The sequence below is a fragment of the Acetobacter sp. JWB genome (genome assembly GCF_003323795.1).
GTDB classification, from domain to species: Bacteria; Pseudomonadota; Alphaproteobacteria; order Acetobacterales; family Acetobacteraceae; genus Acetobacter; species Acetobacter oryzifermentans.
This window is the reverse complement of sequence record NZ_CP030871.1, coordinates 2,635,001-2,692,671: the sequence shown is the minus strand read 5'-3', so window position 1 is coordinate 2,692,671 and position 57,671 is coordinate 2,635,001. Positions and strand designations below refer to the sequence as shown.

Below are 57,671 nucleotides of genomic sequence, written 5' to 3'. Positions count from 1 at the left end.
GTATGGGTTGGATAACTGTGCGGCCGGATATTCGTCTTATTCGTCCCATGCTTGGGTTTTCTCGGCAGGCACTGCGGAATACTTTACGGCAAGCGCATGTTGAATGGGTGGATGATCCCTCCAATCAAGATCAGCGCGCTGAGCGTGTGCGTTTGCGCTACTTGCTGCAAAAAAACGATCAACGTGCGCATTTTTGGCAACTCGGCATGCAATCCGGCCAATTTCGGATGTGCAGGGAACGTGAACGTGCCGCGCAGCTTGCGCAGCATATTGTGATGCGACCGGAAGGATGGGCCATTCTGGGGTCGGAGTTGCCAGATGTTGATGTGCTTGCGGCTCTTATCCGCAGTATTGGTGGGGCTGAATATCCGCCCTCTCAATCTGCTGTGGCGCGCTTGAAAGATATGGCAGCAGAAGCCACGTTAGCTGGAACGCGGCTGTTCCGGCATGAACAGCAATGGGCTCTGATGCGCGAAGAAGCTGCAATGGCTTCTGCCATGCAGGCAGAAAATGGCACAGTATGGGACAACCGGTTTGTGTTGCGCCTTCCTACATCAGTTCAGAAAGAAGGGCTGATGGTTGCAGCGGCAGGGTATGGGCTGGCGCGCAAAATGCGTAATGGGCAGCAAGCAAGGTTTTGTGCTGTTCTTCCTGCATTGTGGCGTGCAGGCAAACGCGTTGCTGTACCGCATTTGGGCTGGGTAGGGGAAGATGAGCCCGATTTGCATGGGGCAGAGTTCATTTTTCGCCCTATGGTTTCGGTTACCAGCAGCAGCGTGTATGGTGCAGTTGCACAAGATTCTTAAAATATGTGCGGCTCGCAGACTAGGAATACGCAGGTGGCCTCCCATTTAATAAAGGGAGAGGTTGCTTTTTTCTGCGGCAGCCGGTCAGATAAAGACTCTTCCGGCATTCTCGCACTAGGTATGGATATACGGGCAAGATGAACAATTTAGGCCGCAATCTGGCGCTGTGGGTCAGCATTATCCTGCTGCTGCTGTTGCTTGTGAACATGTTCCAGCCGGGGAGCACGCAGCACGCTGCACAGCAACTGGCGTATTCGGACTTCATTGCTGATGTGGATACAGGGCATGTTCGGTCTGTTGTGATGCAAAATCACAATATTTCCGGCACGCTGACTGATGGCACGGCTTTTGAAACCTATGCGCCGCTTGATCCTTCCCTTGTCACCCGCATGGTGGGCAAAGGGGTGGAAGTTGTGGCCAAGCCGCTGGAGCAGGAAGGTAGCCCGCTGCTGCGTTACTTCCTGAATTCCTTGCCCATTATTCTGCTGGTGGCTGCATGGCTGTTTATGATGCGGCAGATGCAGGGCGCTGGTGGCCGGGCTATGGGCTTTGGTAAATCCCGCGCCAAAATGCTGACAGAAAAGCATGGTCGCGTCACGTTTGATGATGTAGCCGGGATTGATGAAGCTAAAGGGGAACTTCAGGAAATCGTGGATTTTCTGAAAGACCCACAGAAGTTTACGCGCTTGGGCGGTAAAATTCCCAAAGGCGTGCTGCTTGTGGGGCCGCCGGGCACTGGTAAAACCCTGTTGGCCCGCGCCATTGCAGGTGAAGCCAATGTACCGTTCTTTACCATCTCTGGTTCCGACTTTGTGGAAATGTTCGTAGGTGTTGGTGCATCCCGTGTGCGTGACATGTTCGAACAGGGTAAAAAATCAGCTCCTTGCATTATCTTCATTGATGAAATTGATGCCGTTGGTCGCCATCGTGGTGCAGGTATGGGTGGCGGCAATGATGAGCGCGAGCAGACACTGAACCAGATGCTGGTTGAGATGGATGGTTTTGAAAGCAATGAAGGCGTGATCCTGATTGCCGCCACCAACCGTCCAGATGTGCTTGACCCGGCATTGCTGCGCCCCGGTCGTTTCGACCGTCAGGTTGTAGTGCCAAATCCTGACGTGTCTGGCCGTGAGAAAATTCTGCGTGTGCATATGCGCAAAGTGCCACTGGCATCCGATGTGGACCCACGCATTATTGCACGTGGTACCCCTGGTTTCTCCGGTGCTGATCTTGCCAATCTGGTAAACGAAGCCGCGCTATCTGCTGCACGTCTGGGGCGTCGCACTGTTTCCATGCGTGAGTTTGAAGATGCCAAAGACAAGGTGCTGATGGGTGTTGAACGTCGCTCCCTTGTTATGAGCGATGATGAAAAGCGGCGCACAGCTTACCATGAGGCAGGGCATGCTATTACGGCTGTTCTGGTTCCGGAAAGTGAGCCCATTCATAAGGCAACCATTATCCCGCGTGGTCGTGCACTGGGTATGGTGATGCGTCTGCCAGAAGATGATCGCCTGTCCATGAGCAAGAAAAACGCATTTGCGCATCTTGTAGTGGCTATGGGTGGCCGTGTTGCGGAGGAAGTTATCTACGGTAAGGATAACGTCTGCAACGGCGCAATGGGTGACATTAAAATGGCAACCCGCGTGGCCCGCAGCATGGTGACCGAATGGGGTATGAGTGACAAGCTGGGCATGATTGCCTACGCAGATGATGATCAGAATGGTGGTTTCTTTGCTGGGGCCTCTCGCAACTTCTCGGAAGAAACAGCCCGTGAGATTGATGAGGAAGTTCGCCGGCTTGTAGATGAAGCCTATGTGCAGGCTCGGAACTATCTGCATGATCATATTGATGAACTGCGCCGTCTGGCAGAAGCCCTGCTGGAATATGAAACCCTCAGCGGTGAAGAAATCCGTCAGATCATGCGGGGGCAGCCTATCGAACGTAAGGAAGAGGAAGAAAGCGGGCCAGTTAACAGGCGTTCTTCTGTGCCTCAGGTTGGTGGGTCAGATGCGCAGGGTTCGGATAAACCGCAAAATGAAAACGGGGGCCCAGCTCCTGTGCCTCAGCCAAGCTAACTTTCTAATAAAGATGTAGAGTGGAAAGAGGCGGCAGAAATGCCGCCTCTTTTTGTTTGGGATAGGCAGATAAGATGACGTATGTACGGCTGGTTGAACCTTTGGGGCTTGTCTATGGCAACATAGCGCAAGCAGCTATCAAGCAGGGTGATGCTTTACCTTTATGCGGTGGCCCGGTGGCATTTACGTATGTGCGTTTGATAGAGGGATACCAGACAATCGGCTTGATGCCTGTTCAGAAAGTACCGCAGGAATGGGCGCTGGAACTTGAGCGGATAACACGTTCTGTACCATCAGTTGGATTACCAGCAGGTCTCCAGATTATGGGTATCCTGAATATCACGCCAGATAGCTTTAGCGATGGCGGTAAACTGGCAAGCGCTGATGAGGCAATTTTAAAAGCGCATGAAATGGTGCGCGCTGGCGCAACCGTGCTGGACATAGGGGGAGAAAGTACACGGCCCGGTTCAGCTACAGTTACACCAGTAGAAGAATGGAAGCGTATTGGCCCGGTTCTTGTGGCTTTAAAGGCAGAATTGCCAAGCGTGGCTGTTTCTGTAGATACGCGGAATAGTTATGTCATGCAGCAAGCTTTGGCGGCTGGGGCGCATATTATCAATGATGTGACAGCTCTTGTGCATGATGCGGCAGCTTTGCCGCTTCTGGCTGTACAAGATTGTGGTGTTGTGCTGATGCATATGCGCGGCACACCTCAAACCATGGCAGAACATGCTGTGTACGAAGATGTGAGTATAGACGTGGTGCGTGAACTCGCACAACGGATTGAGGTTGCCGTGAAAGGAGGCATTGCACGACATCGGATTATGGTAGATCCGGGGTTTGGTTTTGCAAAAAACTTTGAACAGAATAAGCAATTATTGCGGCATATTCTGCTTCTGACCAATTTGGGCTGCCGGGTTGTATTTGGTGTGTCCCGCAAGCGGATGATTGGAAACCTTACGGGAGAAACTACGCCACATTTGCGTGATGCCGGAACGCAGGCAGCATCTTTTCCTGCTATGGCTTTGGGTAGCACGGTTTTGCGCGTGCATGATGTTAAAGGCATGATGCAGGCTGTAAACGTATGGCGAGAAATATATCAGAGCTAAAAAAGTAAGTTTCCGGGCTGAACAAGGTTTCTTCCAGCCTGAAACCGTTTTAGGAAATAAAAGAAAACCGCAAGAAGGCAGTTCCGTTCTTTATGCAGGATGGGCTTTTTCTGTCTGAGGCGGACAGAATGGAATGAGCAGAATGAAGCGTTTTTTCGGAACAGACGGTATTCGTGGCACTGCTAACGTTGCACCGATGACGGTGGAAATTGCCCAAAAGCTGGGGCAAGCTGCGGGGTTGCATTTTAAGCGGGGGATCACCGGCATAGCGTTCTGTTGGGGAAGGATACGCGGCTTTCTGGATATATGATCGAAAGCGCCATGGTTTCGGGCTTTTTGTCTGCCGGCATGGATGTCACGCTGGTTGGTCCGCTCCCAACACCTGCGATTGCCATGCTCACGCGCTCTCTTAGAGCAGATCTGGGTGTTATGATTTCTGCCTCTCATAATCCTTTTGGGGATAACGGCATCAAACTATTTGGCCCAGATGGCTTTAAGCTTTCTGATCAGGATGAAAGCGAAATTGAAGCCCTGATGGAAAAAGACCTTACCGCATATCTGGCAACGCCAGAACATATTGGCCGAGCTTCTCGGCTGAATGATGCTGCTGGTCGGTATATAGAAAGTGCCAAAGCATCCTTCCCGCGTAAATTGCGGCTGGATGGCATGAAGATTGTTATTGATTGTGCCAATGGCTCTGCCTATCGGGTTGCGCCAACCGCATTGTGGGAGCTGGGCGCAGAAGTTATCCGGATAGGTTGTGAACCTAACGGCGTAAACATTAATGAAAAATGTGGTTCAACACATCCTGAAGCCCTATGCGCCGCAGTTGTAAAACATAAGGCGGATTTGGGTATTGCCCTGGATGGAGATGCAGACCGTGTGCTGATTGCAGATGAAACTGGCCGCCTGATTGATGGTGACCAGATTCTCGCTCTGATTGCCCAGTCTTGGGCGCGTGAAGGGCGCTTGGTAGGCAAGGCTGTTGTGGCAACCGTTATGTCCAATATGGGGCTGGAACGGTTTCTTGAAAATCTGGGCTTAAATCTGGAACGTACGGCAGTGGGGGATCGCTACGTTGTAGAACGTATGTTGGAACGGCAAGCGAATATAGGCGGTGAACAGTCTGGCCATATGGTGCTGACAGATTTTGCAACAACAGGAGATGGGCTGATTGCCGCTTTGCAGATTCTGGCGGTGCTTGTGCAGGATGGTCGCCCAGCTAGTGAAGTTTGCCGGTTGTTTCAACCGTTTCCCCAAAAGCTAAAAAACGTTCGATACAAAGGTGTCTGCCCGCTTGATGTGGATGAAGTAAAAAGTCGTCAGGCTGATGTAGAGCGCAAATTAGCTGGCCGAGGGCGTTTGGTGCTGCGTAAAAGCGGTACAGAACCTTTGGTACGAGTGATGGCAGAAGCAGAAGACGCAAATCTGGTTGATGAGGTTGTTGATCAGATGTGCGATGTGCTTGAGCAGGTGCGTGTTCCTGCGTAAAATACACTATAGGGAAAGGAGTTTTTGAAAATTCTTTTCCCTAGAATGTGCATGTCAAAATTTGGAGCATGTTTGAACAACCATGCTTCATTTTGCACAGCAACAATCGAGTGTATTTTATTCTTATAAATTACCAAAATACATTATAATTCAAATATATTTTGGTAATTTAGGCACTATTCTCCGCAACATGCTGAGGGTGGGAAGCATGCCGGGAAGATACTGATTGAGATTGTTCCATGGGTTTGCTGAGTGTAGGCATAGATACACACGCTTTAGGTGCTTGTGGGTCATTCAGAATATAACCTTTGCCCCATACCGTAGAAATAAGATTTCCTACACCTGCAGTCTGAAGTTTTTTGCGAAGTTTGCAGATAAAAACATCTATAATTTTTATATCCGGTTCATCCCGTCCTCCATAAAGATGATTGAGGAAGGTTTCCTTGGTTTGAGCAATGCCTTTGCGCAATACAAGGAGTTCAAGAATGGCAAATTCTTTTCCGGTAAGGTGAACAGGCTGGTTGTTGACCGTTACGGCATGACTGTTGAAGTTAACTGTAAGGTTGCCAATGTGGACAATGGGGTGAGCATAGCCGTGAACCCGCCGTAAAATGGCTTGAATGCGCGCTGTAAGTTCAGTTGAATCAAAAGGATCTGTTAGATAATCGTCAGCGCCCACGGTAAAAGCTTTGGTTTTCACCTCAGGATTATTAACTGGTGAGATAACGATAACAGGTGTTGTGAGTTTTAAAGATCGTAACGTGCTGAGAATGTCATACCCATGAATATCAGGATGTTGCAGGTGAAGAATGGCAAGGCCATAATCATAGTTTCTGAGTAATTCTATAACTTCCTGATCACACTGAACCATATCCACCGAAAAAGAGGCTTTTGTTAATGCCGAAAATATGGCCCGGCTGGAGGTGCAATTATTTTCTAAAAGCAAAATACGCATGGTGGAACCTCATTATGGTTCAGAGAATCAAAATGCACTCTATGGTTGCATTTTGATTCTCTGAACCTATACGTGTTTCAAAAAGAAACAAACAATATTTCGTTCAGAGCTTCTCTTAAGCGCGTATCAATCATGCATTTTATGCATGTCGAAAGGAACATAATAATGAGTAAAGATTAAGAAAATGATAAAAAATGTTAGATTTTATTCGTAAAATTTCAAGAAAGTTATTTATAAACAATGGAATGTAGAAAATATTTGTTTGCTTAGCTTAAGCTACACTTCTTTGTGATATCGAAACTGACGTAACAAAAAACCTCTCATTGTTGTGATTTACAGCAAATGGCTGGGCAATGAACGGAGAAGAGTAAGATGGCCAGAGAAATGATTCTGCAAGATGAAGATGCAACAATAAAACTGGCCACAAAGCTGGCAGAATATGCGCAAGCAGGGGATGCTATTTTACTTTCTGGGCCGCTAGGGGCTGGGAAAAGCCTTTTCGCACGTGCTTTTTTGCGGGCATTTTGCCAAGAGCCCAACCTAGAGGTGCCAAGCCCGACCTATACTTTAGTGCAATCTTACGAATCTCCTTTATGCATTGTGTCTCATTTTGACCTCTGGAGATTGGGTGGCCCAGATGAGCTTGAGGAGCTCGGATGGGATGAGGCACGAGAAGGTGTGGTGCTGGTTGAATGGCCCCAAAAACTGGAAGACTTGTTGCCTGAAGATGCCTTGAATCTTGAAATACATGTTCTGGCTGATGGGCAGCGCCAAGCCAGATTATCAGGATGGGAAGAAAGATTGAAAAAGAGAGATATGGCTGGCTATGGGATTGGCGCATGAAACTTGCAACAATTCCCGCACACCTTCCTTTCCTTGATCAACTCGCCATACGTTGGATCGAATCTGCAAATCATGATGTAGAAGCTATAGGTGAAGGCATTATTGTATTGCCCGGCAGACGTGCTGCACGTGCATTAACAGAAGCTTTTTTGCGCCATATGGATGGGCAGAGTGTATTGCTGCCACGCATTGTGCCTATCGGTGCGCTGGATGAAGCTGAACTGGGATTGTCCGCTGGCATAGGCGGTGAACTGGCATTGGACTTGCCCCCGGCTGTTGCCAGTATGACAAGGTTAGCTGTATTGGCGCGGCTGGTTTTGCAGGCAGATAAAGCATTTGGCACACGGCCAACACTGGATCAGGCATGGCCTTTGGCAAAAGCTCTGGCAGATTTAATGGATGAAGCCGAGTGGTCTGGCGTTAATCTGGCAGAACGTTTGCCAGAAGCTGTGCAAGAAAACTTTGCAGAACATTGGCAAATTATTTTAAGATTTCTAGAAATTGTAACACAGGCATGGCCAGAGTGGCTAAGGGAAAACGGGGTTATGAACCCTGTGGCCAGACAGGTTGCGTTGCTTGAAGCACAGGCGGATTTATGGCGTAAACTCGCGCAACAGGGTGATAGTACACCTATATGGGCGGCCGGGTTTACACATGTTATGCAGCCTACAGTAAAGGTGTTGCAAGCCGTTCTGGAATGTCCTGCAGGTAAGGTTGTATTGCCAGGATTGGATATGATGATGGCAGAGGAAACCTTTCTTTCTTTGCCAGATAGTCACCCCCAAGCTGGGTTAAGTGCTTTACTAAAAAATTTAGAAATCACACGAAATAAAGTTCAAATTTGGGAAGGCACAGGAAAAGGAGCAGGACGAGCTGCCATTCTTGCGCGCGTTCTTCTTCCGGCTGAAGCTTTGGATGATTGGTCTCATCCGGGTGGTGCTGAGTTAGAAAATGTTTACAGGCTAGATGCAGCGGATCAGCAGGAAGAAGCTGTTGCAATCAGCATGATCATGCGTGAGGCGATCGAAAAACCAATGCATCGCGTCGCCCTTGTAACGCCAGATAGAGTATTGGCTGCACGTGTGGCAACGGAACTGGCACGCTGGGGTGTGCTGGCGGATGACAGTGCAGGCTCATCCTTGGTGGATACACCTGCGGCTGTTTTATTACGTCTTGTTGCTCAAATGGTGGATAGCAGATTTTCGCCAGTTTCTCTTTTGAGTGTTTTAAAACATCCTTTGGTTGCATGTGGTTTTTCATCAGGTGTCTGCCGTGCAACAGCACGCCTTTTGGAACGTGCTATTTTGCGTGGTCCAGCACCTCCTCCTGGGTTTGCAGCTTTATGTCGGGTTGTGAATAATGCTTTAGAAAACCTTAATGAAAGAGCAAAAGCTAAGCTGGAAGGCGGTATTACGGCGGATAGGCCTTTTGGTCCGGTAGCATTGTCTGTTTTCATGCAGCGTTTAGCTTTTTGTCTGGAACCGGTTCTTGGATGGGAGCTGGATGCGGTAGAAGCAAGCGTGCAGACAGCGCAAGATTTAGAGCAGCATTGCGCGCCTGTGCCAGACTTACTTGCTGCATTAATTGCAACAGTAGAGCGTTTGGTTGCAACTGATGAAGAAAGCGCATCAGAGCGTTTATGGCGTGGTGAAGAAGGCAATATGCTTGCCAGCCAGTTAACAGAGTTGATGTTAGCATCAGAGGTTTTACCGCCTCAACCGCCTGTTGTTTTGGATGGCTTGTTAACAGCAGTTCTTGCTCCTGAACGCGTTGCCATGCGCCGAGGTGGAGACCCCAAATCTTTACATCCACGTGTTTTAATCTGGGGTTTGTTTGAATCACGCTTGCAAACAGCAGAAACAGTTATTCTGGGCGGGCTTTCTGAAGGTGTGTGGCCGCCCGTAGTAGATGCTGGCCCATGGATGAGCCGGCCTATGCGGCAAAGAATGGGGCTTCCATCTCCAGAGCAGGCAGTAGGGCAGGCCGCGCACGATTTTTTTGCAAGCGCAGCCGCCGCAGATACAGTTATTCTTTCCAGCGCACGGCGGAGAGAAGGTGCACCTGTTGTTCCGGCCAGATGGCTTACGCGGCTTGATGCTTTTTTGGCTGGCCGTAATGGGTATATTCCTAATCACCCTGCTTTAGTTTGGTTGAATAAGTTGGATCAGCCATTAGGGCCAGCAACACCTGTTGCACCACCGCAACCCATGCCCCCTGTTGCATTGCGGCCACGTCGTTTGAGTGTGACAGAAATAGAAACTTGGATAAGAGATCCTTACGCTATTTACGCAAAACACATTTTGCGCCTTGAAGTCTTGCCAGAGTTGGAAGAAGCAGCCGATGCATCTGACTATGGTATGATTGTGCATAAGGCGTTGGAGCGCTGGGTAAAAGCTTATGCTGTGGCATGGCCAGAGAATGCAGAAAAGAAATTATGCGATTTATTTTCTGCAAGTTTACAGGAACATGTTTTGCGCCCAGCATTGCGTGCATGGTGGGCGCCCAGATTAACACGTATTGCCCGATGGGTGGTGCAGGCTGAAGAAAAACGACGTAGTGAACACGGTGTGCCGCGCGCTATTCTGACAGAAATTCGTGGGCGTGTGAGCATTATGGATGCTCCAGGTGGTAAGTTTGACATTGTTGGTCGGGCAGACCGTATAGAATTGAATGCTGATGGGCATGTGATTGTGCAGGATTATAAAACGGGCACATTACCCTCTGCCAAAGATGTTTGGGCCGGTTGGAGCCCGCAGCTTCCGCTTGAGGCTGCTATGATTATTCGGGGTGGTTTTAAAGAGGTTCCCGAACATTCAAGAGAAATATCAGATCTTATTTATTGGCGCCTAACGGGTGGTGCTGATCCGGGAGAGGAGGTGGTTGTGAAGACCCGTGAAGCACTCAGCCTTACCGATCTGGCCGAACAAACTTGGGAAAATTTGCTATTGCGGGTGGCAGCATACGATCAACCAGATCAACCTTATCTTTCTCATCCCCATCCGGGCAGAGAGCCGCGCTTTGCCGATTATGCACGTCTGGCGCGTGTGCCTGAGTGGAATTCAGCCCGTAAGGAGGATGAGGAATGAGCATATCTGCACAGAAAGCTTTACAAAAAGCTATTTCTCAGGCGAACGCGCAGCAAGCTCTGGCCTCGGATCCTTCGGCTTCGGTTTTTGTTTCAGCTTCTGCGGGAAGTGGTAAAACAAAACTGCTGATTGACCGCCTTTTGCGCTTGATGCTGCCGCGTTTGGCAGAAGATGGTTCTATCCAGCCCGGAAGTTCACCTGCCCGTATTTTATGCTTAACCTTTACTAAGGCAGCCGCAGCGGAAATGTCCATTCGTTTGCAAAAGCGTCTTGGCCGTTGGGTAACATTGTTGGATGAGGAATTAGATAAAGAGTTGGCAGGGTTGTACGTTCCCTGCACAGATGAAACACGCAGGCGTGCGCGTGCATTATTTGCAGAGGTGCTTGATCTTCCTGGGGGTATGCGCATTGGAACAATCCATGCGTTTTGCCAATCTCTGTTGCGGCGCTTCCCTCTGGAAGCTTCCATGAATCCGCATTTTACAGTTATGGAAGAAACAGATGCATCCCTGGCTTTGCAATCGTGCGTAGAAGCCATTTTAGGGCAGCAAAAAGAAGGTGTTATTTCTCCACTGGCAGGTCAGATCTCTCTTGGAGATTTTATTTTTATTGCCGGGGTTTTAAGAAAAGATGAGAGATCAGCGTCTTTGCTAAAACTCATTGTAGAAGCCCCTCATAAGGCTGAGGCTATATTATGCCAGATTCTAGGATTATCACCTGATATATTACATGGGAGCACCTCTGAATTTCTTGAAAAATTATGCTCTGATTTTCCAGAAGAACAGAATTTAAGAGAGGGGTTTCAGATTCTTTCTAAGGAGGGGTCGGAAGCAATTAAAAGAAATGCTTTTTCTCTTTTAGATTGGCTTGCCTTGCCTGCCTCTGAGCGGGCAAGGCAATGGTCTGTGTGGCAAAGCGGTTTTCTTACAAAAGATGGAAAGCTGCGCTCTGCTGGTTTAATTTCTAAAAAACTTTCTGAAAAATATTCTGATATTGCGCTCTATATTCAAAAAGAGGGTGAGCGTATATCCAGAGTGGAAGAGCAACTGCGTGCACGAAAATTGGCAGAAATGGGAAGCGCATTGCTTAAAATGGCAGCAGATGTTTCTAGCCTTTATACAACGCAAAAAGCACGACATGGTCAAATTGAGTATGATGATCTTATTCAACGTGCATTGGGACTTTTGCGAGAGCCTGGCGCCGCTTGGGTCATGTATAAGTTGGATGGAGGTATAGACCATTTGTTGCTGGATGAGGTGCAGGATACCTCTCCTGAACAATGGCGTATAGCGGGCGATCTTACAGAAGAATTTTTTGCTGGCCTTGGTGGACGAAGTGAAGAGGAACCGCCGCGGACTATTTTTGCTGTAGGGGATTATAAGCAGTCCATTTACGGGTTTCAGGGTGCAGATCCAGATTCTTTTCGAGAATGGCGTCAGAAGTTCAAAAAGCGTGTTCAGGATGCGCATTTATTGTGGCGTGAACCAGACCTCACGGTTTCCTTTAGATCAACTGCGCCCGTTCTTAAACTGGTTGATGAAGTTTTTGCAGAATCTGATGCAGCCAAGGGGGTTGTTGAAGAACCTGGGCAAATTATGGAGCATATTACGGCACGCCCTGGCGAAGGGGGGCGTGTAGAGTTATGGCCATTGGTTGAGACTGAAGATGAAGAAGATAGTATTAGCCCGTGGGAACCAGCACAAGGAAATGCCACACGGCAGAGCTCACGCCAAAAATTGGCAGATGCTGTGGCAGGGTATATCTTCCGGCAGTTAAATAAAAAATCTTTATCTGGGAAAAATCCTTTAACAGCAGGAGATGTTCTGGTTCTTGTGCCGCGTCGCTCTCCCTTTGTGGGGATGTTGGTGCGTGCGTTGAAAGGCCATAATATTCCAGTGGTTACGCTTGTGCGTACGGGATTAGCCGAGCATCTTGCTGTACAGGATATGCTTTCATTATGTGCAGCACTTTTGTTGCCGCAAGATGATTTAACATTAGCGTGTGTGCTCACATCTCCGCTCGGTGGTGTATCGGATGATAGTTTGATGGCTTTGGCTACGGTGCGTGAAAAAGGAGAACCGTTATGGTCAGCACTTCGAGAGCGCCACACAGAACAATCAGATTGGAAACAAGCGTGGAATTTTCTGAATGGTTTGTTCAGGCAGGTAGATTATCTTACGCCTTATGAGCTTCTTTCTGCTGCACTGGGGCCGGGTGGAGCACGTGCACGGTTTCTTGCACGATTGGGTCCGGAAGCAGCAGAACCAATTGATGAATTACTTTCTGCAGCAATAAGATATCAGGATCAGCATCCGCCTTCTTTACAAGGTTTTCTGCATTGGATGCGTCATTCAGAAGAAACTGTGAAGCGGGAAGCTGAAGCGGGGGGAGATTCTGTAAGAATCATGACAGCTCATGGTTCTAAGGGGTTGCAGGCTCGTTTGGTGATTTTGCCGGATACAGTTGGCCTTCCGCGTTTTGAGGACAGATTGTTTTGGGCGCATGATAAAACGCAAAATGTAGATGTGCCTTTGTATGTGCCGCGTAATGCTTTGTCTGTCGGTTTAACGAGAAGCCTTAAGGACGTTATGCGGGGCCGTGTGGTGGAGGAATATAATCGACTGCTTTACGTGGCACTTACCCGTGCAGCAGATCGGTTGGTTGTGTGTGGATGGAAGCCAGGGCGCAATGTGCCCGCAGAAAGTTGGTACGAAAGATGCCGGGTTGGTTTTGAAAAAGCAGGTGCAACAGAAGTAGATTTTCAGGAAGGAGGATGGTCTGGCCCTATGCTGCTTCTAGAAGAAACGCAGCAGGAACAGCCTCATCCCCAAAAGTCCCGCCCGAGTTCTGTTGACAACCGTATGAACGTAACTTCGTTGCCATTGTGGATGGGAACTGCTCCGTTATGGAAACCTATTTTGCCAGAAGCTGAAAGCCCACTAGCGCGGCCATTGGCGCCAAGTAAACCAGATGATACCATGCTTGGGCCGTTACCACCTGTGCGTTCGCCACTGGATATTGCTGCTGTTACACCCGCCAAGGCGCGTGAGGCAGCTTTTCGGCGTGGTAATCTGGTACATTCTTTGTTGCAGTTTTTGCCAAATTGCCCGGTAGAACAGCAACCCGCTATGGCGCATCAGTGGTTGGCACGGCCAGCAAGTGGTTTGTCATCGCATGAAGCCACTGTGCTTGCACAACAGGTTATTGCGGTTTTGAGGCTGCCGGAACTGGTTGATTTGTTTGATCCTACTGCACGGGCGGAGCAGCGCTTGGCCGGTGTGGCTAACGGGCAGGTTATTGTGGGGCAGGTGGATCGTTTGCGTGTGCTGCCAAACAAAGTGTTGGTGTGTGATTTTAAAACTGGCCGCCATGCTCCCCGTAGGGTGCAGGATACACCTGTTCTATATCTCCGACAGATGGCGGCTTATCGTGCCCTTCTGCAGGGCATATGGCCAGATCGGCCAGTGGTTTGCGTTTTGGTTTGGACAGAAATGCCACGTGCAGATGTTCTGCCAGATGCGGTGTTGGATAAACACGCCCCCGGCATTTTGCCTACGGCTGTATCTTGACCACAGCAAGCGCAACCTTAAGTGTTAGGAAGAGTTGGGTAGGAAGCCGTTTCAACTTGTTACCCTGTATTGGTAAAGGCAGTTCACGGCATGCAGGCGCGTGCCGGAGATTTTAAGGAACCAGAAAATGAGTGAACACACGCTTGCTGTCAGCGATTCCAGCTTTGATAAAGATGTTCTCAAGGCATCTGGCCTTGTGCTGGTAGATTTCTGGGCAGAATGGTGCGGTCCGTGCAAGATGATTGGCCCAGCACTGGAAGAAATTGGCAAGGAACTTGCCGGTAAGGTGACTGTCGCCAAGGTAAATATTGATGACAATCCAGAAACCCCCAATGCGTATCAGGTGCGTAGCATTCCTACCCTTATGCTGGTGCGTGATGGCAAGGTTGTAGATAAAAAAGTGGGTGCCCTGCCCAAAAGCCAGTTGAAGGCATGGGTGGAAGGCGCTCTGTAATTAGAGCCTCAGTTATGGCCTGAAGCTTGGGGGTGAATTACAAGCTTCAGGCTTAGTTTCCGCAGGGGCATATAGCCTGTAAGTTCTCATAAAACTTGGCAGATAGCTTCAGCCAGCGTAATGCAACGCGTGCTGGGCCATATTATATTTGTCCCTGCAATTTGTATTGTGCAGTCACAGGGTTCAAAATGAGCTGGATCACCGAATATGTTCGTCCCAAAATTCGCGGCCTGCTGCGTCGGGATGTGCCGGATAATCTGTGGACGACCTGTGACTCATGCAGCCAGATGATTCTGACCAAAGAGCTGCACAAGGCATTGAATGTGTGCCCCCATTGTGGGCATCATATGCGTGCACCGGTTATAGACCGTCTGAAATGGACATTTGATAACGGGGACTTCACCCGTATCGAACTGCCATCTGCTCCGGTTGATCCGCTTGGGTTCCGCGATCAAAAAAAATATACAGATCGTCTTAAAGATGCGCGCGCAAAAAGCCATCTGGATGAATCGCTTATTGTGGCCCACGGCACCATTGGTGGCCATCAGGCTGTTGTAGGTGTGATGGCGTTTGAATTTATGGCAGGCACCATGGGGGCTGCGTTTGGTGAGCGCTTTGTGGCCGCTGCACGCTTGGCTATTCTGCAAAAAGCCCCTCTGGTTATATTTACGGCTTCTGGCGGCGCACGTATGCAGGAAGGCGTTATCAGCCTAATGCAGATGCCGCGCACCACCGTAGCCGTTGAAATGCTTAAAGAAGCCGGGTTGCCTTATATTGTGGTGCTGACCAATCCAACCACAGGTGGGGTTACGGCTTCCTTTGCCATGTTGGGCGATGTGCAGATGGCCGAACCCAATGCGCTAATCGGTTTTGCTGGCCCTCGCGTTATTCAGGATACAGTGCGCGAAAAGCTGCCAGAAGGTTTTCAGCGGTCTGAATACCTGTTGGATCACGGTATGTTGGACATGGTGGTGCCACGTAAGGATGTGCCCGCAACATTGGCCCGCGTGATCGGGTTGCTGATGCATGCACCGGCTGATGTAAAAGCACCGCCGCCGCGCCCAGAAGCACCGGCTCCCGCCGCCGCAGAGTAATTTTTCCATGACAAAAGTAGCAGCCTCTGGCCCAACAGCAGAATTTACGGGCCGGACTGGCGCGGTGTTGGAGCGGTTGAATAACCTGTATCCAGCTCTGATTGATCTTTCCCTTGGGCGGTTAGAGGCGCTGCTAGCAAAGCTGGGGCACCCGGAAGAAAAGCTGCCCCCCGTTATCCATGTTGCAGGCACAAACGGGAAGGGCAGCACATGCGCAACTCTGCGTGCGATTGGTGAGGCCGCAGGCTGGCGTGTGCATGTGATGACATCCCCACATCTGGTGGATGTTACAGAACGGTTTCGTATTGCCGGTAAACTTGTTAGCGAATCGGAACTGGTTGCCACGCTGGAAGAAATCGAGCGGGTGAATGCTGGTGCGCCCATTACCGTATTTGAAGTTCTGACAGCGGCTGGCTTTCTGCTTTTTTCTCGCCATCCGGCAGATCTGGCTATTATCGAAGTGGGGCTTGGTGGCCGGTGTGATGCCACCAATGTGCTGCGTAAACCTGTGGCATGTATTGTTACCTCCGTCTCGCGCGATCACGAGGCATTTTTGGGGGACACGTTGGAAGCTATTGCCGGAGAAAAAGCCGGTATTTTCAAGCCGGGTGTGCCTGCTGTAACGGGCAAGCAGCCAGAAGCGGTTATGAAAGTTCTGCAAGCGCAGGCCGAAAAGGTAGGGGCTCCGCTTTATCGTCGTGGGGCTGAATGGTCAGTTTTTTCGCAAAATGGTGCGGAGTCGGGCACGGCTAGGCTGACATTTACAGACAGGGCCGGAGAACTCACATTGCCTCAGCCAGCGTTGGTTGGGCCGTGGCAGGTTGAAAATGTGGGGCTTGCTGTAGAGGCATTGCGCGTTTCCGGCCTGCATGTGCCGGAGCAGGCGTGGCAGGGCATTGGCCGTGTAAACTGGCCTGCACGCATGCAACAGCTTCATGGCGCATTGGCTTCTCATCTGCCTAAGGGCTGGGAACTCTGGTTGGATGGTGGCCATAATCCCGGTGCAGGCAATGCTTTGGCGCAGGAACTGGCGCACTGGAAAGATCAGCCCCTGCATGTGCTGGTGGGCATGAAACAGACCAAAGATGCAACAGGGTTTTTGCACCCTGTATTGCCATTTGCATCTAGCGTGTGGGCTATTTGTGAGCCTCAGCAGCATTTGGCATTGCCGGTGGAAGCTATTGTAGAAGCTTCTGGCGGAAAGGCTCAGGTTGGGCCAACGCTGGTTGAGGCGTTGGATGCGCTGGTTGCCCAGAATCCACAGCCACATGCAAGAGTGCTGATTTGTGGCAGCCTATATCTGGCAGGTGTAGCCCTTAAGCAGGATGGATGGGTGGCCGCGTAAATCGACCGCCTGCCACTAAACGCCAAGTTTTCAATGGGGAAGAAAAAGTGGTGCCCCCAGTAGGATTTGAACCCACGACCTACCGCTTACAAGGCGGTTGCTCTACCACTGAGCTATAAGGGCACTCATGCGTCTTGCGCAGGGGCAGAATTAAGCTGAAACTACCCCCTGTCGTCAAGACCTGTTTTTACGTTGATGGAAGGTTTTTTGAGGCGGCAGGATATTGCATCCAAACCGCTGCTGGCGCATCTAGGCTGCATGCCGCACTCTCATCTTCCTCCTCATCCAGTTCTATCCCTGCACGATAGCCAAAGCCGTGCCACGGTGCCGTTTACGCCTATCGATCCGGCACACGTAAAAGTCTATTATTGTGGACCAACAGTGTATGACTTGGCCCATATTGGCAATTTGCGGGCTATGTTGACGGCAGATGTGCTGGTGCGTTTGCTACGGCATGTTTACCCGCGTGTGACATTTGTGCGGAACATCACGGATGTTGATGACAAAATTACCGCCCGTGCCCGTGCGAATGGGGAGGATATTGGTTCTCTTACCCAGCGCACGACAGAAGAATTCCATCAAGATTTAGCATCCATGAATGTGCTGCCGCCGGATATAGAGCCGCGCGCCACACATAATATTGGTGAAATGCAGGCCATGATTGCGCGGTTGATTAAAAACGGTCACGCGTATGAGGCCGAAGGGCATGTGCTGTTTTCGGTTGGCTCCTTTCCATCCTACGGCGCACTTTCTGGCCGCAACCCGGAAGATCTTGAAGCTGGCGCACGTGTAGAGGTGGCTCCCTACAAAAAAGCACCGGGTGATTTTGTGCTGTGGAAACCATCGGATGCAGACCAGCCGGGGTGGGATAGCCCTTGGGGCCGTGGGCGGCCGGGGTGGCATATTGAATGCTCGGCTATGTCACATCGCTATTTGGGGGATAGCTTTGATATTCATGGTGGCGGATCAGACCTTCTGTTCCCGCACCATGAAAACGAACGTGCCCAGAGCATGTGTTGCTTCCCACATGGCAAGTTTGCCAATTATTGGGTGCACAATGCCATGCTGCTGGTTGAGGGCGAGAAAATGTCCAAGTCTTTGGGCAATTTTCTGACCATTCGGGATGTGCTGGCCCAAGCCCCGGCAGAAGCTCTGCGGTTGCTGCTGTTGGGGGCGCATTATCGCTCTACGCTCAATTATACGCAGGCCGGTTTGCAGGAAGCGCGTAAAACGCTGGATCGGTTCTACCGTGCGCTTGCTGCGGGGCCGGTGCCAAAAACAGATGTGCCAGAGGGCGTTTTGCAAGCTCTGGCAGATGATCTTAATACACCCAAGGCTATTGCGGAGCTGCACGCTCTTGCAGCGCAAGCTTTGGCAGGAGACAGGCAAGCCGCAGGCGCGCTTAAAGCGGGTGCAGGCATGCTGGGGCTTTTACAGGGTGACCCGGAGCAGTGGTTTAAAGGTGATGCATCTGATGAAGATGCCGCGATTGAAGCCCTGATCAACGAACGTCTGGCGGCTCGCAAAGCGCGGGATTTTGCAAAGGCCGATGCGCTACGTGATCAGCTTCAGGCTCAGGGCATTGTGCTGGAAGATACCAAAGACGGCACAAGCTGGAGGCGCGCATGACCGGGCGGGACGGAGGTGCACCTCTGGAGCCAATAGGCAATACGCCAGTTGTTATTTTGGTGCGTCCGCAGATGGCGGAAAATATTGGCACCACAGCGCGCGCCATGGCTAATGGGGGCCTTTTCCATTTGCGGCTTGTCAGCCCAAGGGATGGATGGCCGCAAGAGCGCGCATGGCGTGCTTCCTCCGGGGCAGATCGGATTCTGGAAGCTGCAACGGTGCATGAGAGTGTGGATGATGCCGTGGCAGACTTGCACCATGTGTATGCAACGTGCCCACGGCCTCGGCATATCATCAAGCCAGTTTTAACGGCCCGTGGTGGTGCAGCGGAATTGCGTGCGGCAACAGGGCGCGGGTTAAAAGTTGGCCTGATGTTTGGCCCCGAACGTGCTGGCCTTGATAATGAAGATATGGCGCGGGCAGATGCACTGATTCGCTATCCGCTTAATCCGGCTTTCATGTCGCTTAATCTGGCGCAGGCCGTCATGATCATGGCTTATGAATGGTGGATGGCAGAGGATCAGACCCCCCCGCATGAACTCATGACGAATGAGACCCATGTGGCCACCAAAGGGGAGTTGGAAAACTTTCTGCAACATCTGGAGCGTGAGCTAGATAGCTGCGGTTTTCTGCGTAATGAGCAGAAACGGCCCGGTATGGTGCGCAACCTACGCCACTTTTTTACACGCGGTGAGGTAACAGAGCAGGAACTGCGCACGTTGCATGGTGTTGTACGAGAGCTGGCACACCCGCGCCGAAAAGACTGATATTTTTTAAGGAAATATATCTGCTGCCAGCCCATAAAAATGGCTGGCAGCAGTAAAGCGGTTTTTAGTCCGCCGCCAAAGGCATATTATGGTGCGCCATGGCCTTGGTTACGTGGTCTTCCACCGCGTTGGTAATCTTATCTACCTGTTTGGCAAAGATATGATCCGCTTCGGGGAAAACGCGGTAATCAACTGTTACACCTTTTTGGGTGTTCAGCTTATCTACCAGTTTATGAATGGCAGGTTCTGGGGCCATATCATCCTTGCCGCCAGCAATCATCAGGCCACCGCAGGGGCATGGTGCCAGAAAGCCGAAATCATAATGCGCTGCAGGTGGTGCAATGCTGATCCAGCCGGTAATTTCTGGGCGGCGCATCAGCAATTGCATGCCAACAAAAGCACCAAAAGAATAACCTGCAATCCACAGACCACTGGCGTTGGGGTTAACCATCTGCATCCAGTCCAGCGCTGCGGCGGCATCTGAAATTTCGCCAATACCGCCATCAAACCGCCCCTGAGAACGGCCAACCCCGCGCGAGTTGTAACGCATGACGGAAAAGCCCATCTTTTCGAACGTGCGATACAGCGCATAGGTAATGCGGTTGTTCATGGTGCCGCCGTGCAGCGGGTGGGGGTGCAGCACGAGGGCAAGCGGGGCGTTGGGCTCGTTTGAATGGTGATAGCGCCCTTCAAGACGACCATCAGGGCCGGCAAACATAACCTCTGGCATTCGGGTTCCGCTTGATCATGGAAAACGTCCGTGGGCATGACGTTTCCGGGTTCTGTAAACAGGTCTGGCTAAAAACGATGCCACGTTCCTAATCAGGCCATGCGGGGCAGAAGCCACGCAGTTAAATGTTCAACACACCTTTCCTTTCCGTTTGTGGGGAGGAAATGGAAAGGAAAGGTTCTTTAGGTATATGGTGTCTCTGCTGTGTAGAGAAAATAGCAGAAGGTGTTTTCTGCCGTTGACCTTGGAGAAGACACAGGCATAATCATGCACCAAGATTCCGTGGAGATCGTAATGCGTGGGGGAAGGTTTTTCTCCCAGCGTGATTAGGCATGCTGCACCTCGTGGTGTTGACCATGCGGCTTTCTATAGCGGCTGTGCGACCAAGATTTCCACATAAATCGTTATAATGGCTGTTTTTCGCCCTTTTGGGTATGGCATGTCTGTGTGGCAGGCGATCTGATTTGGGGCATCATGACAAGCAAAACAGAAAAAAACAGCAGTGGTTCAGATGTGGTTTATCTGGACGCTAATGCAACAGAGCCTTTGCGCCCCCAAGCGCGTGAAGCCTTGCTGGAAGCTGCTGATTTAACAGGGAATCCATCTTCCGTGCATCGGGCTGGCCGTAAGGCTCGCGCTTTGCTGGAACAAGCCCGTAATACGGTTGCACGTTATCTGGATGTAGCGCCGCTGAACTGTATTTTCACATCAGGCGGTACAGAAGCGAATGTGCTGGCCATGAGGGGACTCGGCCAAGGCCGCAGGTTCCTGATAGGGCGCACGGAGCATGATGCTGTTCGCAAGGGTGCACCAGAAGATGCACACGTGGCGTGGTTAGATGTGGATGCCAATGGTCAGGTACGGTTAGATAAGCTGGAACAGGTGCTGGCGCAGGATGAAACACCTGCTTTTGTGTGTTTGATGCTGGCGAATAATGAAACAGGCGTGCTGCACCCGATTGATGATGTGGTTTTGCTGTGCCGGAAGTATGGGGCGCATTTGCATGTAGATGCGGTGCAGGCAGCCGGGCGCTTGCCGTTATCTGTTGAGAAAAGCGGAATCGATAGCCTTGCGTGTTCAGGCCACAAAATGGGTGGACCAAAAGGGGCGGGGGCCTTGTTGTTGCGCGGGCCAGCCCCAGCACGTGTGTTGCCAATATTTGAGGGCGGAGGGCAGGAGCAGGGCCGTCGTGGTGGCACGCCTCCGCTACCGGCTATTGCGGGCCTGGCCGCAGCTTTAGGTGCGGCGCTGGAGCAGCCGCGAGATCTAGCCCCGTTGCGGAATAGTATTGAGCAGGCGGCAGTGGCCGCAGGCGCCAAAGTATTTGGGGCAGATGTGCCGCGCCTGAACAATACTGTTTCTTTGGCATTGCCGGGCAGGCGGGCGCAGGCGCAACTGATGCGTCTAGATCTGGATGGTATTTGTGTTTCGGCTGGCTCGGCCTGTTCTTCGGGTAAAGTAGCGTTTTCACACGTGTTGGAAGCTATGGGGGCGGATGACTTGGCAGGGCAGGCCTTACGCGTTTCTTTGCCGTGGAATGTGACAGAGCAAGATGTTGCTCGCTTTATCGAATCTTATACCCGTATGGCGCAAAGCCCGGCAGCTATTGGGCTCATGGATTCTCTGGTGTAATTTCGATCATGGCATCTTCTATTTATTTTGATCATGCAGCCACCACACCGTGTGATCTGCGGGTGCGCCAAGTGCTGCTGGATGTTCTGGATCATGAAAATGGTAACCCACACAGCACAACGCACGAAGCGGGTATGCGTGCGGCAGACAGAGTAGCACATGCGCGTAATCAGGTTGCCAGCTTGATAGGGGCTGATGCCAAGGAAATCATTTTTACATCGGGTGCTACAGAAGCCAATAATTTGGCCATTAAAGGGGCTGTACGCCATCTGGCTGCACAGGGTAGCCCGCGTAAGCGCGTTATAACTGTCGCAACAGAGCACAAATGTGTTTTGGAAAGCGTGAGAAATCTGGCGCAGGAAGGGTTTGAACCTGTTGTGCTGCCAGTAGATGCTAACGGCCTGCTTGATCCATCTGTGCTACAAGAGGCGCTAAAAGTGCCCACAGCACTTGTTTCCATTATGGCGGCGAATAATGAAACAGGCGTGCTGCAAGACATGCCGGTTCTTAGCGCTTTAGTGAATGAAGCAGGAGCTTTACTGCATTCTGATCTGGCGCAAGCCGCGGGGAAAATTCCTGTAGATGTGCGGGCATGGGGTTTGGCTTTGGCTTCTGTTTCCAGCCACAAACTGTATGGCCCAAAAGGTGCTGGAGCATTGTTTGTGCGGCGTCGGCCACGTGTCCGTCTGGTGCCTCTGTTTTCTGGCGGAGGGCAGGAACGTGGCGTGCGCTCTGGCACCGTGCCCGGTTTTCTTGTGGCTGCGTTTGGAGAAGCCTGCCAGATTGTAAAGCAGGAGATGGATGCTGGCTTTGAGCATTTATCCATGTTGCAACGCGTTTTTCTAAACAAACTGAATGCTGTTTTGCCGGGGTGTGAGGTTAATGCCGTTGCAGCCCCACGTTTGCCGGGTATTTTTAACCTGCGCTTGCCCGTAGGCGTTTCGGCTTTGGATGTTGTGGCGGTTATGCCAGATCTTGCTGTTTCTTTGGGATCGGCCTGTTCTTCGGCAGAACTCGCCCCATCTTATGTGCTGGAAGCAATGGGATTGCGTAGGGAAGAAGCGGGAAGAAGCTTGCGTCTGTCTCCCGGACGTTTTACCTCAGCCGCCGAAGCAGAACGCGCGGCAGAAAATTTGGCGCAGGCTGTCTTGCGGGTGCGAAGCGTAACGTAAGTTACCAAGTGCAACCCAACAGAAGCGCCATAACCCTACATGCCGCAATGAAACAGCCTTTGGCAGGATGGAAAACCAATGCCCCAGATGACATTTGTTGAACAGGACGGAACCGAACACAAAGTGGATGCGCCGGTTGGCCTTTCCGTGCTGGAAATTGCCCACAAGCATGGCATTGATCTTGAAGGCGCGTGTGAGGGTTCTCTGGCCTGTGCAACGTGCCATGTGATTGTAGATCCAACTTGGGCCCCCAAGCTGGCAGCCCCTACAGATGATGAAGAAGATATGCTGGATCTGGCTTTTGGGCTGGAAAAAACATCTCGCTTGGGCTGTCAGATTGTCATGACAGATGCACTGGATGGTTTGGTTGTACGCCTGCCCAGCAAGGCCTGAAGCCGTTTTAAAAAGGATATAGCGCTCATGCGTATACTTGTTGCCATGTCTGGTGGGGTGGATAGCTCTGTTGTAGCTGCTCGCCTTCTGGAGGAAGGGCATGAAGTTGTGGGTGCTACCTTGCAGCTTTACGATTCGCGTGGGGCTGCAAAAAAAGGTGCGTGCTGCGCGGGGCAGGATATTCGGGATGCCCGTGCAGTGGCAGACCTTCTGGGCTTTCCGCATTACGTGATTGATGCGGAACGCCGTTTTAAGGATAGCGTTATAGAGCGTTTTGCAGATGCCTATGCATCGGGTGAAACGCCAGTGCCCTGTGTGGCGTGCAATCAGGGTGTAAAGTTTACGGATCTGTTGGGCCTTGCGCGTGAAATTGGCGCAGATGCTATGGCAACAGGCCATTACGTTCGTCGTGTAGAAGGGCCAGAGGGCGCAGAACTGCACCGCCCGTGTGATGAAGACCGGGATCAGAGCTGGTTCCTGTTTGCTACCACGCGGGATCAGCTTGAGTTTCTGCGCTTTCCGCTAGGCGATATGCCAGATAAGGCTGCCGTTAGAAAAGAAGCCGAGCGTTTTGGTCTGGTTGTTGCGGGCAAACCAGATAGCCAGGATCTATGCTTTGTAAGCGATGGCTCCTACGTGGATCTGGTTGAAAAAATGCACCCCGAAATGGCTGGTCCGGGTGAAATTGTGGATCAGCAGGGGCAGATTGTCGGCCAGCACGAAGGTGTTATGCGGTTTACTGTAGGCCAAAGCAAAAGGCTGGGGAATGCCGCGCGCCTGAATGGCGAACGCCAGATGGTGGTTGGTGTAGAACCGGGCCGCAGGCGTGTGATTATTGGCCCGCGGGAAAAATCTTTTGTTACGGCCCTTTCCGTGCGGAATGTGAACTGGCTGGTAGATGCCCCCCCAGAAGGTTTGTTTTGCCGCGTGCAGATGCGCGCGCGGGAAGAGCCTCGGGCCGCCCGCGTGGTGCCTACGCCGGAGGGGGCTATGGTGTATCTGGAAGAACCAGCCATGCCCGCCCCTGGGCAAGCCTGTGTATTCTATCAGGGCACGCGTATTCTGGGGGGTGGGTTTATCCGCCGTATGGAAGAAACTGTTCCAGCATAATTTTGGGGTAAAGGGCACGAATGATGGCTGATGGTCGGCTTGTTATTGGTACGCAGCGGTATTCTTCGTGGTCTTTGCGGGGCTGGCTGATGGTAAAGCTGGCACAACTGAATGTGGATATAGATGTTGTGCCGCTAGCAGGTGGTGGCAAAACCACAGTGCTTAAAACACTGTCTCCCAACGGGTGTGTGCCGTATTTGGAGCATGAAGGCGCTGTTGTGTGGGATTCGCTTTCCATTGCGGAATACTGCGCAGAACACCAGCCTGCACTATGGCCGTCTGAACGGTGCGAACGTGCGATCGCACGCTCCATATCAGCAGAAATGCATTCCGGATTCCGTGGCGTGCGTTCTGCTCTGCCGATGAATCTGGGGCGAGATTCTCGTCCGCTGGCAGAGCCTTTAGCGGAAGATGTGTTAAAGGATATCGCCCGAATTGATGCCATCTGGACAGATGCCAGAGCCCGTTATGGGGCTAATGGCCCGTATCTGTTTGGTGCATCTTTTGGAAATGCAGATGCCATGTTTGCCCCGATTGTCTGCCGATTCCTGTCCTATGACGTTACAGGGCTATCCGATGTTTCCCGTGCTTATATGGAAGCCGTGCGACAGCACCCGCTGATGCGGGAATGGTATAAAGAGGCGGCAGATGAACCGGCAGAGTGGCAGTTGGATATGTATGAATCCATCCCCTGATACGGTGTGACGTTCTACAGTGTGCCCCACAGAATGTATGATACCGGAGGGGTAAAATGGCGCGTGCCTTACGGGTTTTAACAGTTTTACCCCCCCGAGAAAGATTTGCACCGCAACAGGCTGGGGCCATTGCGTTACTGGTGCATCGCACAGCCTTAGAAGGTGAAACTGTTGTAGGGTCACCTCTATCTGTTCCAAGTTTTCAGGATGTGGCTTTCCAGCCCGTTCCTTCCATTTTGTATCCGTGGGGGCGGATTGGCCGATATATAGCCGGAGTAGCCAGAAAAATTCGGCAGCTTCAGCCAGAACTCGTTGAGGTTCATAACCGGCCAGATATTGCACTGGGGCTGCGCAAGCGTTTCCCTCATCTTCCTGTTTCTTTAGTGCTGCATAATGATCCGTGCGGCATGAAGAAGGCGCGCACAGCAGCAGAACGAGAAACGCTAGCACGCAACGTGGCGGTGGTTGCCGTATCTGAATGGGTGCAAAAGCGCTTTAAAAGTTCAGTACCTGCTGCGGATGTGTATGTGCTGCCCAATTGTCTGGACTTTTCAGCTTTGCCTGAAGTTTCTCAAAAGCGCGAGAATCTATTGCTGTTTGCGGGCCGTGTTGTTGCCGATAAAGGTGTGGATTCCTTTGTAGCAGCTTGTGCTGAAATATTACCCTCCCATCCTGTATGGCGTGCTGAAATTATTGGTGCAGACAGGTTCGGCCCGGATTCTCCGCAAACGCCTTTTTTAAAGCAGTTGCGTGTGCAAGCACAGGCAGCCCATGTGGCGATGGCCGGGTATCAACCCCATCATAAAGTGTTGGATGCTATGGGGCGGGCAGCTATTGTTGTCATACCTAGCCGTTGGCCAGAACCTTTTGGCATGGTAGCCCTGGAAGCTATGGGAATGGGTGCGGCTGTGGTCGCTTCCTCTCGTGGTGGTCTGCCAGAAGTGGTCGGAAATACCGGGGTATATGCTAACCCGGATGATGTTCCGGCTTTAGCGAATGTTTTGCGTGGTTTGATGAATAATCCGCAAAAGCGCAGCCAGATGTCTGTTGCAGGTAGTAAACAGGCCCAAAAATTTGATGCAGAAATTATCCGAAAAAAACGGCAGCTTTTACATGAGGACATTGTAAAAACGTGGCTGCATAAAAGAAAATAAACTTCCATCTTTTGGGGCGCTTAAAGTTTGGCTTCCTCGTTAGGTTTCCATCCGCAAGCTTGCAAAGCTGGCGCCATGCCGGGGCGGGGCGGTGCAACCGCTGTAATGGGGGGAGAAAGTGGCAGGGTTAAACTTCTGGCCAGAAGGTGCAATCCTTCAGAGTGCGGCGTGCCATAAAGAGGATCACCTATAATAGGCCAGCCCATGGCGGCACAATGTACGCGGGCCTGATGTGTGCGTCCTGTTTCAAGGGTAAGCTCCAGCCAGCACACCCCCTTGCTTCGGCCAAGAACTTTCCATTTTGTGGCGGCATGCGTGCCAGAAGGAGATGCAACCATCTGCCAGCCTTTTTTAGAGGATTGTTTTTCAAGTGGCAGGTCTATGCGGCCAGTGTTTGCCTGTGGGCCGGTTTGTACAACGGCCCAATAGATTTTCTGTGCTGTTTTGGTGGCAAAGGCTTGTTGCAAGGCCAGAAGGGGTTGCTTGCGTAAGGCAATGGCCAAGCACCCTGATGTATCTGTATCCAGCCTATGCGCCAGCCATGGCCCATCCTTGCGGCGAGAAAGAAGCGGAAACCAGTCTTCAACACTTGGCCCACCAGCAGGGCCTGCATGAACGGGCAGGCCTGCCGGTTTATTCAAAATAACCAGATGATGATTCTGATAGAGGATGGGTGGCGAAGAAGGAGGAATGTTTAATCCTCCCGATTAGCGCCAACCAACACCTTGCGGCGGCCAACACGGTCGGCTTGGCTGATAATGCCGTCTTTTTCCATCTGCTCAATCAACTTGGCTGCACGATTATAGCCAATGGAAAGCTTGCGCTGAATGAAGGAGGTAGAGGCTTTGCCTTCAGCGGTTACAATGGAAACAGCTTCATCATACATTTCGGATTCGCCGTTATCACCGCCGCCAGAACGGCCAGAACCACTATTGGAGGATGCTGTTTCATCCACGGGTTCTGCCAACACGTCATCATCGTAAACGGGTTCTCCCTGTTCTTTCAGGAAGTTAACAACCTGTTCCACTTCACTATCGGCCACAAATGGGCCGTGCACGCGGGTAATGCGGCCGCCACCTTGCATGAACAGCATATCACCTTGGCCCAATAGCTGTTCAGCCCCCTGCTCGCCCAAGATGGTGCGGCTATCAAACTTGCTGATAACCTGAAAGGAAATACGGGTGGGGAAGTTGGCCTTAATAGTGCCGGTAATTACATCCACAGAGGGACGCTGCGTGGCCATAATAACGTGAATACCAGCAGCACGCGCTTTTTGGGCCAGACGCTGCACGCAGGCATCAATTTCTTTCCCGGCCGTCATCATCAGGTCAGCCATTTCGTCAATAATCACGACGATATAGGGCATGGGGTCTAGCGTAACAGATTGTTCCTCAAAAACCGGGTTTCCGGTTTCGGGGTCAAACCCTGTCTGCACGCGGCGCACAACCACTTCACCATCGGCACGGGCTTCTGCTGCACGGGCATTATAGCCCGCAATATTCCGCACCTGCATATGCGCCATGGTGCGGTAACGGCGGTCCATTTCGCGCACAACCCATTTAAGGGCGTTCACGGCTTTCGGCGGCTCTGTCACCACCGGGGTAAGCAAATGTGGAATGCCATCATAGATGGAGAGTTCCAGCACCTTAGGGTCAATCATGATCAGGCGGCATTCATCAGGGGAAAGCCGATAAAGCAGCGAAAGAATCATGGCGTTCACACCAACAGATTTACCCGAACCTGTGGTGCCAGCCACCAGTAGGTGAGGCATACGCGCCAGATCACTGAATGTTGGTTCACCAGCAATATCTTTGCCCAGAGCCAGAGGAAGCTGCCCCGGATCATCCCGCCATGTGGGCTGGTTGAGCAGCTCAGAAAGGTAAACCGTTTCACGCGTTTGATTAGGCACTTCAATGCCCATCACGTTACGGCCCGGCACCGTGGCAATACGCACACTCAACACAGAAAGAGAGCGTGCCACATCATCTGAAAGACCAATAATACGGGCAGAACGAATGCCCGGTGCTGGTTCCAGTTCATAGAGCGTAACAACGGGCCCTGCGCTCATGCCTACAATTTTGCCCTGCACACCATAATCGGCCAGCACCTGTTCTAGAAGTCGTGCTGTTGCGTGAAGCGCTTCTGGGGAAGGGCCTGTGCGTGTATTGCTCGGGGCCGGTTTGAGAAGGCTGAGAGGTGGGAGTTCCCATCCACCTTTACGCACAGTGGCGCCTGCACGGGCCGTAGGGTTGGTGCTGCCTTCCTGATTTGCACTTCCAGAAAACAGACGCCCCAGAATACCCGATTTAGCCGCTTTTTCTGCAACGGGTTGCAGAGGCGGAGGGGGCGCTTGTGTGACGACTGGAGCCGGCGTAGCAGCAGGCGCAGGGGCTGGCATATGATGTGCTAATTCCATGGAAGAAGAAACCGCAGGTTTTTTGCTGTCTTCTTCATTATGCAAAACCAAGGCTGTGCCAGCAGATGCGGGCGTAGATATTGGTGCCGCGTGGGAAACTTCTTCTACCTCTGGTTCATCATGAGCAAAGAGAGACTGTGAGGAAGCTTGAGGTCGGTTTTTATAAAGATCGGCTGTTTCCGTGGGAGTATAGGCATCGGTCTGGGGTTTGCGGCTGGCATAGTAACGCACAAAGCGCACCCCAAGCTTGCCCGGCAAGCGCAGCAACGTAAGTGTTACCCGCCAGATGGCAAACCATTCCTCCCGCCGCAGGCCTGTTGCTAAAGCCATAAGCAGAAAAGCCAGTAGCAACCCAAGCAGCCACAGCACCATACCACCAGCCGGACCAATGGCCGCCATACCAGCGGCAATGGATGTTTGGGCAATGGAATGGCCAATGCCCCCGCCAACACCCGCTTGGGTTGGCCAGTTAATGGCGGGCAGGGCAGTGAAGAGCAGAGGAATAGCAGATAGCAACGCGCCAGAAACTGGTAACAGGCACAGAATAGCTACAACACGCATGGCAAATACAGGCCATGATTCGTGGCCCAGTAGCCGGTGGCTCATAAACCGCCAGCCCCATGCAATCAGAATTAACGCGGGCAGAATGGCTGCCAACCCCACGCCCTGCAACAGCGTATCGGCAAAAAAGGCCCCGCTTATGCCTAACAGGTTGGTAGGCGGCTGGCCTGTTGCTGTGTTGAAGGATGGATCATTGGGATTATAGCTGACAAGTGCAGCCAATAAAGCGCAGGCCAGAACGCATAGCGCAAGCCCACCACCTTCCTCCAGGCGCAAACGCAACGTGCTTTTGTGTGAGGATGGGGGATAATGATCGGATTGCGTAGGGCTTATGCGCGCCAAGGGTGTTGATCCTGACTCCAGAAGCCGAAACACGTTTCCAGCATGCCAGAAAAATGTTTGCGGGTGATTGATGAGAATGATTCGGTTTTAGCAGTAGCGGTAATCTATCGTGAACAGCTTTATAGCAGAAGCACTGGAACGTGGTTTTGTTAAGGAAGGTGTAAAGAAAATGCAGGTGTTGAGCACATTATCTTGCTCATAATGTTTTGTTTGCACGCTATCGGTAATGGAAAAGCGCAAAGCCAATCTCAAAACTACGAGATATTATTCAGCCCAGCAGAAACCACAGCCTGAAAATAATTTGTTCCGGCCAAGTATATCTACGCAGTTTGGGGGAGTGCTGTAGCATCTGCCATCTGTGCCATCTTCCTATTATACCTGATTGTGATAGCACTCTCTGTAATGCATCTAAAAAATGGCGGTTGTTTGCTGAAAGGTAAGTTTGCTTGCCAAGATAGGCCAGATTATCCCGAAAGATAGACATAAACTGCCAAGGCCCGCGCCGAAGGGCGGCTAATGCCCGTTGCGTAAATAAGGCAGGTGCACCCACGGCATTATTATCATGCTGGCGATAAAATAGTGTGGGCTGATTGTCTGTAATAACTGTGCCATCTGCGCCAGTTACAACCAGATAAGCCCACCAATCATGCAGAATATGATTTGGCGGTGGAAAGCTGCCTTGCAAGAGGGAGACCGCCGCGGGGGCAAGCATAATGGTGCAGCCTGTGGCAATATTCTGCGTTAATGCCATTTGAAAACATGGGTTTGGCGGTAACTGCGGTGAAATGCTGATTGGGCGCAGCTTGGTGTCTGTTAAGCGTTGGCGTGAGCAATAAAGCGCAGGTTTTTGGGTGGTGGTTAGCGCTGTGAGCCCACGTTCCAGTTTATGCGGAAACCAGACATCATCCTGATCACAGAAGGCAACAAAAAAGCCCGCGGGCACATCTTTCAGAAGTGTTGCGTAAGAAAGTACAACCCCCACATGCGCAGGGGAAGACGTAATTTGTCTGCAACGTTGATGGCCGACATCAATGGTAAACTGATGCATGCATGCGATACTTGCATCTGTAGATCCATCATCTCGCCACAGCAGAACCCAGTTTGTATGCGTTTGCTGTTTAAGAGATGTTAGCAGATCATTTAAAAATGCAGCACCATTGTAAACAGAAAGTAAAACGGCAACAGGAACGGTTTCCTGAGATTGGGGAAGATCCATCCCGTGTTGCACGTTTGGTGTCTGCACCTGACTGTTCACTTCTGTATTTTGTCAGGCGGTATTGATTGAAATAACCTTCTGGGGCCGCCTGTTTCCCCAGAGAGGTGTCAGGAAGGTGTGGTGAAGATTTGGTGTACCACCTTGTTCACGCTTTCCTGCCATTGCGGCATTTGAATACCAAATACGTGCGCGAGTTTGCTGTTATCCATGCGGGAATCAGCTGGGCGCTTGGCAGGGGTTGGCCAATCTTCTGTGCGAATGGCTGTAATGGTGGGTTTGGCTTGGCCATATTCAGCCGCTTTTTGTAGCGCGGCTTCGGCCAGACCATGCCACGTTGTCTCACCCGTGCCACAAGCATGGTAAATGCCTGCGTATTCATCTTTCCAGCCGGTTTTTTCAATAGTGGCCAGAATGGAAAGAATAGCCTGCGCCAGATCATCGGAACAGGTTGGGTTGCCGCGTTGATCCCCCACAACCTTCAAGGCTGGGTTTTTGGCGCCAACATTCAGCATTGTGCGCACAAAGTTTTTCCCGTGCGCTGAATAAACCCAAGAGGTGCGCAGAATGATGCTACGCGGATCAGCCGCCAGAATGCGCTGTTCACCTTCAGCTTTGGTGCTGCCGTAAACAGTCTGTGGAGAAACAGGGTCTGTTTCCACATAAGGTGCGCCTTTGTCTCCAGCAAAAACATAATCTGTAGAAACATGGATAAAAGGTATGCCGCGTTCTGCACACAGGCGGGCCAGCAGTTCTGGCCCTGTTGTATTGGCACGAGCTGCGGCTTCAGGTTCACTTTCTGCCAGATCAACAGCCGTCCATGCTGCGGCGTTTACCACAGCAACCGGTTTGATGGCGTCTAGCGTAGCTTTAAGTGTTTCAGGGCGGTCAAAATCAAAATCAGGACGGCCGACGCAACGGATGCGCGGGCCACCAAGATTTACCAGAGATGTTGCCAGTTGGCCTTTTCCGCCAGTTACCAGAACAGGGCCGCCAGTTTCAGACAGAATGCTCATGCTTAGCCTTCTTTCCCCGTATACTGAAACCATCCCTTGGCTGCTGAAAATTCTGGGGCCAGCAAGTCTTTTTCAGACAATACGGCATCCTCAGCCTTAACGGGCCACTCAATCCCGAGTTCCGCACTGTTCCAGATAACGGCGCGTTCAGATGCTTTGCTGTAAAGAGCCGTGCATTTGTATTGCACTTCTGCATTTTCAGTCAGGGTGCAAAAGCCGTGAAGAAAGCCAGGTGGAATCCAGAGCTGAGACCAATTTTCTTCAGAAAGTTCAGCCGCAACCCATTTGCCATAAGTAGGGGAGCCTGTGCGCGCATCTACGGCAACATCCCAAATGGCACCGCGGGTGCAACGTACCAGTTTGCCCTGTGCAAACGGATCAAGCTGGCAATGCAGGCCACGGATAACGCCTTTCTGGCGGGAAAGGCTCTGGTTATCCTGCACGAAAGGTTCCGTAATGCCTGCTTCGCGCATGCGTTCGATATTGTAGGTTTCTGAAAAGAACCCACGATTGTCGCCAAAGCGTGGTGGCGTAATCAGAATAACATCGGGAATGGCAAGGCGTTCGGATTTCATGCGCGGGAAACTCCTGCGTTGCTATAGGGGAAAGGAAAAAGCAGGCCTTAGTGGCCTGCACCTTCAGATGAAGCTAGGTTGAACAATACCCGGCCCAGTTCTGTTTTACCCATGCGTTTGGCATGTTCTTTAAGATGATCGGCAGAAATATACCCCATACGGAAGGCCACTTCTGCAGGAGAACCGACAAGCATGCCCTGACGTGCCTGAATGGTGTGCACAAACTGGCTGGCTTCTAGCAGGCTATCGGGAATACCCGCATCCAACCAGGCGCAACCACGGCCCAGACGCTCAACTTGCAGGTTGCCTTCTTCCAGGTAAAAACGGTTTAGATCTGTAATTTCCAACTCACCACGTGCGGAAGGTTTTACCTTTTTGGCAAAATCCAACACACGGTTATCATAGAAATACAGGCCAGTTACTGCCCAGTTTGAAGGTGGGTTGGTGGGCTTTTCCACAATATCAAGCGCACGGTCTGTTTCATCAAAAGAAACAACCCCATAACGTTCGGGGTCACGTACCTGATAAGCAAAAACAGTAGCGCCTTGTGGGCGTGCCGCCGCTTTTTGCAAGGAAGCGCTGAGGTGATCGGCAAAGATCAGGTTGTCACCTAGAGCCAATGCGCAAGGTGCATCCTGTAGCCAGTCTTCAGCAATCAGGAAGGCCTGCGGAATACCATCTGGTGAAGGCTGGACACGGTATTCAAAGTTTACACCAAACTGAGAGCCATCTCCTAGCAGGCGCTTAAACTGCGGCAGATCCAGCGGGGTGCTGATGATCATGATATCCTTGATACCTGCCAGCATAAGCGTGGAAAGCGGATAATAGACCATTGGTTTATCATAAACTGGCAGCAACTGTTTGCTGGCTGCCAGTGTCATGGGGTAAAGCCGCGTGCCAGATCCGCCAGCCAGCAGAATGCCCTTCATGGGGGTAGGAGTAGCAGGTTTTTGAATCATGGAGCAGTGGTTCCCAGTCTCTGGCCAGTATAGCGGCGGGCGCGAATGCTTTCCCACCACGCGCGGTTGTCCAGATACCACTGGACAGTGCGGCGGATGCCGGTTTCAAAATTATGCTTGGCTTTCCAGTCCAACGCTTTTTCTGCGTGGGAAGGATCAATTTCGTAACGGAAATCATGGCCGGGGCGATCTGTTACATAACGGATCAGCCGTTCATGTGGGCCTGCGGCATCTGGAGAGAGTTCATCCAGAATGCGGCAGATTGTCTGCACAACTTCCAGATTGGTGCGCGGCTGGCGGGCGCCAATAGCGTAGGTTTCACCAGGTTTACCCGTTTCAACGGCTTTCACCAGAGCTTCTGCGTGGTCTTCCACAAACAGCCAATCACGCACATTGTCACCTTTGCCATATACGGGCAGTTCTTTGCCCTCAATGGCGTTAATGGTGATAAGCGGGATCAGTTTTTCAGGAAAATGCCAGATGCCGTAGTTATTTGTCGTGTTGGTGACAAAAGTGGGCAGCCCGAAGGTATGATACCAAGCCCGAACCAGATGATCGGAAGATGCCTTGCTGGCTGAATACGGGCTGCGTGGATCATACGGCGTTGTTTCGGTAAACGGCGGATCATTGGGGCCGAGTGCACCAAAAACCTCATCCGTGGAGATATGATGAAAGCGGAAGGCTTCTTGCGCTTCCTTATCCAGAGTCATCCAGTATTTGCGGGCGGCCTCCAGCATGGAGTATGTGCCCACCACATTTGTCTGGATAAAGACGCCCGGCCCATCAATGGAGCGATCAACATGGCTTTCCGCCGCCAGATGCATAACTGCATCTGGTTTAAAACTGTTGAACAGCTTTTCCAGCGCAGGTGTATCTATGATGTTGGTCTGTGAGAACGTATAGCGTTCGCTCTCTGGGGCGTCTTCAACTGTCTCAGGAGAAGCTGCATAAGTCATGCAGTCAACATTCAGGACAGAATGTGAGGTATTGTGTATGATGTGGCGAATAACGGCAGACCCGATAAACCCACAACCACCGGTTAATAAGATGCGCATGCTATGTCGTTCTTCAAGACCAGAATGATATAATTGCCTGATAACAGCTTATCAGTCATATGGGAGAAGAAAGCAATTCTCCAGCATTCTTACGTTTTTTCTATGCAAATCTGGATAGAGAAGGATATCTCACCCGTTAGACAAAAATATACACAGTCTAATTGAGGTAGAACTTCTATAAATGAGGGTGTTTTTAATTCAATGACAGGAACCCGCCAAACAGATCCAATGCAGTGGGTGCATATGGTTCCGGAACTGGCATTTCTGGCTGCTTCCTCTCCTGTTATTGGAAAACCAGAGCAATCAAAACCGTTTGTTTGTGAGCAACACAATGGAGCATGGACGCCGGTTTTTGGGAAACTGTTTCTGGAAAATAAAGAACAAATTTCTTTTTATGGGCGCATGGCGCTGGAATTGGCTTTTCTGCTGAATAGCCTGCCTGCGCATGATGTGAAGAAATATTTAAATCGCATTTGGGTAGCTTGCGCCCGCAGTGCGGCGCGGTGGTGGAAGATTTTTGGTGGGGCTGTAGAAAACTGCCCGGAAAGATGGGTGGAAGCGCTTGCAGCAGATAGGCTGCCTGATATGGAATGGTTGCAGCAGGTATGCCAACAGCAGTTATCTTCTGTATTTCAGGTAGGAAACGATCCGCAGGTTTTTTCTGGTCAAACTGAAAATGTTAATGATTTTTGCCAGTGGGTGCAGCGCGTCTGGCCTTACCTCGGATCTTCTGACGTGCTTATGGCAGAAGGTGGGGATGAAAGACTCGGCCTTAATCCTCAAACCCATCAGAATCGTTATGGCTGCACCTATAGTCCTTCTGTAACAGGCGGACAGTATTCTTCTTCCACGGCCTCATCGCCGTCTTTGCATGCATTTAATGCTGTGGAGAAATGTCGGCTGGGGCTGGTGCGGGAGATGCTTGTGCAGCCTCCAGAAGTACCATTGCTTGCGCTTGAAGCAGATACCAAGGCCTTTTTGGCGCAATACTACGGTGTTGAAAAACCAGATAACTGTATTTTAGCGCCATCAGGTACGGATTCCGTGCTGGCTGCGTTGGCTCTTTCTTTGGTTGTTAACCCTGCCGTAGGTGTGGTTTTGGCAGGTGTGGAAGAAACCGGCAGCGGTGTGCCATTGGCAACGCAAGGTCGGCATTTTGCAAGCACAACTGCATTGGGTTTCCGTGTTCGCAGAAGCGAGAAGATATCTGGGTTTCCAGCAGGCACACAGTTGGTAACAGCCCCATTGCGCACCGAAAATGGCGAGCTGAATTCTCGGCAAAATATTTTCCATATTTGTCAGCAGCAGATTCATAAAGCCATACAGGCCGGGCAACGTGTGCTGCTTTATTTGCTGGATACCTCTAAAACGGGCCAGCTTGTTCCCGATATGCAGGTGGTGCAGGCGCTTTGCCATACATATCCGGGTCAGATTGATGTTGTGGTGGATGCTTGCCAAGCGCGCCTGATGCCTGAGCGTATCAAGGCCTATTTGCAGCGTGGCTGGGCTGTTATGGTTACGGGTTCCAAATTTTATACAGGCCCGGCGTTTTGTGGGTCATTGTTATTGCCAGAAGCGTGGCGGCAACGGCTGGATCATGCTGTGTTGCCATCAGGGCTGGTAGCCTATTTTAATCAGGCGGAATGGCCCGCCTGTAAGGCAACAGCTTCTTTAAACAATGGGTTTAATTTGGGGCTATTACTGCGCTGGGTTGGTGCATGTGCGGAAATCAAACGTTTTTCTGACGTGCCTGCCACAGAAAAAATCCATCGCTTGGGGCAGTTTCTGGGTGGAATACGCCATATTCTGGAGCAGGATCAGACAATAGAGCTATTGCCAGATACCTTTGCAAAGCGGAGCGCTCTGCCCGATGCGTGGGATCAACAGCAAACCATTTTTTCTTTTCTGATCAATGGTGGGGGTAATAGTGGCATGACTCCCGTCTTAAACCTTGAGGAATGTCGCCAGCTACATGTGTGGTTAAAACAGGATATCTCTGGCTATCTGCCATTCGGCTGTCCAGATTCTGTGTATCAGATTATGGCCAGAAATTATCAGCTAGGGCAGCCTGTTGCTGTGCCTTATGCACAGGTGCGCGGGCAAATGGCGGGTGCTTTAAGAATTTCTGTTAGTGCCCGCCATATTTCTGGGTCAGATATGCCTACAGGTATGGCGTATCAAACGTATCTGGATCAGGAGATACAAAATGTTCAATATGTCATGGAAAAGATTTCCCTGATCCTGCGCTATTGGCCATTTTTGCAGAAAGCGGAGGAAAAGGCGGCTTCTGCGCAGTCTGAAAACGTGGTGGATGTTGAGGCGGAAGTATTGCTTCCTGTTGCATTGTAGGGGGCACCATTTCGGCTCTTGCGTCACAAGTTAGCTGGCCGCACAACACACTTTATGAACGAAATAAGAGACCTTCCCAAAGTTTTACCTTCATCTCAGGATCATTTTCTGGATGGCCCTAAATTGGCGCCGGGTATTACGCGTTTCTGGCTGATCCGCCACGCATTGGTGGAAGAAAATGCCCGTATGTGCATGTACGGCGCAATGGATGTGCCTTTGTGCCCCGATAGCCTTATTGCACAACGCCCTATGTATCGGGCTTTGGCAGAACGCCTGCCTAAGCCAGCACATTGGCTTGTAAGCCCGTTATCTCGCACACAACGCACAGCGCAGGCCGTGCAGGAAGCTGGCTATGGCCCCGCCAAGCTGACAGTAGAGCCAGATCTGATTGAACAGAATCTGGGCTCATGGCAGGGCCTGCCTTATGAGGAACTGCCCCAGTATCTTAATCTTGCACCGCATCCGTTCTGGGCTGTTGGGGCAACGGAATGCCCGCCAGAGGGTGAAAGCATGATTGATGTCTGCGCACGCGTGGGCCGCTTGCTGGACAGGCTGGCAGAAAAATATGCGCAGCAGGATATTATAGCGGTAACGCATGGTGGCGTAGTGCGTGCGGCATTGGCCCATGCCTTGCGCATTCATGCGGAAACAGCACTTCATTTTTCCGTGCAGAATCTGGCGCTAACCATTCTGGAACGTTTGGACGTGGGCTGGCGCGTTGTAACTGTAAATGAATTGCCCGGCGTATAAGCCGGGCCCAGCCAAAATTACTACGGAAAAGCCAGCCATGCCGGGTTTACGTGGCGGTTTAACTTCCTATGTTTTGTGTATGCGCCATTACGGTGTGGCCATTTCTTCCTGAAGGGTTGTCGTGCATGTCTTCTTCCTCTCAGCATCCGGGTGCTCTCGCCGTTACGGACCAGCTGTTTTTTCATCGCCCAGATGCACAACTGCATAAAGATGATGCGGAAAAGCTGACAAAAACGGCATTGGCCGGAATGGAGGATGGTGAACTTTTTCTGGAATACAGAGAAAGTGAAGGCATTGCATTGGACGATGGTGTTATCCGTTCGGCATCCTTTAATACCAGCAGCGGATTCGGTCTGCGCGCTGTATTGGGGGAAGAAACGGGTTTTGCCCATTCGGATGAACTCAGCCGGTCTTCCTTATTGCGTGCTGTAGATGCTGTAAGCGCCGTGCGTGCCGGACGCTCAGGCCAGATGGCATCACCGCCACGGGCCACCAACCAGCGGCTTTACACAGACGCCAACCCGCTGGGTGATAGCGATTTTGCAACGCGTTCTGGCCTGCTTTCAAAAATAGATGCCTATGCGCGGGGCAAAGATAACCGTGTGGTGCAGGTTATGGCCTCCCTTTCGGGGGAATGGCAGGCTGTGCAGATCATGCGGGCCGATGGCACGCGTGCGGCAGATTTGCGCCCCTTGGTGCGGCTGAATGTATCTGTTGTGGTGGAACATGATGGTAAGCGTGAAAGCGGAAGTTACGGGCTAGGTGGCCGGTATGAGATCAACCGCTTGCTGAATGAAGAAACATGGCAGGGCGCTGTGGATGAAGCGTTGCGGCAAGCATTGGTTGCATTAGAAGCACAACCCGCACCAGCAGGTGCCATGGAGGTTGTGTTAGGCGCAGGTTGGCCCGGCATTTTGCTGCATGAGGCCGTTGGCCACGGGTTGGAGGGGGATTTCAACCGCAAAGGCACATCCGTATTTGCTGGGCGCATCGGTAAGCGTGTGGCTTCCCCCGGCGTTACGGTTGTGGACGATGGATCTCTACCCGACCGGCGCGGCAGCCTGACTATTGATGATGAAGGCACGCCCACAGGCCGCACCGTGTTGATTGAAGACGGTATTTTGCAGGGGTACCTGCAGGACAGGCTGAATGCACGCTTGATGGGCATGGCGCCTACAGGAAATGGGCGTCGCCAGTCATACGCGCATATGCCTTTGCCGCGCATGACCAACACCATCATGCAGCCCGGGTCTTCTACAACGGAGGAAATGATCTCCTCCGTAAAGCGTGGCCTGTACGCGGTGCACTTTGGGGGTGGGCAGGTGGATATCACCTCTGGCAAGTTTGTGTTTGCCGCATCTGAAGCTTATCTGATTGAAAATGGCCGTGTAACGGCGCCTGTAAAAGGTGCTACCCTGATTGGAAGCGGGGCGGAGGCCATGACGCAGGTTTCCATGATTGGCGGTAATCTGGAGCTAGACCCCGGTATCGGCACCTGCGGTAAAGCCGGGCAAGGCGTGCCGGTTGGGGTGGGCCAGCCTGCCCTTAAAATGACTGGCCTAACCGTAGGCGGCACAGCTTAAGGCTTTTTTCAGCCAAATGCTTTTGGGCTGAGTGTTTCTGTTCTCTGCTCTCTCATGCTAGAGCGTCTGTCTGCTGGTTCTGCCCTGCAGACAGGGGCCGGAGAGAAGGGACAGGATAAATGGTCGAGAACGGGTTTAAGAGTTCTTTCATGCGGGAGGCCGCTGCACGCGGCTTTATTTTCCAGTGCACGGATGCCGATGCGCTGGATGCGCTGATGGCAGAAAAATCCGTGGCGGCCTATATCGGGTTTGATCCTACGGCAGATAGCCTGCACGTTGGCAGCCTTATCCAGATTATGATGTTACGGCTGTTGCAAAAACACGGCCACCGGCCAATAGCGCTGGTGGGTGGCGGCACAGCCCGTATTGGTGATCCATCCTTCCGGGAAGAAGCCCGGAGGTTGATGACGGAAGATATCATTCAGACCAATCTGGCCGGTATAGAAGGTTGCTTGCGCCAGTTCCTCACCTTTGGCTCTGGTGCATCAGAAGCAGTGCTTGTGAACAATGCAGATTGGCTGGACAAGCTGGCCTATATTGACCTGCTGCGTGATGTGGGGGTGCATTTTTCCATCAATCGCATGCTGGCGTTTGATTCCGTAAAAAATCGCCTTGAGCGCGAGCAGGGGCTGACATTTCTGGAATTCAACTATTCCATTCTTCAGTCTTACGATTTCCGTGAATTGAACCGCCGCATGGATGTCGTGTTGCAGCTTGGCGGGTCAGATCAATGGGGCAACATTATTTCTGGTGTGGAACTGGTGCGTCGCACAGACCAGAAGAGCGTTATGGGGCTAACTACACCACTGCTTACAACGGCATCTGGTGCCAAAATGGGCAAGACAGCCAACGGTGCCGTGTGGCTTTCTGAAAAACGTTTACCAGTGTTTGATTACTGGCAGTTCTGGCGCAACACGGAAGATGCAGATGTAGGCCGTTTTCTGCGGCTGTTTACCGAACTACCGCTTGAAGAATGTGCACGTCTGGAAGCCCTCCAAGGCGCGGAAATTAACGAAGCCAAGAAAGTTCTGGCAACAGAAGCAACGGCTCTATGTCATGGGCGCAATGCGGCCTTGGCTGCGGCAGAAGCTGCCCGCCAGACGTTTGAAGAAGGCCGCGTAGCTGCGGCAGATCTGCCGGTGCATGAAGTGGCAGAGGCCGATATGGCCGCAGGCATTCCAGTTTTTCGCCTGTTTGCAGAAGCAGGGTTGGTTAAAACAAATGGGGAAGCTCGGCGTTTGGTACGAGGTGGCGGGGCGCGCCTTAATAATGATGTGATACAAGATGAAAATAGGCTGATTACACAGCAGGATATGGTGGATGGAGCCATCAAACTTTCTGCTGGTAAAAAACATCATGTTCTGGTGAAGGTTGGGGGTTCAGCCTGATAGACCGATAAGGAGGCTACCGTGAAAAAACTGGCGTTAAAACTGTCTGCTTTGGGGCTGTTGTGCAGCCTAAGCGCATGCGGTGGCCCCTATTATGGTGATGGCGGCCTGTATTATCCATACGGGTATTCAGGCTATGGCCCCGTATATGATGATTATTATGGTTATGGCCGTTGGGGCGGTGGTGGCCGAGGCCCGCGGCCTCGCCCAGGTTTTGGCCCCGGTGGCCGACCCGGTGGGCATGGTGGCCCCGGTGGCTTTGGCCCTGGCCCACGCCCAGGCGGTGGTGGTGGTCGCCCACCAGGTGGTGGCCCTGGCGGCCCCGGAGGCGGCGGTCGTCCCGGTGGTGGTGGTCCGGGTGGTCATGGCGGTCCCGGTGGCGGTGGTGGCCCTGGTGGTGGTCACAGATAATCTTGCCAAGGCAGCATTTTTCAAAGTTTGAAGGTGCTGCCTTTTTACTGGAAACAATTTTTTGCTTACCTAATCAGTTCTGAACAGATGGGTTTTAGTGTTTCTCTGCGCAGGAGCTGATGGCGTGCTGTACCCTAAAAAAATTGCCTACGTTATTAACTCGCTAGAAGGTGGTGGCACGGGCGCTATGGTGCCTTCCATTACGGGTTTTTTTCGTGCGCGTGGGTGTGATGTTGGCGTTTTTGTGCTGACCCCACGGGATAAACGGGCAGAGCCAGCGCTCCAAGCTGCGGGGCTGGATATACACATTAGAGAAGGTGGAGAAAGCGATCACCTCCAAGCATATTTATGGCTACGCCGTAAACTGGCTGCGTGGCAGCCCACCCAGATTTGGACGTCTTTAACACGCTCTACTTTGATCGGGCAGCAAGTTGGGCGCAGCTTGCGCGCGCCGGTTATCAGTTGGCAACACAATGCGTTTTTGAAACCGGGAAATATTCGTCTTTTACGGGCAGCCAAATCGCTTTCAAAATTATGGGTATGTGATTCGGAATGCGTGGCAGATATTACGCGCGCACGCCTCAAACTGTCGGCAAATAAAGTTATGTCTTGGCCGGTTTTTCAAGCTTCGCCGGATATTCAGCCAGCACAGCCTTGGACGCAGGGAGAGGTGATTCGTGCAGGCTCACTTGGGCGGCTGCATGTTGCCAAAGGTTACGATATTCTCTGCGCAGCCCTTAAGCGCCTTCAGGCCTATACATCCTTGCCTGCGTTTGAAGTGACAGTTGCAGGAGAAGGGCAGGAGCGGGCTCATCTTGAGCAGATGGCAAAAGAATTAAAGCTCACGAATATTCGTTTTTCAGGCTTTGCATCTTCATCGCAGGATTTTCTATACACCCAGCATCTTTATCTTCAGCCATCTCGGCGCGAAGGATTCTGTATCGCCATGCATGAGGCCATGCAGGCAGGCTTGCCTGTTATTGGCAGTGATGTGGGGGAGATGGATCGGTCTATTGTAGAAAATGTAACCGGGTGGAAGGTGCCGCCAGAAAACCCGATTATGTTGGCCGATACATTGGCAACAGTTCTTGCGCAGCCAGGGCAGCTTGCTGAGGTTGGTCAGAACGCAAGGCAATTTGTGCTGGAAAAGTTCAGTAAAGAGAAGTTTTTTGAAAATGGAGATGCCATTTTCCGGCATCTGGCAAGGCAGATTTAAGGTGGTAAGGGCAGCCACCTTAAAGGCAAACAACTTCCTGTTTTACACAACGCAGCACAGAAACAGCGATTCTTATAAAATATAAGGGAGAGACTGGTGCTGCTGGACAGGATTGAACTGTCGACCTCTCCCTTACCAAGGGAGTGCTCTACCACTGAGCTACAGCAGCTTAGTCTGCGGGCGTTCTAGCTGTTCGCGCGGAACGCCGCAAGACCAGATACGGTAAAAAAGACGAAAAAATTAATCGTCGCGGTGGGTTTTTTCCATGCGCTCGTGCTGCTCCTGCGCTTCAATGGAAAGTGTGGCAATGGGGCGTGCCTCCAGCCGTTTCAGGCCAATGGGCTCACCCGTTTCTTCACAGTAACCATATGTGCCGTTTTCAACTCGCTGCAAAGCAAGGTTGATCTTGCCAATCAGCTTGCGGGCACGGTCTCGCGTACGCAGTTCCAGTGCACGGTCTGTTTCCACACTGGCACGGTCAGTAATATCAGCTTCATGGATGCCGCCTTCAGAAAGGCTGGCAAGCGTATCTCCTGCTTCTTTAAGAAGGTCGGCGCGCCATTTAAGCAATTTCTGCCGGAAGTACTCCGTCTGAAGGGGATTCATGAACTCTTCATCTTCAGAGGGGCGATAATCTGGCGGTAAGGTAATCATGTCTGTCGTCAGCCTTTGCAATGACAGGCAGCCTGCCTTGAAAGAATGACGCGGCTTATAGCGGCATCCCGCTCACCCGCCAACAATTTTATGGGGCTAAAACGCAGAAAAGCGACAAAGGATAAAGTAAGAGTAAGAAAAGACTGCATTTAAAATGAGTAATGAAAAAATATTTTAAGAAAGTTCCCGTTTTTATAAACGCTTTCTTAACAAAATTATGCACGTTTTTGTGAGCTTGATGCTGCTATAAGCCAACCAACAAACATAAAAATCCATCCCGCAGTGGGGAAAGAAAAAACAGCGCTGGTTGAAGTAATGGGCCATAACAGAATGCAACAGGCTATAAAGAGCATGGCTTGCTGCGGATGGTGTTCTACATCCAGCGCTCGCCAGCCAATGCGCACCCATTGAAAAGCCAAACCTATAAATGCCACAAGGCCCGGTAAACCAGCCGTTGTGGCAACTTGCAGATAATAGTTGTGCGGGTGAATATTACAGCCCCGATCCGTATCATTTGTAAGCGTTTCTATACCTAGAAAAGACAAGGCATGTGTTTGGATAGGGACGTGGCAGAAATTCCTAAAGCCATCCATACCCAGCCCCGTCCAAGGGTGTTGGGCAACCATAGCAATGGCGGAACGGAAAAGCTTGCCGTAGTCGCTTTGGGCAAAATGATGCAACTGATCAGAAAATTTTAGGACAAGTTTGGCGTAAACAGGCGGAGAGATGACAGGCAAGCAGGTAATCAATCCACCAGCGCACGCAAGAATGAGGCCAAAGGGCAGGCGAAAGCGGGGAAAGATAAATGCCGTAAGAGACAGCCCAAAAAAGAGCAGCACACAGCTCATACGTTGGCCGATCAGCACCATGGTTGTAACGCCCAGCAACAGAAGCGCACAGCCAAGAACCCAGTATTTCAGCTTATTTTGGCGTAACAGGCGTAAAACGCTTGGCATAATGCCGGGAAAAAACAGCATCAGCAGCGTAAACCCCGCGCGGGGTTTTGTGAATGGCCCTGTCAGGCTGCCATCACCCCAGCGCGGCATTCCCATCAGGTTTGTGCCGGTTAGATACTGTTGCCAGCATTGGCTTATCAGCCACAAAGCGGCCAGTAAGCAGATTCGTTCCAGCCACATGCGTTGTGCTTTAGTGGCAAGAAGCCAGCATTGTAGTGCCACGCAAAACAGAAAAAGCCGAGGCAGGCAAAGCGCCTGCACCCATTCCCCCGTAATGCCAACACGCATGGAAGAAAGCAGGCATAATCCGCAAAATAATGCGGCCAGTTTAAGCCACGGTTGTTTAATCCATTGCCAGTCCTGCAACAGGACACTGTGCAACAGAAACAGCCCCCCGATGATAGAAGCAAACGTGTCCGAAAGGGCGCGGCTATAGAATAGAAAAAATGGGAAGATACTCAGACACACCAAACCTGCTGCTGTGAGATATCCAGCCAGCTTAATACGGAATGGGGAAGAAACAGCAGGAAGCATGTCTGGAATGGATAAGGCTGGCCATAAGATAGTGCAGCCAGCCTTCAATCAGTTGGGTTGATTAGAACGGGATTTCGTCATCAAGATCCCCGTTGCCGCCAGATGCATCCCAGCCGCCGGAGTTATTGCCGCCGCTGCGCTGCGCTGGCGGCTGGCGTGGTGCGGATGATGGCGCGCCATAAGCACTACCGCTGCCCCCACTGTTGTAGCCACCGTAGCTGCTGCCGCTTCCACCGCTAAAGCCACCGCCGCCTTCGCTTTCACCTTCGCCACTATTGCGGCTATCCAGCAGCACCAGCTCACCACGGAAGCGGTCAATAATCACTTCCGTTGTATAGCGTTCCTGACCACCCTGATCTGTCCATTTTCTGGTTTGCAGGGAGCCTTCCAGATAAACCTTGCGGCCTTTGCGCAGGAAACGCTCGGCCACATCTGCCAGCCGTTCATTAAAAATGACTACGCGATGCCATTCTGTGCGTTCACGCCGTTCACCAGATGCGCGGTCATTCCATGTGTCGCTGGTGGCCAGAGAGAAGGAAACAATCTTTGCACCGCTCTGGCTGGAGCGCACTTCGGGGTCTTTGCCCAGATTGCCGACCAGAATAACCTTGTTAACGCTGCCAGCCATGAATGCCGTTACCTTCTATTTGCGTAAAATCCATTTTCGTTCTGCCTGTGTAGCGCACTGGCCGAACAGGTGAAAGCTTAAAGCCGCCAGATAGAAAATCGGGCTGCGCCATGTTGGCGTTCTGCTAGAAAAACAGGTGTGCTTGCCGTTTCTAACGCTTCTTCTTGGGTGGAAAAAGGTACAGCTTCCTCACGCCCTGTTTCAATAACCGCAATGGCGTCTGGAGCAATCCAGCCTTTGCTTTGTAGGGCTTTGAGGGCGCGCTCAGGCAGCTTCTGGTGATAGGGGGGATCTAGAAACACCAATCTAGCCGAGGCCGTGCAGGCCGGTGGGGAGATGACATCCCGCGCAATCACGGTGCAGCTATCTTCCCATTTGCAGGCTTGAATATTGGCCCGTAACGCGGCTAGGGCCGGGTGACTGGTTTCGAAAAAAGTCGCATGGCTTGCACCGCGAGAAAGCGCTTCCAGCCCTAATGCGCCTGTACCAGCAAATGCGTCCAGCACATGCGCACCTGAGAGAAGTGTAGGCCCACCCCAAGGTGCATGTAGCAGCATATCAAACAAGGCCTGCCGTACACGGTCTGCCGTGGGGCGTGTGGTCTGCCCTGTGGGGGCTGTTAGTAGCCGCCCTTTACGGCTGCCAGCAATAATCCGAACCATTAATCTGCCTGTTTTGCAGGTGCGCGCTGGGTGGTTGGGGTCTTTTCTGTTGCTTTGGGGAGCTGATCACGCAGCACGCGGGGAGAAACTTCTTCCAGTTCACGGCGCAGCAAAGTGCCAAGCTGAAAAGGCCCATAACTGGTGCGTATCAGGCGGCTGACGTGCAGGTTCATGCCCGCCATTACCTTACGGATTTCACGGTTTTTCCCTTCCTTGAGGGAAACTGTCAGCCACGCATTGTCACCCTTGCGCGAATCCAGAACAGCATGGATAGGGCCGTAACGTACACCATCAAACACGCTGCCTTGGGCAAGGCTTGCCAAGCGTTCTTCATCCACCACGCCAAAGACGCGCACTCGGTAGCGGCGTAGCCAGCCGTTGGAGGGAAGTTCCAGCCTGCGGGCTAGCTCGCCATCATTGGTGAGCAGCAGCAGTCCTTCACTGTTCAGATCAAGGCGTCCAACGCTGATAACGCGTGGCATACCCTCTGGCAGGGAGGCAAAAACCGTAGGCCGACCTTCCGGGTCTTTGTGCGTTGTCACCAAGCCATCTGGCTTATGGTAACGCCACAAACGGGTGCGTTCCGGGGCTGAAACGGGTTCTCCATCAACCTGCACAATATCGCCATTTGTTACAAAGGTGGCAGGGTGTGTTACTGGCTGGCCATTCAGGCGGATGCGGTTTTCCTCTATCATGCGCTCCGCATCACGGCGGCTGGCAACGCCACTGCGGGCCAGCCATTTTGCTATGCGTTCCCCTCGGGTTTCCTGCGTCACGCTGAATCTCCTGCTGCCTGTATGAAGGCTTTGAAAAGTGCTTTGTCTGCGGGGTCTATGCCAAATTCCGGGTGCCATTGCACCCCAAGGCAGAAAGAATGTGTGGGATCTTCAATCCCCTCAATAATATCATCTTCTGCTACAGCGTTAATAATGCATCTTCCCGGTGTTTTGACAGCCTGATGGTGGGAGGAATTAACGCCAATACGTGCGGGGTTGTGCGTAATACGGGCCAATAAGGTATCCGGCGTGACCGTTACACTGTGGCTTGCTTCATCCCGTGGGTTTGGCTGTTCGTGCGGAAGGGCTGTGGGGCATTCTTCTGGAATGTGCTGGATCAGGCTGCCGCCAAGGGCCACGGCTATAAGTTGCATGCCACCACATATACCCAAAACCGGCATATCACGCTGTAAGGCCTCAGCCAGATAAGCAGCCTCAGCCTGCGTGCGGCGAGGGCGCAGGCTTACGGTGGGGTGCACATGCGTTTCCCCATATAAAGAGGGATCAATATCAAATGCGCCACCCGTTATAATCAATCCGTCCAGCAGGTGCATGTAATCGGCACAAAGCTGCGGAAACAAAGGCAACGCAACAGGCAGCCCGCCTGCGGTGGAAACGGCAGACATATAATTTTCCCGCATGGCATACCATTTGAAGCGGGAATAACAGCCTTCACCGCCATCTTCCAAATCAAGCGTAATACCAATAACGGGACGTTTTTCTATCATATGCCACTATCCTGAAAGAACGGAGGAGGAAGAGAGGCAATACCGTTCTTTCAGGGGTATGTAGCAAAGTACTGGCGCGGGAAACAAAAACCCGTGCGGTCAATCCGTTTCTGGCTTGCCTTGTTAGCGAGATAGAAAGGAAGGAATACTGATAGGAAGCGTTTTGGTGGCGGTGGGGGGCGGCGCCAAGGTTGCCGGTTCGTAATTGACACCGTCTGCAATGGCGAGACCAAATCCAATGGCCGCAGCAGCCAGAATGAAAGACAGGCTATGCATGTTTCTGACCCTCCTCAATCGGGTTTGGTATGCTTGAAAAACAACCCCAAAGGCACCCTCACGCTCTGTTACAGAACAGATTAAGGCTCCTTTAAGGCAGGATGACAAAAAAGCATGCACGATTGCAAGAAGAATCTGGATATTTTCTAGTAGATAAAAGCGAAAAAAACCTGAACGTTTCGGATGGTAGAGAGTAACATTTCGTGAGCATACGGCATGACTAAACAAAACGGCATGGAGCTGGCGTTGTGGCAGGCGCATCTTGCTGCTGCAAACGGAGAAGTGCCGGTGGGGGCCGTGCTGTTAGATAGCGCCGGAAACGTGTTGGCGCAGGCAGGTAACCGCGTTGAAGAGCTGCATGATCCATCAGCTCATGCTGAAATGTTGGTCATGCGCGAAGCCGTGCAACAGCGGCAGGGGCAAAAGCTGGCAGACTGCACCTTATTTGTCTCGCTTGAACCATGCCCTATGTGCGCGGCGGCTATGGCGCATTTTCGGCTGGGGAGGGTGGTGTTTGGCGCGTATGACCCCAAAGGCGGTGGCGTAGAGCACGGTGCACGCTTGCCGCATCGCCCCGAAACCTTACATCGTATGGAAGTTATAGGCGGCGTAAGGGAGCAGGAATCGGCGGAAATGCTGAAAACTTTTTTCCAGACATTACGCTGCCGATAACATCTTGTGAAATTATCAAAGAGACAGCTTTTTTTTCTTGGTTAAGAAACCATGTTAGCGTTGTAGGCGTAAGGCACTGTAAACTCTGGGCAATCTGTGGTGGCTGCCAGAGAGGGGTGTTTGGACCGTCCGGGAATTGTCCTGTCGGGATAAAACAAGGAACAGTCGAAGTCGTGATGTCGGGAAAATCTGTGACAAAAGTTTGGGCGCGGAACAGACGCCGTAATTGGCTCTCAGCCCTTCTGGCAAGCTGTGTATTGGTAACGGCCGCCGCTCCCTGGTGCAGCACGCCAGCACGCGCAGAAGCTGATAGTGTTATTAAGCCGAACACCCCCACTTCTCAGCGTATTCCGGATTTTGTCAGTCTGGTTAAGCAGGTTAAGCCGGCCGTGGTGTCTATTACATCCATGATCCGGGCAGATGCCGTGGAAGGGGATGGCGGCGGTATGGGCGGCATGCCTTTCCCGTTCCCGTTTCCTTTCCAGATGATGCCGCAGCCTTCTCATCAGACGATTGAGGCCAGAGGCTCCGGCTTTGTGATTTCAGCCGATGGTTACGTGGTGACCAACAACCATGTGGTCAAAGGCGCCACCAAGGTTACGGTAACATTGGATGATGGCACAACGCTGCCTGCCAAGGTGGTAGGGCGTGATGGCAAAACCGATCTGGCGCTGTTGAAGGTGACAACGTCTGAAAAACTACCCTTTATTGAACTGGGGGAATCAGATGATGTGCAGCCCGGTGAATGGGTGATTGCCGTTGGCAATCCGTATGGGCTGGGTGGCACTGTTACGGCTGGTATTGTTTCTGCCCGTGGCCGAGATATTAACGAAGGCCCGTACGATAACTTCATTCAGGTTGATGCGCCCATTAATCGTGGGAATTCCGGCGGCCCGCTGTTTACGCAGGACGGTAAGGTTGTTGGGGTGAATACCGCCATTCTCTCACCTTCTGGCGGGGGGTCTATTGGCATCGGGTTTGCGATTCCATCGGATACCGTGCGCAATGTGGTCGAGCAGCTTCGCAAAACGGGGCATGTGGTACGCGGCTATCTGGGCGTAAATGCACAGGTTATTTCTCCTGTTATGGCGCGCGCCCTTGGTTTGCCAGCTCCCTCCACACCGGGGGCACCGCCAGTTGGTGCGCTGGTTGCAAGCGTAAGCCCCGGTAGTCCGGCTGAAAAAGTTGGCCTGAAATCGGAAGATGTGATTACCGATTTTAATGGGCAGAAAGTCAGCAACCCACATGATCTGGCTGTGCGCGTGGCGTCTATGGCACCGGGTAAGCAGGCTACAATCGGTTATCTACGTGGCGGTAAAGCCCAGACAGCTACCGTTACAATCGGAGATCTGAAAACTGCTTCCAGTGATGGCAGCAGCGGCAGCAATACGGATGTTGCACGTGGCCAGCGGCTTGGTATTGCCTTGGCTCCTCTTTCTCGCGATGTGCGCCAGCAGTTGGGGCTTTCGGCAGATGTGCGCGGCGTTGTTGTGAGTGACGTTGATCCTGGTTCCCCGGCAGATCAGGCGGGTATTCGGCCAGGAGATGTCATTCAGGCAATTGGCAGTCAGGCTGTGGATTCCCCGCGGGCGGCGGTGGCCAGCGTGAAGGCCGCACTGGCGTCTAAAAAGCCTGTGTTGTTGCGGGTTATGCGCGATAATCAGTCTCTGTTTATCGCGATCTCTCCAGATGGCAGTAATAATGCCCCGTCATCTGATGATGGCGGTGATGACGACGATAACTAAAAAATTGAGGTTATCCGAATCGTTGGAAAGGCTGGTTCAGAAATGGGCCAGCCTTTTTCTTTTATGCGCTAAATGGATTTAAGGCCGTAAGCGATGTCTTGCAGATTGGGCAGGGAAAGAATGCGGATGCAGTGATTTTCTGTGCCCGAAATAATTTTATCACGGCGGAGGGCGCTGATGGTGCGGCTTACCGTTTCAATTGTCAGTCCCAGATAGTCTGCAATATCCACACGTGTCATGGGCACAGAAGCTGTGGTTTCTGCATCGGGATCATGCGGATAGGTGCGGTGATATTGTTTGATCCGGTCTAGAAGAAAGCTGGCAACTTTTTCTTTGGCGGTTTTGCGCCCTAACAGCAGCATCTGTTCCTGTGCATCAGCCAATTCATGCGTGACAGCCGAGAGGAGATGACGGGCAAATCCTGGGTATTCGGCCAATAAATTTTCTATCTGCGCATGTGTGCAGCGGCACAATAATACAGTGCTTACGGTTTCTGCCCCAAAAGAATAGGTGCGTGAGTTACTAAGGCCAACAAACTGGCCTGCATCTGCAAATCCGGTAATCTGGCGGCGTCCATCTGGTAGAGATTTAAACAGTTTAACTGTGCCGCTAATAACATTGAAAAAAGCAGATGCCGGTGTGCCTTCTTCAATAACTGCCGTGCCCGGAGGCAAGGAAATCTGACGTGTGGCGTGTGCCAAAACCGCCACATCCTGATCTTCTATGCTGCTGCACAGGTTATACTCGCGCACCTTGCACATCAAACATCGAGTGGAATCGGTATCTGTGCGTCCGGTGCGTTTGCCAACGGAATGAAGTGCCTGAGCGGAAGGAGAAGGTGGCATGGAAGCAGAATCCGGAAAACCCGGTACCTTCAGCATTATGGCGAACGTGCTGGACCGGAAAGAAAAGGAATATGTGGCGTAACTATTATGTCCTTGTTGATATAAATCAATAATGCGCAGTTGTCTGGGGTGGATTGGTTACAATTTGCCCTAGCTATAGGCCTTAAAATGCGCTGTGGTTAAAATGACACAGTATTGTCGCATATGGGGCGGAGATGTCTGGGATTTGATCTAAATCAAGGCTGGAAGAATGCGCGCATGATTTTTCCCGCTTCAGATATTGTTCTCTAGCGCAGTGGAAAGACACACAGGCATGGTCAAGTTCCGTTCCCTTTTTACGGCAGTGGTGGCTGGCGTTGCCGCTCTGGCCGGTACCGCCAAAGCTCAGACAACAGCTCCTAACGCTGCATATGTGAATGCACCGGTCATGCAGCGCATTCCCGATGCACCAAAGCCGGGTGCGGGGCATTGTGGCCTGTTTGAAACCTGCGCCAGCACAAAAATCGGTCTTGGCCGTGGGGACTTCATGATCCGTTTGTCCGGTGTGGGCGTTCTGCCGCAGGATCGTGATAGCAAGGCTTGGCTGACAGCTCCTGGCCTTGGTCTGAACCATCTGCCATTGAACAACACGCATCTTTCCACCACCAATCAGGCCATGCCGGAACTGACGGTGGAATACTTCATCACAGACAACCTGTCTGTTGATCTGATTGCCACCAGCACCCGTCATGAAGTGGCTGCGCTGGGTAGCGATGTGCCTTCTCTGGGTGGCCCCCGCAAGCTGGATGTTGGTAGCGCATGGGTTCTGCCCCCAACGGTAACATTCGCTTGGCATTTCCGTCCGCATAAGCGCTTCAACCCATATGTGGGTGTGGGTGCAACGGCTATGTGGTTCCACAACATGAACGGTAACCGTGGTTCTGCTCTGGGTCTGACCAAGCTGAACGCTGGCTTCACCGGTGGCCCGTCTGTTAACGTTGGTTTCGATTACCAGATCGTGGGCAACTGGTTCTTCAACGCAGATGTTAAACAGATGTTTGTGCGTATGCATGCTTGGGTTGAAAACCCGGCAGAAAGCTTGAAGGTGAAAGCACACGAATCTCTGGATCCGACAGTGGTTTCCGCTGGTATCGCTTACCGGTTCTAAGGCACATTATGGGCGCGGTATCCGTATCTGATCTGATTTCCCGCTACGGTGGGAATCTGCCGCGCTACACAAGTTACCCGACCGCAGCCAGCTTTACGGAAGCGGTCGGCCCCCAACAGGTTGCAGGTTGGTTGAAAGCACTGCCTGAGAATGAACCTGTCTCCCTCTATTTTCATGTTCCTTTTTGCGATGAACTCTGCCGGTTTTGTGGGTGCAACACATCCGTTATGCGGCATGAGGATGGGCGCTTAGCTTACGGTGATCTTCTGCGTGAGGAAATGCGCCGTATTGTGGCCCTTGTGGGGGAACAACGCACAGTAAAGCATGTGCAGTTTGGTGGCGGCACGCCTACCACTTTGCCTCCGCATGCTTTGCGGCAGATTATACGCTCTATCCGAACATTTTTTCAGTTTGATCCACAAGCCGAATTGGCGATGGAGCTTGATCCTCGGCATGTGCCGCAGGATTATCCTGCGTTGCTAGGTGATTTGGGTTTTACCCGTATTAGCCTCGGCGTGCAGGATCTGGAACCTCGGGTGCAAGAAGCGTGTGGTCGTCATCAGTCTTTTGAGCAGACGCAAGCAAGTATTCAGGCAGCGCGTGCCGCTGGTGTGTCTGGCGTGAATATTGATCTGATTTACGGCTTACCTTACCAGACAGTAGAAAGCGTGGGCGCAACGGCGCTTAAAATTGCCTCCTTACGGCCAGATCGGCTGGCGGTATTTGGGTATGCGCATGTGCCGTGGAAGCAAAAGCGGCAGCGCCTGATCCCGGAAGCCTCCTTGCCGAAGTCTGATGAAAGACTGGCGCAGCGGGCGGAAATAGATCGGGTTTTGCAGGCACAGGGCTACCAACCCATAGGGTTAGATCATTACGCTCTACCGGAAGATGGTTTGGCCAAAGCAGCCAAAGCTGGGGCGCTACATCGTAACTTTCAGGGTTATACAACAGATTCCTGCCCTGTTCTGTTAGGGATGGGGGCTTCGGCCATTTCCATGTTGCCTGCCGGGTTTGCCCAGAACATTACAAGTGTGGCCGCTTATGCGCGGGCAATGGCTGAAAATTCCGATTCTCTCCCGGTAGTGCGTGGCGTTGCTTTTACGGAAGATGACAAACTACGCGGGGCCATTATTGAACGCATTATGTGCGATATGGCTGTTGACCTTGCCGCTGTAGGGCAGGGGTACGATTTTTCTGAAGAACTTGCACAGCTTCGTCCATTTGAGCAGGATGAGTTGGTGAAGATTGATGGCCAGAACATCAGTGTTACTGCGTTTGGCCGGCCTTTTGTAAGGCATGTGGCTGCTGTGTTTGATACGCGGCGGCGTGCTTTGCAGCAGCAGGCACAGGCAACAGGGCAAGGTGCTGCACCACAGTTTTCTGCTGCCCTTTAAGTAGAACCAAGCCTTGATTGTGCCAGTATTTTGGCGCAAGGAAGGAAAGCTTCCCATGAAAGGGAGCTATGCAAGACAGCCATAGCGCTGCCTTTATCCAGCCGATATTCTGTGACAGCTGAAGGATCGGACGCCATGAGTCCTGATGCCACTGCTCCCGATCAGAGCGGGACATTCTCTCTGCCAAATTTGCTGGCGCAAACGCCAGTGGCTTCTCACCCTTTTCCACATTGGATGTTGGCAAATGTGCTGGAGCCAGATGCCTGCAAGGCATTATTGGCATGGGATCCAGGCGAGTCGGCTATTGCAGGGGATGTGGGCGGTCGGCGTGAAACACGGAACAAGTCTCGCGTGTTTGTTGATCCTGCGGTTCGTCAGCAAGATGAGCGCTTAAACCGTATGGCGCATTTGCTGGATAGTGGTGCCATGCGGCATGCGTTTGAACGTGTCTGTAATGTAAAATTGGATACAGCAGCGCTGCGTCTGGAATTGTGTCTGGATTCGGATGGCTTCTGGTTAGAGCCACATACGGATATTGGGGCTAAAAAACTTACCCTGCTTATCTCTCTTTCCACTGGGGAAGGGGCCGATGAACTGGGGACAGATTTGATGACTCCAGATGGCAAATCAGTTGCACGTGCTTCTGGGGCATTTAATTCGGCCGTGCTTTTTATTCCGTCTGACAAAACATGGCACGGTTTTGTAAAGCGGCCCATTAAAGGTACGCGTCGCACATTGATTGTTAATTTTGTTGATCAGAACTGGCGGGCAGTGCACGAACTGGCGTTTGGGCCGCGCTCTGTTCAGCACTAATTTTTCTGACATGGCTGTTTCTGGCAGAACGGGCCTGCGTGCCCGTTTTTGCAATTCTGCGCCAAATCGGGTTTAGGGAAGCAGCATATCTTTAAACGGGGATGAAACGGGAATGAGCGAGCCTGTGCGGGAATCGATGGAATTTGATGTCGTTATTGTTGGGGGCGGCCCGGCTGGGTTGGCTGCTGCAATTCGCCTACGCCAGCTTTCTCCAGATCTGAGCGTCTGCCTGATTGAAAAAGGCAGCGAGATCGGGGCGCATATTGTTTCCGGGGCCGTTATTGAACCCCGCGCACTGGCAGAACTCATTCCTGATTGGAAGGAACGTGGTGCGCCGCTGAACACGCCGGTAACATCGGAAGATATGTTGTATCTGACCGAAACGGGCAGCCTGCGCGTGCCCCTGCTGGATAAAGTCATGCCGCACATGGCCAACCACGGCAATTATATTGTCAGCCTTGGGGAAGTCTGCCGCTGGTTAGCCACGCAGGCAGAAGAACTGGGCGTGGAAATCTATCCAGGTTTTGCCGGTGCCGATGTAATTATCGAGCGTAACCGCGTGGTTGGCGTTGTAACGGGAGACATGGGTGTAACCAAAGAAGGCACGCCCGGCCCCAATTACCAGCCCGGTATGGAACTGCGTGCCCGTTACACCTTGTTTGCAGAAGGGTGCCGAGGCTCTTTGACCAAGCAGGTGATGGGGCATTACGATTTGCGCAAGGATGTGGACCCACAAACATACGGCCTTGGCATTAAGGAAGTGTGGGAAATTCCGGCGGAAAAACATCGCCCCGGTTTGGTGCAGCATAGCTTTGGCTGGCCGTTGGATGACAGCACTTATGGTGGTGCATGGTTGTACCACTTTGGCGAAAATCTGGTGTCCTATGGTTTTGTGGTTGGGCTGGATTACGCCAATACGTGGCTTTCTCCTTTTGAAGAAATGCAACGGATCAAGCTGCATCCGGCTTTCCGCCAGCATCTGGAAGGTGGTCGTCGCATCTCTTACGGTGCACGTGCTCTTTCTGAAGGTGGGTTGCAGGCTATCCCGCGCCTAACTTTCCCCGGTGGCGCTCTGATTGGGGATTCTGCTGGCTTCCTGAACGTGCCTAAAATCAAGGGCACCCATACAGCGATGAAGTCCGGCATGCTGGCGGCAGAAGCCGTTGTAGAAGCCATAAAAACCGACCGTGTTGAACCCGGCGCATTTACAGAAAAAGTGCGGCGTTCATGGTTGTGGCCAGAACTACGTTCTGCCCGCAATATTCGTCCGGCTTTTGCGCATTTTGGTGCCAAGGGTGGTGCTGTGTACGCGGCTATTGATGCCATGTTGCTGCGTGGCCGTGCCCCGTGGACACTGCATTTTAAGCATGAAGATAGCGATACCCTTAAGCCTGCTTCTTTGTCTGAAAAGCCGTTCTATCCGAAGCCCGATGGCAAGCTAACGTTTGATCGTCTTTCTTCGGTCTTCTTGTCTGCTACGAATCATGAGGAAGATCAGCCGGTGCATCTGCGCCTGCGCAACCCCAGCCTGTGGAAGCCGGTGAACTGGGATGTTTTCCGTGCGCCGGAAAGCCGTTATTGCCCCGCTGGAGTGTATGAAGTGGCAGACGAAGCCACAAATCCACATTTGCAGATCAATGCCCAGAACTGCGTGCACTGCAAAACGTGTGACATCAAGGACCCCGCCCAGAATATAGATTGGACCACGCCAGAAGGTGGTGGTGGTCCTAATTATCCGGTCGGTATGTGAATTTGGAGTAAAGTACGGTAAGGCTGCGTCCGAACCATCCTGCGTCTGCAAGCGAAAGAAGTCATGAAGATACTTGTACCTGTAAAGCGGGTTGTTGATTACAACATCAAACCGCGTGTGAAGGCAGATGGCAGTGGTGTTGATACCACTGGCGTCAAGATGTCCATGAACCCGTTTGATGAAATCGCGGTGGAAGAAGCTGTGCGCCTGCGTGAAAAAGGCGCTGCTTCTGAAGTTGTTGTGGTTTCTGTTGGTGTTCAGAAAGCGCAGGATACGCTGCGCACTGCCATGGCGATGGGTGCAGACCGCGCCATTCTCGTTCTGTCAGAAGAAAGCCCTGAACCTCTGGCCGTAGCCAAAGTGCTGCGTAAGCTGGTTGAAAAGGAAGAGCCCGGTCTGGTTATTCTGGGCAAGCAGGCCATTGATGATGACATGAACGCCACAGGCCAGATGCTTGCTGGCCTGCTTGGCTGGGGGCAGGGCACATTTGCCAGCAAGGTAGAAATTGCTGATGGCCATGCACGTGTTAGCCGTGAAATTGATGGTGGCACGGAGGAAGTTTCCCTCACGCTTCCCGCTATCATCACGGCCGACCTGCGCCTGAACGAGCCACGCTATGCGTCTTTGCCGAATATCATGAAGGCCAAGAAAAAGCCGCTGGAAACCATTGAAGCCGCTGAGCTGGGTGTGGATATGACACCCCGCCTAAGTGTTGTTTCCGTGGCTGAGCCGCCGGAACGCAAGGCTGGCATCAAGGTTGGTTCCGTTGCGGAACTGGTGGAAAAACTGCGTAACGAAGCAAAGGTGATCTGATCATGACCGCTCTTGTTCTTCTGGATCATGAAGAAGGCCAGATCAGAAAGGCCGCTCTGTCTGCTGTAACGGCAGCTACCCAGTTGGGTGAAGTGCATGTGCTGGTGGCGGGTGATGCCTCCATCGCGCAGGCTGCGGCTGCTGTGCCGGGCGTTGCCAAGGTGCTGCACGCAGCAGATGCACGCTATGCACATGAGCTGGCTGAACCTCTGGCTGCTCTTATTGTTTCTCTGGCAGGTCGGTACGATCATATCGTTGCGGCTGCGGGCGCCACGGGCAAAAACGTGCTGCCACGAGCAGCTGCTCTGCTGGATGTGCAGCCTATTCCAGACGTTGTTCGCATTGTGGATGCAGAAACATTTGTGCGCCCCATTTATGCAGGCAATGCTCTGGCTACGGTTAAATCCTCAGATGCCAAAAAAGTGCTGACAGTACGCAATGCTTCCTTTAATGCAGCCGCATCTACGGGCGGCAATGCTCCGGTGGAGGCTGTGGAAGCAGTGGATGCGCCAGCAGTTTCCAAGTTTGAAGCTGTGCAGCTATCTGATTCTGAACGTCCAGATCTGGAAACAGCCCGTGTGGTGGTGTCCGGTGGGCGCGGAATGCAGAGCGAAGAAAAATTCCATACGCTAGACCCACTGGCAGATGCTCTGGGTGCAGCTATTGGGGCATCTCGCGCTGCTGTGGATTCTGGTTTTGTGCCGAACGAATATCAGGTGGGGCAGACAGGCAAGATTGTTGCGCCTGAACTCTACATGGCCTTCGGTATTTCCGGCGCTATCCAGCATCTTGCTGGCATGAAAGATAGCCGCGTGATTGTGGCGATCAATAAAGACCCAGAAGCTCCCATTTTCCAGGTTGCTGATTATGGAATGGAAGCTGACTTGTTTGAAGTTGTGCCGCAGTTGGTTGAAGAGCTGAAGAAATAAATCTTTGCTCCCAAGCTATTTGCTTAAGCAGCCCCGCATACAATCATGTGTGCGGGGTTTGTTTTTTAGTGGGTATTTTATGTGCCATAAGTGGCCAGAAACATGTTTACAGAGGCATGAATAATTTTCTCTTCGTCCTCAGTCATGTTGTCATAGGGCATGTTGAAGCGCTTTCTATGCGCAATTCGTGTCTGGCAAAGTGAGAAAAACTGCTCTGCAGCAAAAACAGGATCATCTGTTTTTAATGTGCCGCGCTGGGTTTGTTCGCGAATCCAGTTGGACAGAGTTTCAATGGCAATGCGTGGGCCATGAGACCAAAAGATGGTTGCAAGTTGCGGGAAGTGCGGAGCCTCGGAAACAATCATCCTGTAAAGCATCAAGCTTTCAGGCTGCGTAATCAGTTGCA

49 protein-coding genes, 2 tRNA genes and 1 pseudogene (2 of these 52 running past the window's edge) are annotated in these 57,671 nt (G+C 52.0%); 32 read left to right on the top strand and 20 right to left on the bottom strand.

Annotated features, from left to right (window positions below):
* The 4 genes and pseudogenes from tilS to glmM all read left to right on the top strand — a co-directional run.
* On the top strand, positions 1 to 806 hold the 3' portion of the coding sequence (gene tilS / locus DS739_RS12700; protein WP_006115638.1) for a tRNA lysidine(34) synthetase TilS. It extends 502 nt beyond the left edge of the window; 806 of the gene's 1,308 nt are visible here — the last part of the coding sequence; the start codon falls outside the window, past its left edge; the stop codon is at positions 804 to 806.
* 137 nt (positions 807 to 943) lie between these two features.
* Complete coding sequence (gene ftsH / locus DS739_RS12695) at positions 944 to 2,881, top strand: ATP-dependent zinc metalloprotease FtsH (RefSeq protein ID WP_006115636.1); 1,938 nt, start codon at positions 944 to 946, stop codon at positions 2,879 to 2,881.
* Between the two features lie 74 nt (positions 2,882 to 2,955).
* Entirely contained in the window at positions 2,956 to 3,990 is a 1,035-nt protein-coding gene (folP, locus tag DS739_RS12690) for a dihydropteroate synthase (protein WP_006115635.1), read from the top strand.
* A gap of 133 nt (positions 3,991 to 4,123) precedes the next feature.
* Positions 4,124 to 5,481 (top strand): annotated as a pseudogene (gene glmM, locus DS739_RS12685) (phosphoglucosamine mutase).
* A 169-nt stretch (positions 5,482 to 5,650) separates the two neighbouring features.
* On the opposite strand, the gene DS739_RS12680 reads toward glmM, so the two are convergent.
* Positions 5,651 to 6,436: a response regulator transcription factor gene (locus tag DS739_RS12680; RefSeq protein WP_006115633.1), complete on the bottom strand. Its 786-nt coding sequence runs from the start codon at positions 6,434 to 6,436 to the stop codon at positions 5,651 to 5,653.
* A 372-nt stretch (positions 6,437 to 6,808) separates the two neighbouring features.
* Here DS739_RS12680 and tsaE point away from each other — a divergent pair, with 372 nt between their 5' ends.
* The 6 genes from tsaE (at position 6,809) to DS739_RS12650 (ending at position 16,827) form a co-directional block, all read left to right on the top strand.
* Positions 6,809 to 7,279 carry a tRNA (adenosine(37)-N6)-threonylcarbamoyltransferase complex ATPase subunit type 1 TsaE gene (tsaE, locus tag DS739_RS12675; protein WP_006115632.1) on the top strand — a complete coding sequence of 157 codons (471 nt, stop codon included), beginning with the start codon at positions 6,809 to 6,811 and terminating at the stop codon, positions 7,277 to 7,279.
* Positions 7,276 to 10,365, top strand: coding sequence for a double-strand break repair protein AddB (addB, locus tag DS739_RS12670; protein WP_006115631.1), 3,090 nt, complete (start codon positions 7,276 to 7,278; stop codon positions 10,363 to 10,365). The genes tsaE and addB overlap by 4 nt, the downstream gene beginning before the upstream one ends.
* Positions 10,362 to 13,934, top strand: coding sequence for a double-strand break repair helicase AddA (addA, locus tag DS739_RS12665; RefSeq protein ID WP_006115630.1), 3,573 nt, complete (start codon positions 10,362 to 10,364; stop codon positions 13,932 to 13,934). Before addB ends, addA begins: the two co-directional genes overlap by 4 nt.
* Positions 13,935 to 14,061: 127 nt before the next feature.
* Complete coding sequence (gene trxA / locus DS739_RS12660) at positions 14,062 to 14,388, top strand: thioredoxin TrxA (protein ID WP_035353042.1); 327 nt, start codon at positions 14,062 to 14,064, stop codon at positions 14,386 to 14,388.
* Positions 14,389 to 14,576: 188 nt separating this feature from the next.
* A complete protein-coding gene (accD, locus tag DS739_RS12655; protein WP_035353045.1) occupies positions 14,577 to 15,482 on the top strand; it encodes an acetyl-CoA carboxylase, carboxyltransferase subunit beta in 906 nt (301 codons plus the stop codon).
* Positions 15,483 to 15,489: 7 nt separating this feature from the next.
* Complete coding sequence (locus tag DS739_RS12650; RefSeq protein ID WP_006115626.1) at positions 15,490 to 16,827, top strand: folylpolyglutamate synthase/dihydrofolate synthase family protein; 1,338 nt, start codon at positions 15,490 to 15,492, stop codon at positions 16,825 to 16,827.
* A 48-nt stretch (positions 16,828 to 16,875) separates the two neighbouring features.
* On the opposite strand, the gene DS739_RS12645 is transcribed toward DS739_RS12650, so the two are convergent.
* Positions 16,876 to 16,950 (bottom strand) — tRNA-Thr (locus DS739_RS12645).
* 72 nt (positions 16,951 to 17,022) lie between these two features.
* On the opposite strand from DS739_RS12645, the gene cysS reads away from it, so the two are divergent.
* Entirely contained in the window at positions 17,023 to 18,456 is a 1,434-nt protein-coding gene (gene cysS, locus DS739_RS12640) for a cysteine--tRNA ligase (RefSeq protein ID WP_081461415.1), read from the top strand.
* Entirely contained in the window at positions 18,453 to 19,223 is a 771-nt protein-coding gene (locus DS739_RS12635) for an RNA methyltransferase (RefSeq protein ID WP_006115623.1), read from the top strand. The genes cysS and DS739_RS12635 overlap by 4 nt, the downstream gene beginning before the upstream one ends.
* Before the next feature lie 64 nt (positions 19,224 to 19,287).
* Here the strand turns inward: DS739_RS12635 and DS739_RS12630 are convergent, their stop codons facing one another.
* Positions 19,288 to 19,953: an alpha/beta hydrolase gene (locus DS739_RS12630; RefSeq protein WP_003623374.1), complete on the bottom strand. Its 666-nt coding sequence runs from the start codon at positions 19,951 to 19,953 to the stop codon at positions 19,288 to 19,290.
* 447 nt (positions 19,954 to 20,400) lie between these two features.
* Here DS739_RS12630 and DS739_RS12625 point away from each other — a divergent pair, with 447 nt between their 5' ends.
* The 6 genes from DS739_RS12625 (at position 20,401) to DS739_RS12600 (ending at position 26,109) form a co-directional block, all read left to right on the top strand.
* Complete coding sequence (locus DS739_RS12625; RefSeq protein WP_006115622.1) at positions 20,401 to 21,585, top strand: cysteine desulfurase family protein; 1,185 nt, start codon at positions 20,401 to 20,403, stop codon at positions 21,583 to 21,585.
* Positions 21,586 to 21,593: 8 nt separating this feature from the next.
* Complete coding sequence (locus tag DS739_RS12620; protein WP_035353051.1) at positions 21,594 to 22,757, top strand: cysteine desulfurase family protein; 1,164 nt, start codon at positions 21,594 to 21,596, stop codon at positions 22,755 to 22,757.
* Between the two features lie 78 nt (positions 22,758 to 22,835).
* A complete protein-coding gene (locus DS739_RS12615; protein WP_006115619.1) occupies positions 22,836 to 23,150 on the top strand; it encodes a ferredoxin family 2Fe-2S iron-sulfur cluster binding protein in 315 nt (104 codons plus the stop codon).
* Between the two features lie 27 nt (positions 23,151 to 23,177).
* Positions 23,178 to 24,260, top strand: a complete 1,083-nt coding sequence (gene mnmA / locus DS739_RS12610) for a tRNA 2-thiouridine(34) synthase MnmA (RefSeq protein ID WP_006115617.1) — start codon at positions 23,178 to 23,180, stop codon at positions 24,258 to 24,260.
* Positions 24,261 to 24,283: 23 nt separating this feature from the next.
* Positions 24,284 to 24,955 carry a glutathione S-transferase gene (locus DS739_RS12605; protein WP_035353144.1) on the top strand — a complete coding sequence of 224 codons (672 nt, stop codon included), beginning with the start codon at positions 24,284 to 24,286 and terminating at the stop codon, positions 24,953 to 24,955.
* Positions 24,956 to 25,011: 56 nt separating this feature from the next.
* Positions 25,012 to 26,109, top strand: a complete 1,098-nt coding sequence (locus DS739_RS12600; RefSeq protein ID WP_006115615.1) for a glycosyltransferase family 4 protein — start codon at positions 25,012 to 25,014, stop codon at positions 26,107 to 26,109.
* A 20-nt stretch (positions 26,110 to 26,129) separates the two neighbouring features.
* On the opposite strand, the gene DS739_RS12595 is transcribed toward DS739_RS12600, so the two are convergent.
* The 7 genes from DS739_RS12595 to rfbB all read right to left on the bottom strand — a co-directional run bounded on the left by DS739_RS12595 (position 26,130) and on the right by rfbB (position 34,246).
* On the bottom strand, positions 26,130 to 26,750 hold the full coding sequence (locus DS739_RS12595) for an RluA family pseudouridine synthase (RefSeq protein ID WP_006115614.1): 621 nt from the start codon (positions 26,748 to 26,750) through the stop codon (positions 26,130 to 26,132).
* A gap of 53 nt (positions 26,751 to 26,803) precedes the next feature.
* The gene (locus DS739_RS12590) at positions 26,804 to 29,461 is read right to left on the bottom strand and encodes a DNA translocase FtsK (protein WP_006115612.1); all 2,658 of its coding nucleotides are present in this window, start codon (positions 29,459 to 29,461) and stop codon (positions 26,804 to 26,806) included.
* Between the two features lie 235 nt (positions 29,462 to 29,696).
* A complete protein-coding gene (locus DS739_RS12585) occupies positions 29,697 to 30,671 on the bottom strand; it encodes a glycosyltransferase family 2 protein (RefSeq protein ID WP_170315286.1) in 975 nt (324 codons plus the stop codon).
* Between the two features lie 80 nt (positions 30,672 to 30,751).
* Positions 30,752 to 31,657: a dTDP-4-dehydrorhamnose reductase gene (gene rfbD, locus DS739_RS12580; protein ID WP_035353060.1), complete on the bottom strand. Its 906-nt coding sequence runs from the start codon at positions 31,655 to 31,657 to the stop codon at positions 30,752 to 30,754.
* A 2-nt stretch (positions 31,658 to 31,659) separates the two neighbouring features.
* Positions 31,660 to 32,232 (bottom strand): dTDP-4-dehydrorhamnose 3,5-epimerase, encoded by a 573-nt coding sequence (rfbC, locus tag DS739_RS12575; protein WP_006115609.1) that lies wholly within the window; start codon positions 32,230 to 32,232, stop codon positions 31,660 to 31,662.
* A 47-nt stretch (positions 32,233 to 32,279) separates the two neighbouring features.
* Positions 32,280 to 33,191, bottom strand: coding sequence for a glucose-1-phosphate thymidylyltransferase RfbA (gene rfbA, locus DS739_RS12570; RefSeq protein ID WP_035353063.1), 912 nt, complete (start codon positions 33,189 to 33,191; stop codon positions 32,280 to 32,282).
* Positions 33,188 to 34,246: a dTDP-glucose 4,6-dehydratase gene (gene rfbB / locus DS739_RS12565; protein WP_006115606.1), complete on the bottom strand. Its 1,059-nt coding sequence runs from the start codon at positions 34,244 to 34,246 to the stop codon at positions 33,188 to 33,190. The genes rfbA and rfbB overlap by 4 nt, the downstream gene beginning before the upstream one ends.
* A gap of 201 nt (positions 34,247 to 34,447) precedes the next feature.
* On the opposite strand from rfbB, the gene DS739_RS12560 reads away from it, so the two are divergent.
* From DS739_RS12560 to DS739_RS12535, 6 genes are all read left to right on the top strand, one after another.
* Positions 34,448 to 36,595, top strand: coding sequence for a hypothetical protein (locus tag DS739_RS12560; protein ID WP_006115605.1), 2,148 nt, complete (start codon positions 34,448 to 34,450; stop codon positions 36,593 to 36,595).
* A gap of 54 nt (positions 36,596 to 36,649) precedes the next feature.
* Positions 36,650 to 37,345: a histidine phosphatase family protein gene (locus tag DS739_RS12555; RefSeq protein ID WP_035353066.1), complete on the top strand. Its 696-nt coding sequence runs from the start codon at positions 36,650 to 36,652 to the stop codon at positions 37,343 to 37,345.
* A 125-nt stretch (positions 37,346 to 37,470) separates the two neighbouring features.
* Complete coding sequence (tldD, locus tag DS739_RS12550) at positions 37,471 to 38,928, top strand: metalloprotease TldD (RefSeq protein ID WP_035353069.1); 1,458 nt, start codon at positions 37,471 to 37,473, stop codon at positions 38,926 to 38,928.
* 119 nt (positions 38,929 to 39,047) lie between these two features.
* Positions 39,048 to 40,316: a tyrosine--tRNA ligase gene (gene tyrS / locus DS739_RS12545; protein WP_006115601.1), complete on the top strand. Its 1,269-nt coding sequence runs from the start codon at positions 39,048 to 39,050 to the stop codon at positions 40,314 to 40,316.
* 21 nt (positions 40,317 to 40,337) lie between these two features.
* Positions 40,338 to 40,727 (top strand): hypothetical protein, encoded by a 390-nt coding sequence (locus tag DS739_RS12540; RefSeq protein ID WP_081461414.1) that lies wholly within the window; start codon positions 40,338 to 40,340, stop codon positions 40,725 to 40,727.
* A gap of 124 nt (positions 40,728 to 40,851) precedes the next feature.
* Positions 40,852 to 41,943: a glycosyltransferase family 4 protein gene (locus DS739_RS12535; protein ID WP_035353075.1), complete on the top strand. Its 1,092-nt coding sequence runs from the start codon at positions 40,852 to 40,854 to the stop codon at positions 41,941 to 41,943.
* Positions 41,944 to 42,037: 94 nt separating this feature from the next.
* Here DS739_RS12535 and DS739_RS12530 read toward each other — a convergent pair.
* The 8 genes from DS739_RS12530 to DS739_RS14345 form a co-directional block, all read right to left on the bottom strand.
* Positions 42,038 to 42,112, bottom strand: a tRNA-Thr gene (locus tag DS739_RS12530).
* A gap of 71 nt (positions 42,113 to 42,183) precedes the next feature.
* Positions 42,184 to 42,597, bottom strand: coding sequence for an RNA polymerase-binding protein DksA (gene dksA / locus DS739_RS12525; protein ID WP_003626519.1), 414 nt, complete (start codon positions 42,595 to 42,597; stop codon positions 42,184 to 42,186).
* A gap of 215 nt (positions 42,598 to 42,812) precedes the next feature.
* Positions 42,813 to 44,087, bottom strand: a complete 1,275-nt coding sequence (locus DS739_RS12520) for an O-antigen ligase (protein WP_035353078.1) — start codon at positions 44,085 to 44,087, stop codon at positions 42,813 to 42,815.
* Positions 44,088 to 44,148: 61 nt separating this feature from the next.
* Positions 44,149 to 44,715, bottom strand: a complete 567-nt coding sequence (gene ssb / locus DS739_RS12515; protein WP_006115597.1) for a single-stranded DNA-binding protein — start codon at positions 44,713 to 44,715, stop codon at positions 44,149 to 44,151.
* A 77-nt stretch (positions 44,716 to 44,792) separates the two neighbouring features.
* Positions 44,793 to 45,377: a 16S rRNA (guanine(966)-N(2))-methyltransferase RsmD gene (gene rsmD / locus DS739_RS12510; protein ID WP_006115596.1), complete on the bottom strand. Its 585-nt coding sequence runs from the start codon at positions 45,375 to 45,377 to the stop codon at positions 44,793 to 44,795.
* Positions 45,377 to 46,153, bottom strand: a complete 777-nt coding sequence (locus DS739_RS12505) for a pseudouridine synthase (protein ID WP_006115595.1) — start codon at positions 46,151 to 46,153, stop codon at positions 45,377 to 45,379. Before DS739_RS12505 ends, rsmD begins: the two co-directional genes overlap by 1 nt.
* A complete protein-coding gene (locus DS739_RS12500; RefSeq protein WP_006115594.1) occupies positions 46,150 to 46,881 on the bottom strand; it encodes a gamma-glutamyl-gamma-aminobutyrate hydrolase family protein in 732 nt (243 codons plus the stop codon). Before DS739_RS12500 ends, DS739_RS12505 begins: the two co-directional genes overlap by 4 nt.
* A 123-nt stretch (positions 46,882 to 47,004) precedes the next feature.
* A complete protein-coding gene (locus tag DS739_RS14345; RefSeq protein WP_003626506.1) occupies positions 47,005 to 47,157 on the bottom strand; it encodes a hypothetical protein in 153 nt (50 codons plus the stop codon).
* Between the two features lie 216 nt (positions 47,158 to 47,373).
* Here DS739_RS14345 and DS739_RS12495 point away from each other — a divergent pair, with 216 nt between their 5' ends.
* Positions 47,374 to 47,829 carry a nucleoside deaminase gene (locus tag DS739_RS12495; protein ID WP_006115593.1) on the top strand — a complete coding sequence of 152 codons (456 nt, stop codon included), beginning with the start codon at positions 47,374 to 47,376 and terminating at the stop codon, positions 47,827 to 47,829.
* Between the two features lie 176 nt (positions 47,830 to 48,005).
* Positions 48,006 to 49,574 carry a Do family serine endopeptidase gene (locus DS739_RS12490; protein ID WP_035353081.1) on the top strand — a complete coding sequence of 523 codons (1,569 nt, stop codon included), beginning with the start codon at positions 48,006 to 48,008 and terminating at the stop codon, positions 49,572 to 49,574.
* Positions 49,575 to 49,642: 68 nt separating this feature from the next.
* Here DS739_RS12490 and DS739_RS12485 read toward each other — a convergent pair whose 3' ends face one another.
* Positions 49,643 to 50,455 (bottom strand): Crp/Fnr family transcriptional regulator, encoded by an 813-nt coding sequence (locus DS739_RS12485; RefSeq protein WP_006115589.1) that lies wholly within the window; start codon positions 50,453 to 50,455, stop codon positions 49,643 to 49,645.
* A 277-nt stretch (positions 50,456 to 50,732) separates the two neighbouring features.
* Here DS739_RS12485 and DS739_RS12480 point away from each other — a divergent pair, with 277 nt between their 5' ends.
* From DS739_RS12480 to DS739_RS12455, 6 genes are all read left to right on the top strand, one after another.
* Complete coding sequence (locus DS739_RS12480) at positions 50,733 to 51,566, top strand: OmpW family protein (RefSeq protein WP_035353084.1); 834 nt, start codon at positions 50,733 to 50,735, stop codon at positions 51,564 to 51,566.
* An 8-nt stretch (positions 51,567 to 51,574) separates the two neighbouring features.
* Entirely contained in the window at positions 51,575 to 52,960 is a 1,386-nt protein-coding gene (hemN, locus tag DS739_RS12475) for an oxygen-independent coproporphyrinogen III oxidase (RefSeq protein WP_006115587.1), read from the top strand.
* Between the two features lie 135 nt (positions 52,961 to 53,095).
* Positions 53,096 to 53,773 (top strand): 2OG-Fe(II) oxygenase, encoded by a 678-nt coding sequence (locus tag DS739_RS12470; RefSeq protein WP_035353087.1) that lies wholly within the window; start codon positions 53,096 to 53,098, stop codon positions 53,771 to 53,773.
* Between the two features lie 112 nt (positions 53,774 to 53,885).
* Entirely contained in the window at positions 53,886 to 55,523 is a 1,638-nt protein-coding gene (locus DS739_RS12465) for an electron transfer flavoprotein-ubiquinone oxidoreductase (RefSeq protein WP_006115585.1), read from the top strand.
* Between the two features lie 63 nt (positions 55,524 to 55,586).
* Positions 55,587 to 56,336: an electron transfer flavoprotein subunit beta/FixA family protein gene (locus DS739_RS12460; protein WP_006115584.1), complete on the top strand. Its 750-nt coding sequence runs from the start codon at positions 55,587 to 55,589 to the stop codon at positions 56,334 to 56,336.
* A gap of 2 nt (positions 56,337 to 56,338) precedes the next feature.
* Positions 56,339 to 57,265: an FAD-binding protein gene (locus DS739_RS12455; RefSeq protein ID WP_035353089.1), complete on the top strand. Its 927-nt coding sequence runs from the start codon at positions 56,339 to 56,341 to the stop codon at positions 57,263 to 57,265.
* 77 nt (positions 57,266 to 57,342) lie between these two features.
* On the opposite strand, the gene DS739_RS12450 is transcribed toward DS739_RS12455, so the two are convergent.
* Positions 57,343 to 57,671, bottom strand: partial view of a TetR/AcrR family transcriptional regulator gene (locus DS739_RS12450; protein WP_006115582.1) — the 3' portion only. 313 nt of this gene lie beyond the right edge of the window; 329 of the gene's 642 nt are visible here — the last part of the coding sequence; its start codon lies beyond the right edge, outside the window; its stop codon occupies positions 57,343 to 57,345.

Bases quoted from the DNA above. Each gene is read 5' to 3' on its own strand.
- ftsH (WP_006115636.1), top strand. From the start codon at position 944: ATGAACAATTTAGGCCGCAATCTGGCGCTGTGGGTCAGCATTATCCTG.
- folP (WP_006115635.1), top strand. From the start codon at position 2,956: ATGACGTATGTACGGCTGGTTGAACCTTTGGGGCTTGTCTATGGCAAC.
- DS739_RS12680 (WP_006115633.1), bottom strand. From the start codon at position 6,436: ATGCGTATTTTGCTTTTAGAAAATAATTGCACCTCCAGCCGGGCCATA.
- tsaE (WP_006115632.1), top strand. From the start codon at position 6,809: ATGGCCAGAGAAATGATTCTGCAAGATGAAGATGCAACAATAAAACTG.
- addB (WP_006115631.1), top strand. From the start codon at position 7,276: ATGAAACTTGCAACAATTCCCGCACACCTTCCTTTCCTTGATCAACTC.
- addA (WP_006115630.1), top strand. From the start codon at position 10,362: ATGAGCATATCTGCACAGAAAGCTTTACAAAAAGCTATTTCTCAGGCG.
- trxA (WP_035353042.1), top strand. From the start codon at position 14,062: ATGAGTGAACACACGCTTGCTGTCAGCGATTCCAGCTTTGATAAAGAT.
- accD (WP_035353045.1), top strand. From the start codon at position 14,577: ATGAGCTGGATCACCGAATATGTTCGTCCCAAAATTCGCGGCCTGCTG.
- DS739_RS12650 (WP_006115626.1), top strand. From the start codon at position 15,490: ATGACAAAAGTAGCAGCCTCTGGCCCAACAGCAGAATTTACGGGCCGG.
- cysS (WP_081461415.1), top strand. From the start codon at position 17,023: ATGGAAGGTTTTTTGAGGCGGCAGGATATTGCATCCAAACCGCTGCTG.
- DS739_RS12635 (WP_006115623.1), top strand. From the start codon at position 18,453: ATGACCGGGCGGGACGGAGGTGCACCTCTGGAGCCAATAGGCAATACG.
- DS739_RS12630 (WP_003623374.1), bottom strand. From the start codon at position 19,953: ATGCCAGAGGTTATGTTTGCCGGCCCTGATGGTCGTCTTGAAGGGCGC.
- DS739_RS12620 (WP_035353051.1), top strand. From the start codon at position 21,594: ATGGCATCTTCTATTTATTTTGATCATGCAGCCACCACACCGTGTGAT.
- DS739_RS12615 (WP_006115619.1), top strand. From the start codon at position 22,836: ATGCCCCAGATGACATTTGTTGAACAGGACGGAACCGAACACAAAGTG.
- mnmA (WP_006115617.1), top strand. From the start codon at position 23,178: ATGCGTATACTTGTTGCCATGTCTGGTGGGGTGGATAGCTCTGTTGTA.
- DS739_RS12605 (WP_035353144.1), top strand. From the start codon at position 24,284: ATGGCTGATGGTCGGCTTGTTATTGGTACGCAGCGGTATTCTTCGTGG.
- DS739_RS12600 (WP_006115615.1), top strand. From the start codon at position 25,012: ATGGCGCGTGCCTTACGGGTTTTAACAGTTTTACCCCCCCGAGAAAGA.
- rfbD (WP_035353060.1), bottom strand. From the start codon at position 31,657: ATGAGCATTCTGTCTGAAACTGGCGGCCCTGTTCTGGTAACTGGCGGA.
- rfbC (WP_006115609.1), bottom strand. From the start codon at position 32,232: ATGAAATCCGAACGCCTTGCCATTCCCGATGTTATTCTGATTACGCCA.
- rfbA (WP_035353063.1), bottom strand. From the start codon at position 33,191: ATGATTCAAAAACCTGCTACTCCTACCCCCATGAAGGGCATTCTGCTG.
- rfbB (WP_006115606.1), bottom strand. From the start codon at position 34,246: ATGCGCATCTTATTAACCGGTGGTTGTGGGTTTATCGGGTCTGCCGTT.
- DS739_RS12560 (WP_006115605.1), top strand. From the start codon at position 34,448: ATGACAGGAACCCGCCAAACAGATCCAATGCAGTGGGTGCATATGGTT.
- DS739_RS12555 (WP_035353066.1), top strand. From the start codon at position 36,650: ATGAACGAAATAAGAGACCTTCCCAAAGTTTTACCTTCATCTCAGGAT.
- tldD (WP_035353069.1), top strand. From the start codon at position 37,471: ATGTCTTCTTCCTCTCAGCATCCGGGTGCTCTCGCCGTTACGGACCAG.
- tyrS (WP_006115601.1), top strand. From the start codon at position 39,048: ATGGTCGAGAACGGGTTTAAGAGTTCTTTCATGCGGGAGGCCGCTGCA.
- dksA (WP_003626519.1), bottom strand. From the start codon at position 42,597: ATGATTACCTTACCGCCAGATTATCGCCCCTCTGAAGATGAAGAGTTC.
- DS739_RS12520 (WP_035353078.1), bottom strand. From the start codon at position 44,087: ATGCTTCCTGCTGTTTCTTCCCCATTCCGTATTAAGCTGGCTGGATAT.
- ssb (WP_006115597.1), bottom strand. From the start codon at position 44,715: ATGGCTGGCAGCGTTAACAAGGTTATTCTGGTCGGCAATCTGGGCAAA.
- rsmD (WP_006115596.1), bottom strand. From the start codon at position 45,377: ATGGTTCGGATTATTGCTGGCAGCCGTAAAGGGCGGCTACTAACAGCC.
- DS739_RS12500 (WP_006115594.1), bottom strand. From the start codon at position 46,881: ATGATAGAAAAACGTCCCGTTATTGGTATTACGCTTGATTTGGAAGAT.
- DS739_RS14345 (WP_003626506.1), bottom strand. From the start codon at position 47,157: ATGCATAGCCTGTCTTTCATTCTGGCTGCTGCGGCCATTGGATTTGGT.
- DS739_RS12495 (WP_006115593.1), top strand. From the start codon at position 47,374: ATGACTAAACAAAACGGCATGGAGCTGGCGTTGTGGCAGGCGCATCTT.
- DS739_RS12490 (WP_035353081.1), top strand. From the start codon at position 48,006: ATGTCGGGAAAATCTGTGACAAAAGTTTGGGCGCGGAACAGACGCCGT.
- DS739_RS12485 (WP_006115589.1), bottom strand. From the start codon at position 50,455: ATGCTGAAGGTACCGGGTTTTCCGGATTCTGCTTCCATGCCACCTTCT.
- DS739_RS12480 (WP_035353084.1), top strand. From the start codon at position 50,733: ATGGTCAAGTTCCGTTCCCTTTTTACGGCAGTGGTGGCTGGCGTTGCC.
- hemN (WP_006115587.1), top strand. From the start codon at position 51,575: ATGGGCGCGGTATCCGTATCTGATCTGATTTCCCGCTACGGTGGGAAT.
- DS739_RS12470 (WP_035353087.1), top strand. From the start codon at position 53,096: ATGAGTCCTGATGCCACTGCTCCCGATCAGAGCGGGACATTCTCTCTG.
- DS739_RS12465 (WP_006115585.1), top strand. From the start codon at position 53,886: ATGAGCGAGCCTGTGCGGGAATCGATGGAATTTGATGTCGTTATTGTT.
- DS739_RS12460 (WP_006115584.1), top strand. From the start codon at position 55,587: ATGAAGATACTTGTACCTGTAAAGCGGGTTGTTGATTACAACATCAAA.
- DS739_RS12455 (WP_035353089.1), top strand. From the start codon at position 56,339: ATGACCGCTCTTGTTCTTCTGGATCATGAAGAAGGCCAGATCAGAAAG.